39 protein-coding genes are annotated in these 57,671 nt (G+C 68.6%); 13 read left to right on the forward strand and 26 right to left on the reverse strand.

Annotation, left to right across the window (positions count from 1 at the left end):
• Together TSH20_RS12800 and TSH20_RS12805 are read left to right on the forward strand one after the other, a co-directional pair.
• On the forward strand, window positions 1-1,395 hold a 1,395-nt coding region (locus TSH20_RS12800; protein WP_109075183.1), incomplete at its 5' end, for an AMP-binding protein.
• 82 nt (window positions 1,396-1,477) lie between these two features.
• Window positions 1,478-2,035, forward strand: coding sequence for a TetR/AcrR family transcriptional regulator (locus TSH20_RS12805; protein ID WP_109075108.1), 558 nt, complete (start codon window positions 1,478-1,480; stop codon window positions 2,033-2,035).
• 22 nt (window positions 2,036-2,057) lie between these two features.
• On the opposite strand, the gene TSH20_RS12810 is transcribed toward TSH20_RS12805, so the two are convergent.
• From TSH20_RS12810 to TSH20_RS36145, 5 genes are all read right to left on the reverse strand, one after another.
• Entirely contained in the window at window positions 2,058-3,323 is a 1,266-nt protein-coding gene (locus tag TSH20_RS12810; protein ID WP_109075109.1) for a hypothetical protein, read from the reverse strand.
• A gap of 35 nt (window positions 3,324-3,358) precedes the next feature.
• A complete protein-coding gene (locus TSH20_RS12815; protein WP_109075110.1) occupies window positions 3,359-4,330 on the reverse strand; it encodes a hypothetical protein in 972 nt (323 codons plus the stop codon).
• Window positions 4,330-5,925: a DUF4852 domain-containing protein gene (locus TSH20_RS12820; RefSeq protein WP_146205437.1), complete on the reverse strand. Its 1,596-nt coding sequence runs from the start codon at window positions 5,923-5,925 to the stop codon at window positions 4,330-4,332. Before TSH20_RS12820 ends, TSH20_RS12815 begins: the two co-directional genes overlap by 1 nt.
• Before the next feature lie 90 nt (window positions 5,926-6,015).
• A complete protein-coding gene (locus tag TSH20_RS12825) occupies window positions 6,016-6,768 on the reverse strand; it encodes a hypothetical protein (RefSeq protein WP_109075112.1) in 753 nt (250 codons plus the stop codon).
• Window positions 6,769-6,861: 93 nt separating this feature from the next.
• Entirely contained in the window at window positions 6,862-7,653 is a 792-nt protein-coding gene (locus TSH20_RS36145) for a hypothetical protein (RefSeq protein WP_109075113.1), read from the reverse strand.
• A 685-nt stretch (window positions 7,654-8,338) separates the two neighbouring features.
• Here TSH20_RS36145 and TSH20_RS12835 point away from each other — a divergent pair.
• A complete protein-coding gene (locus tag TSH20_RS12835) occupies window positions 8,339-9,121 on the forward strand; it encodes a LuxR family transcriptional regulator (RefSeq protein ID WP_109075114.1) in 783 nt (260 codons plus the stop codon).
• Window positions 9,122-9,126: 5 nt separating this feature from the next.
• Here the strand turns inward: TSH20_RS12835 and TSH20_RS12840 are convergent, their stop codons facing one another.
• The 5 genes from TSH20_RS12840 to TSH20_RS12860 form a co-directional block, all read right to left on the reverse strand.
• Complete coding sequence (locus TSH20_RS12840) at window positions 9,127-12,105, reverse strand: methyl-accepting chemotaxis protein (RefSeq protein ID WP_109075115.1); 2,979 nt, start codon at window positions 12,103-12,105, stop codon at window positions 9,127-9,129.
• Window positions 12,106-12,378: 273 nt separating this feature from the next.
• Window positions 12,379-12,873: an Lrp/AsnC ligand binding domain-containing protein gene (locus TSH20_RS12845; protein WP_109075116.1), complete on the reverse strand. Its 495-nt coding sequence runs from the start codon at window positions 12,871-12,873 to the stop codon at window positions 12,379-12,381.
• Window positions 12,874-13,025: 152 nt separating this feature from the next.
• Complete coding sequence (locus TSH20_RS12850) at window positions 13,026-14,657, reverse strand: HAMP domain-containing sensor histidine kinase (RefSeq protein ID WP_109075117.1); 1,632 nt, start codon at window positions 14,655-14,657, stop codon at window positions 13,026-13,028.
• Window positions 14,638-15,462 (reverse strand): response regulator transcription factor, encoded by an 825-nt coding sequence (locus TSH20_RS12855; RefSeq protein ID WP_109075118.1) that lies wholly within the window; start codon window positions 15,460-15,462, stop codon window positions 14,638-14,640. Before TSH20_RS12855 ends, TSH20_RS12850 begins: the two co-directional genes overlap by 20 nt.
• 28 nt (window positions 15,463-15,490) lie before the next feature.
• Complete coding sequence (locus TSH20_RS12860; RefSeq protein ID WP_109075119.1) at window positions 15,491-16,201, reverse strand: hypothetical protein; 711 nt, start codon at window positions 16,199-16,201, stop codon at window positions 15,491-15,493.
• Window positions 16,202-16,995: 794 nt separating this feature from the next.
• Here TSH20_RS12860 and TSH20_RS12865 point away from each other — a divergent pair.
• Window positions 16,996-17,823, forward strand: coding sequence for a class I SAM-dependent methyltransferase (locus TSH20_RS12865; protein ID WP_109075120.1), 828 nt, complete (start codon window positions 16,996-16,998; stop codon window positions 17,821-17,823).
• Window positions 17,824-17,879: 56 nt separating this feature from the next.
• Here the strand turns inward: TSH20_RS12865 and TSH20_RS12870 are convergent, their stop codons facing one another.
• The 8 genes from TSH20_RS12870 to TSH20_RS12910 form a co-directional block, all read right to left on the reverse strand.
• On the reverse strand, window positions 17,880-21,401 hold the full coding sequence (locus TSH20_RS12870) for a class I SAM-dependent DNA methyltransferase (RefSeq protein WP_199232094.1): 3,522 nt from the start codon (window positions 21,399-21,401) through the stop codon (window positions 17,880-17,882).
• 417 nt (window positions 21,402-21,818) lie between these two features.
• On the reverse strand, window positions 21,819-22,718 hold the full coding sequence (locus TSH20_RS12875) for a hydroxymethylglutaryl-CoA lyase (protein WP_109075121.1): 900 nt from the start codon (window positions 22,716-22,718) through the stop codon (window positions 21,819-21,821).
• Between the two features lie 2 nt (window positions 22,719-22,720).
• Window positions 22,721-24,724 carry an acetyl/propionyl/methylcrotonyl-CoA carboxylase subunit alpha gene (locus TSH20_RS12880; protein WP_109075122.1) on the reverse strand — a complete coding sequence of 668 codons (2,004 nt, stop codon included), beginning with the start codon at window positions 24,722-24,724 and terminating at the stop codon, window positions 22,721-22,723.
• Window positions 24,725-24,729: 5 nt separating this feature from the next.
• Window positions 24,730-25,512, reverse strand: a complete 783-nt coding sequence (locus TSH20_RS12885; RefSeq protein ID WP_109075123.1) for an enoyl-CoA hydratase/isomerase family protein — start codon at window positions 25,510-25,512, stop codon at window positions 24,730-24,732.
• 10 nt (window positions 25,513-25,522) lie between these two features.
• Window positions 25,523-27,130, reverse strand: a complete 1,608-nt coding sequence (locus TSH20_RS12890; RefSeq protein WP_109075124.1) for a carboxyl transferase domain-containing protein — start codon at window positions 27,128-27,130, stop codon at window positions 25,523-25,525.
• 42 nt (window positions 27,131-27,172) lie between these two features.
• On the reverse strand, window positions 27,173-28,306 hold the full coding sequence (locus tag TSH20_RS12895) for an acyl-CoA dehydrogenase (protein WP_109075125.1): 1,134 nt from the start codon (window positions 28,304-28,306) through the stop codon (window positions 27,173-27,175).
• A 159-nt stretch (window positions 28,307-28,465) separates the two neighbouring features.
• Window positions 28,466-29,647, reverse strand: coding sequence for an acetyl-CoA C-acyltransferase (locus TSH20_RS12905; RefSeq protein ID WP_109075126.1), 1,182 nt, complete (start codon window positions 29,645-29,647; stop codon window positions 28,466-28,468).
• Between the two features lie 43 nt (window positions 29,648-29,690).
• The gene (locus TSH20_RS12910; protein ID WP_109075127.1) at window positions 29,691-30,863 is read right to left on the reverse strand and encodes an isovaleryl-CoA dehydrogenase; all 1,173 of its coding nucleotides are present in this window, start codon (window positions 30,861-30,863) and stop codon (window positions 29,691-29,693) included.
• Window positions 30,864-31,163: 300 nt separating this feature from the next.
• Between TSH20_RS12910 and TSH20_RS12915 the strand changes: the two genes are divergently transcribed.
• Window positions 31,164-32,171, forward strand: coding sequence for a bile acid:sodium symporter family protein (locus TSH20_RS12915; protein WP_109075128.1), 1,008 nt, complete (start codon window positions 31,164-31,166; stop codon window positions 32,169-32,171).
• Window positions 32,172-32,341: 170 nt separating this feature from the next.
• Here TSH20_RS12915 and TSH20_RS12925 read toward each other — a convergent pair whose 3' ends face one another.
• Window positions 32,342-33,730 carry a hypothetical protein gene (locus tag TSH20_RS12925; protein WP_247874469.1) on the reverse strand — a complete coding sequence of 463 codons (1,389 nt, stop codon included), beginning with the start codon at window positions 33,728-33,730 and terminating at the stop codon, window positions 32,342-32,344.
• 26 nt (window positions 33,731-33,756) lie between these two features.
• Window positions 33,757-34,863 (reverse strand): hypothetical protein, encoded by a 1,107-nt coding sequence (locus tag TSH20_RS12930; protein WP_109075130.1) that lies wholly within the window; start codon window positions 34,861-34,863, stop codon window positions 33,757-33,759.
• Window positions 34,864-35,299: 436 nt separating this feature from the next.
• On the opposite strand from TSH20_RS12930, the gene TSH20_RS12935 reads away from it, so the two are divergent.
• Window positions 35,300-35,704, forward strand: coding sequence for a 6,7-dimethyl-8-ribityllumazine synthase (locus TSH20_RS12935; RefSeq protein WP_085084143.1), 405 nt, complete (start codon window positions 35,300-35,302; stop codon window positions 35,702-35,704).
• Between the two features lie 254 nt (window positions 35,705-35,958).
• On the opposite strand, the gene TSH20_RS12945 is transcribed toward TSH20_RS12935, so the two are convergent.
• Together TSH20_RS12945 and TSH20_RS12950 are read right to left on the reverse strand one after the other, a co-directional pair.
• A complete protein-coding gene (locus tag TSH20_RS12945) occupies window positions 35,959-38,430 on the reverse strand; it encodes a PAS domain-containing protein (RefSeq protein WP_247871573.1) in 2,472 nt (823 codons plus the stop codon).
• 120 nt (window positions 38,431-38,550) lie between these two features.
• Window positions 38,551-39,456, reverse strand: coding sequence for a LysR family transcriptional regulator (locus TSH20_RS12950; RefSeq protein ID WP_109075132.1), 906 nt, complete (start codon window positions 39,454-39,456; stop codon window positions 38,551-38,553).
• Window positions 39,457-39,531: 75 nt separating this feature from the next.
• Between TSH20_RS12950 and TSH20_RS12955 the strand changes: the two genes are divergently transcribed.
• Both TSH20_RS12955 and TSH20_RS12960 read left to right on the forward strand, forming a co-directional pair.
• A complete protein-coding gene (locus TSH20_RS12955; protein WP_109075133.1) occupies window positions 39,532-40,785 on the forward strand; it encodes an MFS transporter in 1,254 nt (417 codons plus the stop codon).
• Window positions 40,786-40,791: 6 nt separating this feature from the next.
• Window positions 40,792-41,322, forward strand: a complete 531-nt coding sequence (locus TSH20_RS12960) for a GNAT family N-acetyltransferase (RefSeq protein ID WP_109075134.1) — start codon at window positions 40,792-40,794, stop codon at window positions 41,320-41,322.
• 5 nt (window positions 41,323-41,327) lie between these two features.
• On the opposite strand, the gene TSH20_RS12965 is transcribed toward TSH20_RS12960, so the two are convergent.
• On the reverse strand, window positions 41,328-41,582 hold the full coding sequence (locus TSH20_RS12965; RefSeq protein ID WP_109075135.1) for a hypothetical protein: 255 nt from the start codon (window positions 41,580-41,582) through the stop codon (window positions 41,328-41,330).
• Between the two features lie 144 nt (window positions 41,583-41,726).
• On the opposite strand from TSH20_RS12965, the gene TSH20_RS12970 reads away from it, so the two are divergent.
• Together TSH20_RS12970 and TSH20_RS12975 are read left to right on the forward strand one after the other, a co-directional pair.
• Window positions 41,727-42,656 carry a LysR family transcriptional regulator gene (locus TSH20_RS12970; protein WP_109075136.1) on the forward strand — a complete coding sequence of 310 codons (930 nt, stop codon included), beginning with the start codon at window positions 41,727-41,729 and terminating at the stop codon, window positions 42,654-42,656.
• A 347-nt stretch (window positions 42,657-43,003) separates the two neighbouring features.
• Window positions 43,004-47,818, forward strand: a complete 4,815-nt coding sequence (locus TSH20_RS12975) for an NAD-glutamate dehydrogenase (protein WP_109075137.1) — start codon at window positions 43,004-43,006, stop codon at window positions 47,816-47,818.
• A gap of 377 nt (window positions 47,819-48,195) precedes the next feature.
• Here the strand turns inward: TSH20_RS12975 and TSH20_RS12980 are convergent, their stop codons facing one another.
• The 3 genes from TSH20_RS12980 to TSH20_RS12990 form a co-directional block, all read right to left on the reverse strand.
• Window positions 48,196-49,323: a glycosyltransferase family 9 protein gene (locus TSH20_RS12980; RefSeq protein ID WP_109075138.1), complete on the reverse strand. Its 1,128-nt coding sequence runs from the start codon at window positions 49,321-49,323 to the stop codon at window positions 48,196-48,198.
• A complete protein-coding gene (locus TSH20_RS12985) occupies window positions 49,320-51,959 on the reverse strand; it encodes a tetratricopeptide repeat protein (protein ID WP_247871574.1) in 2,640 nt (879 codons plus the stop codon). The genes TSH20_RS12980 and TSH20_RS12985 overlap by 4 nt, the downstream gene beginning before the upstream one ends.
• Window positions 51,960-52,525: 566 nt before the next feature.
• The gene (locus TSH20_RS12990) at window positions 52,526-53,347 is read right to left on the reverse strand and encodes a MarR family transcriptional regulator (RefSeq protein ID WP_109075139.1); all 822 of its coding nucleotides are present in this window, start codon (window positions 53,345-53,347) and stop codon (window positions 52,526-52,528) included.
• Window positions 53,348-54,411: 1,064 nt separating this feature from the next.
• Here TSH20_RS12990 and TSH20_RS12995 point away from each other — a divergent pair.
• The 3 genes from TSH20_RS12995 (at window position 54,412) to TSH20_RS13005 (ending at window position 57,351) form a co-directional block, all read left to right on the forward strand.
• Entirely contained in the window at window positions 54,412-55,356 is a 945-nt protein-coding gene (locus TSH20_RS12995) for a replication initiator protein A (protein WP_109075140.1), read from the forward strand.
• 128 nt (window positions 55,357-55,484) lie between these two features.
• Window positions 55,485-56,507, forward strand: a complete 1,023-nt coding sequence (locus TSH20_RS13000) for an AAA family ATPase (protein WP_109075141.1) — start codon at window positions 55,485-55,487, stop codon at window positions 56,505-56,507.
• Window positions 56,497-57,351 (forward strand): ParB/RepB/Spo0J family partition protein, encoded by an 855-nt coding sequence (locus tag TSH20_RS13005; RefSeq protein ID WP_109075142.1) that lies wholly within the window; start codon window positions 56,497-56,499, stop codon window positions 57,349-57,351. Before TSH20_RS13000 ends, TSH20_RS13005 begins: the two co-directional genes overlap by 11 nt.
• Window positions 57,352-57,671: the final 320 nt, after the last annotated feature.

Genomic DNA, 57,671 nt, shown 5'->3' on the forward strand with positions numbered 1-57,671 from the left:
CCGCCGGCGCCACCCCCGCCACCCGCCCTGATGGTGCGGCCCTCGGCCTTCCTGCGTGCGGAATATCGCGGCGAGTCCATCGCGCTGGCGACGCTGCTGTGCGACCGCCATGTCCGCGCCGCCGACGGCGCGCGGGCGGCGCTGCTGCATGAAAGCGTCGCCGGCCAGACGACGGAGCTGAGCTTCGCCCGGCTGGCCCGCGATTCGGCGCGCTTCGCCACCGTGCTGGCCGGCATGGGGGTCGGCGCGGGCGACCGGGTGGCGGTCCTGCTGCCCAAGGGACCGGAGCTGCTGATCACCGCGCTGGCGATCTGGCGGCTGGGTGGCGTCTATATGCCGCTGTTCACCACCTACACCGCATCGGCCGTCGCCTACCGGCTGGCCGACAGCGACGCGCGCGCCATCGTCACCAACGGTTTCCTGCGCCGCAAGGTGCCGCGCGACAACACCCGCCCGGTGGTGACGGTGGAGGGTGACGAGGCCTTCGGTCCCGACGCCGTGCCCTTCTGGTCGTCGCTGCACGAGGCCGCCCCGCTGGCCGAGGTGGCACGCTACCGCGAAGGCGACGCCTTCGCCCTGATCTACACGTCGGAATCCGAACCGACGCCGCTGGGCGTGTCCCTGCCGGTCAAGGCGCTGTCGGGGATCGAGCAGTACATGCGCATCGGCCTCGATCTGCGCGACGACGACATCTATTGGAACATGGCCGATCCCGGCTGGGCCTATGGCGCCTATTACGGTCTGGTCGGGCCGCTGCTGCTGGGGCGGACGACGATCTTCTGCGATGGGCCGTACGACGTGCGGCAGGGCTACCGCATGCTGACCAAGTTCGGCGTCACCAACCTGACCGCCGCGCCGTCGCAGATCCGCGCCTGGCACGGCGCCGATCCCGGCGTGTCGCACCAGTTCGCCTTGCGCATCCTGTCGGTGGTGGGCGAGCCGCTACCGCCCGACCTGATCGCCTGGGCCAACCGGACGGTGAAGGTCCCGCTGCTCGACCAGTATGGCCAGCGCGAGACCGGCATCTTCATCGTCAACAGGTACGACCCCGACGGAATCGGCCGCTACGACTCCGACGCGCCGGAGGATGGCGATGCGGTCCAGCCGCCCAGCGGCTCGCTTGGCCGGCCGATGCCGGGCTTCCGCGTCGTCATCCTCGATCCCGACGGGCGCGAGGCGCCGGTGGGTGGCGCCGGGGAGATCGCCATCGACGTCGACCATTCCCCGCTGTTCTGGTTCGAATCCTACGCCAACAACCCGGAGCGCACCGCCCAGCGCTTCCGCCATGGCCGGCGCTATTACCTGACCGGCGACCGCGCCTTCCTGGACGCCGACGGCAACATCCACTATCGCGGCCGGGCGTCCGACGCGATCCAGATGCAGCAGGGCGAATAGTCAGCGGCCCTCCTTTTCGGGTATAGATCGCCACCGGAGTTGTGGAAGCGGGCCAGGGCGGCGGAAAGCGCGAAGGACGGGTATGGAATCCAAGACGAAGAACCGCGAATCCTGGCTGGCCGCCGCCTTCGCGGCACTGGCCGAAGGCGGCGTCGACAAGGTGCGGGTGGAGTTGCTGGCCAAGGCCCTGAAGGTGACCAAGGGCAGCTTCTATTGGCATTTCCGCGACCGCACCGACCTGATGAACGCCCTGCTCGACAGCTGGAAGACGGGCCGCATCGCCGCCATCAAGGAACAGACCCGGCTGGACGGCCGCGAGCCGGCGCAGCAGCTGCGTGACCTGCTGGCGCTCTACGGCGGCAGCAAGCCGCGCGGCATGGCGATAGAACTGGCGGTGCGCGACTGGGCCCGCCGCGCGCCGGAGGCGGAAAGCGTGATCGCCGAGGTCGACCGCGAGCGCCTGCACAGCGTCGCCGGCCTGTTCGTGGCGCTGGGCCTGCCCTCCGATCAGGCCTTCGCTCGCGCCTACCTGTTCTACGCCTTCGCCTTCGGCCAGGGCCTTCTCGCCCCCGGTGCCGCGGCCGACCGCGCCGAGGTGGTGCGGGCGATCTGCGCCGACGTGCTGGTGCCGGCGGGGTAAAGGACCGCCTGCCCCGGCCGGCTCACTGCTTGCGGGTCAGCGTCCCGTCGAAGGCGCAGGACGCGCCGTGGAAGCCCATGCAATGTTCCTCCGACACGGTGACCGTGCGTCCCGACTTGCGCACGGTCAGCACGCAGTCGGGCATGTCCGCCACCTCTTTCAGGCGCAGGATCAGGCTGTTACCGTGGACTGTCGCATGGCCGCGAATGCTGCCGGCGCAGTTGCGGGACCCCATGCCCATGCTGACGAAATAGCCGCCGTTGCCCTTCTCACGCAGGAACAGGCTGCCGTCGGCGCCGTCGGTCATCCCCTCATAGACCTCGCCCTTCACCGCGGGATCGCCCTGCAGCGGCACGCCGTTCGCCACGCCGTCGGCCGCCGCATGGGCGCCCGGGAAGGTGAATTTCCCCGCCTTCGGCCGCAGTTCGGCGGGAAGCGCCGCCGTGACGCGGGCGACCATGCCGGCAAGCACGGCCGGACGGTCGGCGCCTGCGACACCGAGCGTGTCGAGCTGGTCCTTCAACCGCTCTTCGTAGGATGGGCGTATCAGCAGGGCGGGAATTCCCTTGCGACCATCGGTCTGCGGGATCGCGACGATCGCCGACGCGATCTCCGCGGCGAAACAGGCCCGCACCCGCGACAGCGACGGGGTGTCGGCCGTCGCCTCCCGGCTGCAGACGGAAACCTCGCGGTCCAGCCCCTTCAGGCCGCCGGTCTTGTAGAGGCGGGCGATCCGGGCAGCCTGTTCGGCGATGGTCGCATCGTCCACCAGCGCACGGTCCCCGGCAGGCGCCGGGACCGGGACGGTTTGCGGGATGGCGGACGGGCCGGCGGGCGGGCGGGCGACCACTTGCGGAACCGCCGCGGCCGGCCACTGGATCCGCTCGCCGGTGGCGCGGGCGCGCAGGGCGATCGAATCGATGCGGTCGAGGAAGGGACCGGCGCCGACCTGCCCGGTCAGCTGGCCGTCGCATTTCAGCGGCTCGCTGTCGCTGCGGATGGTGCAGTTGTTCAGCAGGAAGGCCCGGATGTTGCGGTCGTTGCTGGAGAACTGGATCCCCTGCCCCGACCGCTCGTCCTGCATCTGGAAGATGTTGGCGAAGGCGGCGACCGCGCCGCTCACCTCGACCGTTTTGCCGCGCAGCCCCGCGGGGTCGATCAGCAGGTCAGCGGCGGAAACCCTGGCCGACGGACCTTCCGCCGCCGCGGCCCCCGCCGTCACCGGGGCGGCCAGCGACGCGGCCACCATGCCCAGCGCCGCCGCCTTGAGGAAATGCCCGATCATCATGAGGTCACCCGTGGATGCAGGCCGGCGGTTGCCGGTCAGTTGCTGATCGTCGCCTTGGTCACGGCCAGGAAGCCTTCGGGGGAATCGAAGATCGGCTCGATCGGCGAGAAGGGGCCGCCGCGCTTGAACATCGGCACGGGCCGCGGCAGCCCGGTCGCCACCCGCAGCTTGCCGCCGTCCTTCACCCAGTTGCCCATGGCGACGGCCGACATCCTCGCCGCTTCCGGCGCCATGCCGGCGCGGATCAGCGCCGTCGGGTCCAGCGGCGGGCGGCGCTGGGCGGACGGGTCCTCCTTCGGCGGGAAGTCGGTGGCCACGATCTCGCGCTCGCGGCGGCGGACGCCGCTGTTGTCGACCGTCACGTCGGCCTCGGCCAGCGCCACGCGGAACAGCATGTCCATGTTCTGGGTGGCGGCGCCCATCAGTTCCAGCGGGTTGAAGCTGCCGGAGGCCAGACGGCGGGCGGTCGCCACCATCGCCGGGTCGACCCCCTCCACCCGCAGCCGCGCGTTCCAGCCGCCGGCATCCCGCACGCTGCCGCTGGTTTCCACGAACAGCGACTGCCGTTGGTCGTCGTAGTCCAGCAGGAGCGAGACGTCGCCGCGCAGGCTGGTGTAGCCGAGGCTGACGAGGTCGCGCAGGACAGGGTTGTAGCGGTTGGCCCGCGCCATCGCCAGCACCGGCACGTCGGCGTCGCTGGCCGACAGCCGGGCCTTGCGGACCTCGCCGTTCTGCAGGGCGATGTCGGACACGTCCACGCTGGTGGCGCGGACAACGGCATCCGGCGACAGGGTGACCGTCACCCCCAGCAGGCTGACCGACCCGAAGGGCGATGCCGACAGGTCGGCATAGCTGACGCGGCCGTTCAGCCCTTCGCGGATCAGGAAACCGTCGACCAGATCGCGGGCCTGGGCGGTGGCATGCTGCTTCGCCAGGACCCAGCCGCCGCCGGCCACGACCAGGGCGCCGAGGACGAGCGCCGAAACGAGCTTCTTGCTGACCTTCATCAGAAGGCTCCTTTGGACAGGCCCGCCGCGGCGAGCTTCTGGTCGACGATGAAGGTGGCGTCCGCCGCGTCGGCGCATTCCGCCCTGGCGCAGGCGTGGACGGCCGCCGCTTCCAGCGTGGCCGGCGGCAGCGTGTCGCCGCCTTCGGGGACCGTCAGCTCGCCGCGGACCACGTACCAGCCGTCCGTCTTCAGCTCCGGCCCGTTCTCCGGCACGCTGACCTGCAGCTTGCCCGGCCATCTGGTGTCGACGCCGCTCCGCCCGCCGGCACCGGCCTGGACCAGCATGGTGACGGCCACCGGTTGACCCTGGAGCAGGGCATTGGCGCGGGCGTCGCGCAGGCTGTTCAGCCGGGCGCCATACTCGATCCGGCCGGGCTGCATCAGGTTGGCCAGCCGGGCGCCGGCCGGCAGGGAGGCCAGGGTGCGGATGTCCTGGTCGCGCTGGGCGATCATCCGCTGACGCTCCTGCTCGCGCTGGCGCTCCTGCTCCGCCTTGGCGGCGGCGGCCTTGCGGGCGTCCCGCTCGGCGAACATGCCCGCCAGCGCCCGCTCGTCGAAGCGGTACAGCACGGTGGTGGCATCGCGGTCGGCATAGATGACCGCGCTTTCCAGCTTCGCCGAGGTCGTCGTCCCGCGCCAGCCGTCGGACTTGAAGCCGGCCGGGTCGATCTTCAGCGTGGCGCCGATCATCAGCGTCCGGTCGACCGACCCGTAGCTCGTGCGCCCTTCGGCGAAGGACTGCGCCGATCCGCGGTCCATCGGAATGCCGGCGATGGCGTCCAGCCCGTCGACCTCGACCGTGATGTTGTTCGGCAGCTTGGAGTCGACGCAGCACCAGCTGGGCTGGACCGACAGCGAGGTGATCTTCTGCGTGATCGGGAAACGCTGGGTCGCGAAGTCGTAGGGCTGGAATTCGGTGCGGTAGACGATGGTCACGCGGTCGGGATCGGCATGGCCGATGGCGGCCGACAGATCGGCCTTGGCCCGCTCCAGAAGGGGTTGGAGCTTGAACTCCTGATAGCGGACCTGCTGGTACTCGCGGTTGAAGCGGTGCCCGGCCCACCAGGACAGGGTTCCGGTATCCGCCGCCAGCGTCGCGTTCCGCCGCAGAAGCAGAAGCAGCATGCCGGGATAGTTCTTGCCGATCTCCAGAACGGGCTGGGCGGGCACGGCTGCTGGAGCGGGTGCCGGAGCAAGTGCCGGCTGGAGGACCGGCGCGGGCGTGGACGGTCCGGCGGCCACCACCGTCCAGTCGCTGGCCGCGGTGGCCTCGCCGCGCCAGACGACGGCGCCGCTGGCCTTCTCCACCCCGACGAGCGCGGCGCGGCCGGCGGCCGGGCATTCCTTCGGCAGGACCATGGAGCCGATGCGGCGGACCAGCGATGCGAAGTCGTCCGTCGCGAACAGTCCCCTGTCCTCGGCGACCACCTTGAGTGCGGCGCGGTCGGCGCACCAGGACGGCCCGTCGGCGAGGATCTCGACCTTCAGGGCTCCGGAAAAGGCGAGGCGCCGGCCGTCTTCCGCCGCACCCGCCGCCGAGGCGAGCGAGAGCAGCAGGCCGAGCGCCAGGGGCGGCATCAATAGCTGTTTCACGAGACATCCCCACTGCATGTCCGTCGCCGCCCACGAAGGGGCGGCGTCCGGGTCAGGCGTATTTCCGCGCGATTGGCCCGAAGGCGGCCGTCAGGTGCGCTTGCGCTCCATCACCAGATGCCAGCCGAGCCCGGCGGCACCGGCCATCAGGACGAAATAGCCGAAGCGCACGAAGTCGAAGAGCGCCCGGCGGCCGATGTCGTCGGTCAGGAGAAGCAGCGTCATCACGAAGGGAAGGACCGCCGCCGCCCATTGCGCCGCCTTCTGCGGCTTGCCGGTGACCTCGCCATAGACGTTGTAGGCGGCCGAAAGCGGGATCAGGTACAGCAGATAGAGCAGGTAGATCTGGACCGGGACGCTGGTCGGGCGGCCGGAGAAGCCGCCGAACAGCCGGGCGCTGTCGGTGATGGTGTTGACGATCTTGCCGATCGACAGGATCGAGATCGAATCGCCCATCAGCCCGAACAGCGGCAGGATGCAGCCCAGCACGATCAGGATCGACCAGGACAGCACCGGTGCCGCCTTCAGCCGCTTGACCACCGGATGTTCGGACAGGCCAGGGCCACCCTTCAGGGTCGTCCCCTTCAAGGCCGCCCCCTTCAAAGCCGATTGCAGCGCCGTGTTGGCCTTGCCGAACGCCTCGTCCAGCGACGAGGCGCCGCCCTTCAGGCAGTAGATGTCACGGGCGAAGTCCTCCTCCGCCATGAAGTCGACGCTGAGCCCGGCGGACGGCACGGAGTTGTCCTTCCAGTCGGAGCGCCCGAAACGGAAGCGCTTGCCTTCCGCCGTGCGGATCAGGCCTTCCTGCGCCGCCTCGTTAAAGGTGAGAACCGAACCTTCCATGAATACCCCCATTCCATTCCGTTTGGTGGGCGGCGATCCGAGTTCCCCCATCGGACCGCCGCCATTGCAGCCGCCATTCCGTTGGCGGACGGATCAGCGCTTCGGTTCGTCCAGGTCGATGGGCTGGTCGATCTGCATGTCGAGGTCGATGCCGCCGGAAGCCGGGGCCGCCGGGGCAGGCGACTGGGCCGGAGCCGGAGCCGGGCTGTAGGCGGGAGCCGGCGTCTCGGGCGCGATGGTTTCGAGCTGCGGGGCCGGGCCGGCCGACGGCGCCTTACCCGACGGCGACGGGCCGCCGGACTGCACCGACCCGGGCGCCGGCTTGGTCGGCGCATGCTTGGTGCGCGACGGCGCGCCGATGCACTCCGACAGCTTGCCGATGGCCCAGCTCGACCCGTCCAGATCGTACAGCTTGCGGATGCCGAGGCCCGGCACCGCCAGCGCCACCGTGCCGGCCGAAGCGAAGCGGGACAGCACCGCCCCGACCTCCGGTCCGCCGAGCGGCGCGATCAGCATGCCGAAGCCGCCCGGCTTTGCCTGCACATGATGGACATTGCCGCTGTCGAACACGATCTCGATCGGATAGGTCGCCGTCGCCATCACCGGCACGCCCGTCTTGTTCATTGACAGGCCGGTGTTGGTCCGGGTGGCGATGAATGCCAGTTCCTGCGCCGGCGACTGCTTCGACGCGACGCAATAGGGCACGGCGCCGGGATTGGTCGGGGTGTAGCGCTCGACCAGCCAGCCGCGCTGCTGGGCATAAATCGCCGACGGCACATAGATTTCAGGATAGGGGCGGCGGACGGTCTGGCAGGACGCCAGCAGCGGCAGGCTGCAGGCCAGGGCGAGAAGAATGCCGGCGCGGCCGGCGGTGCTGATCGGCATCGCGTGTCCTTCCGGGATGGGCCCGGTCAATTCGGGAGCGGGTGGAGGGTGCGGCAGGATCGCCGGACAAGCGGGAAGCCCCCCTGTGTGGCGGGCCCTCGGGTCACCGTCTGTCGGGAAATGGGACGTTCTGGAATTGTCCGACTCAATTCTCGGCTTCTTTGTCAATTGCATCCGCAACTTGCGGATGGTGCGAAATGCAATCATTTTAGTCAAAAACAAATATGCAGATTAAAATGCGTCCCGTTGTCGCAACTTCAGTCTTGATGCGCCCCTGGTCGTGGTGGTCCCGTTCATCAGCAAAATCTTGAACGGTCATCGATGGCCGGTGATGGGCCGTTTCTATTAGTTTTGCCTAATTCGTCGATGGCTTTCAGCGCATATAGTTCAGTGTCCATTCCGGCATCACCGCTGCATCCCTGCATTGCTTTCGTCCATCTTGCGGCCGACAAACCGCAGGATGGAGCCGATTCGTTGAGTTCGTGGCACCGATACCCACTAGGGTGAGTTGAAATGCCGCAACTGCGGCTTTCGGCATATTCCTGTAAGCATTTTTCCCGCAAAGGGCGACTACCAGATCTGGTAGGGCGAGATCTGGCAAGCCCACCCACCCGCCGGACGGCAGCGGGCCGGGACCGGGAACGAAACGCCAGGAAAGACCGGATGATGGAGGAGCCTGCACAGCATGCCGAACATGTTCTTCGACGATATCGGGCGGCTGAATTCCTGCATGACGATCGGCGACGTCGTCCGCCTGATGAACGAGGTTGCGGACCGCACCGGATTTTCAGGCTTCAGCCACCTCGACATCCGCGGCATCGGCGAGCCGGGGTGCGAGGTCGTGATCCCCTTCTACCTGACGACTGCGCGCGAGGACTTCATCGCCGGTTATTCGGACGAGCGCCTGTACGAGATCGACCCGGTCGCCCAGACGGCCAAGCTATCCAACGTCGCCTTTTCCTGGAGCGAAGCGGTCGATAGGTTGAGATCCGGCACGCTGGACCCGGCGATGTCCGACGCGATCACTCGGGTGATCGGCTTCGCCGCCGATCACGGCTATCGCGACGGGCTGACGATCCCTTTCCACGGCGTGTCGCGGACGGGGTCGCCGGTGTCGGCGCTGACGACGCTGTTCTGGACCGGTACGGCCGAGGAGTTCGCCCGCACCGTCGAGCGGGTCCGCTTCCCGCTCAGCATGTTCATGCTCTACTGCAACGACCGGATCGTCCAGCTGCGGGGGGTGGAGAGCAGCCTGCCCGCCGCAGAGCCGCCGCGGCTGACCGGCCGCGAACGCGACTGCCTGTCCTGGTCGGCCCGCGGCAAGACGGCGGCTGAAATCGGCATCATCCTCGGCATCAGCGAGAACACCGCCAACTTCCACGTCAAGAACTGCATGCGCAAGCTGTCGGTCCACTCCCGCAGCCACGCGGTCGCCCAGGCGCTCGCGCTGCGGCTGATCGCGCTCTGAGGCGCTTACGGCATATAGGCCAGCCGCAGGTTGCCCCAGTGACGGCCGCGCACGACGATCGGCGCATCGACCTCCTTCAGGCGCACCATCTGGCCGCCGCCCATGTCGCGGCGGTAGGCCTGCAGCAGGAACGGACGGGTGTTGCGGGCGGCGGCGAGGCCGGAGCGGTCGGCGAAGACGCGGCGGTTGCGGCAATGGCCGGCGTTCCAGGCGGCGTCGCCCGGCCGCTGCGGTTCGGAATAGCGGGCGTTGTGGGTCGGCAGATAGCCGACGGCGTTGACCGCGGCACAGAACTGGAAGCGCGGATTGGAGGCCAGCACCGGCTCCTGGATCGCCGGGAACAGCCGGTCGGTCAGTTCGGTGAAGGGGGCGATGCACTGTTCCGGCTCGGTGCCGGGGATGGTCTCCAACTCTGTCGAGAACAGCGCCTCCTCGCCGATGCTGCCGTTGGACAGCGCTCCCTCCAGCGCCTTGGCCAGGGCCGCCGCGGTGTTCTGGGCGGACTGGATGATCGCGGAATCCGCCTCGATCATCGCGTCGTAGGCGCGCTCCAGCCGGTTGGACTGCGCGTCCGACAGCTCGTCGAAGGCCAGATGCAGGCCGAGGTCGCTGATCCCGGCGACGATGGCCGGCAGGTCGCCGACGTCGCGCAGGGTCACGGTCAGCCGCGTCTGCTCGGCCAGTTCCGAAAGCCCCTTGCTGTCCACCAGCAGCCCGTCCAGCGACAGGTCGAGCATGGTGACGGTGCGGCGGTCGCCGGCCACGGTCAGGCCGATCGGCTCCTCGCACGGGATGCGGTTGGAGACGCGGCGGTCGCCCGCCACCGACTGGCGCAGCGCGATGACCAGCCGGCGCTTCAGGTCGGCCACCGCGCCCTGGGTGTCGGTCATGCGGCGGCTGACGTCGGTGGCGATGCCGGTGATCTCGTCGGTCTGGTCGCGGATGTGCAGCACGCTGCCCGACACCTGGGAGGCGCCGCCGGCCGAGTTGGTGGCGCTGCGCCCGATCTCGGCGTTGGCGGCCGACTGCTCCTCCACCGCGGCGGCGGTCGCGGCGGCGGCCTCGTCGATCTCCTCGATCACCGAGATGACGGTCTGGATCGCGGTGACGCTGCCGCCGACCGCCTGTTTGAGCTGCTCGATCTGGCGGGCGATGTCCTCGGTCGCCTTCGCCGTCTGGTTGGCAAGCGTCTTGACCTCGCTGGCGACGACGGCGAAGCCCTTGCCGGCCTCCCCCGCCCGCGCGGCCTCGATGGTGGCGTTCAGCGCCAGCAGGTTGGTCTGGCCGGCGATGGAGTTGATGAGGCTGGCGACCTTGGCGATCTCCTCCGTCGCGACCTCCATCTGGCCGATGGCGGTGGCGGAGCCGCGGGCGCTGTCCACCGCGCGCCGCGCCACCTCGCTGGAGCGCGCCGCCTGCCGGGCGATCTCGTGCCCGGCGGAGTTCAGCTCCTCCGTCGCGGCGGCGACCGACTGGGCGTTGGCGCTGGCCTGTTCGGAGGCGGCCGACACCACGACGGTGTTCTCCCGCACCACGCCCAGAGACTGCATCAGGTGCCGGATGCCGTCGCCGGCCCGCCGGCTCGCCAGTTCCACGCCCATCCAGGTGGAATCGAGGTCGCCTTCAATGGACTTGCAGGTTTCCAGCAGGGCTTGGCGAGTCAGCGCCTTCTGGCGCATCTCGGTCTCGTGCTTCTCGTGGATGCCATAGGCCAGCTTCGCCTTCATGGCGTTCAGCTCCGACGCCACGCGGCGGAACTCCGGCACGCCGACGGCCGGCATCGGGTCGGTCAGGGCGCCGCGGGCGATGCGCTCGAAGGTCCGTTCCAGCAGCGCCAGCGGACGGCGCACCGTGCGAAGGATCGCCCAGCCGAACAGGGCGGCGAGCAGGGCGCTCAGCAGCATCGCCACGGCGACCTGGACGACGCGGCGTCCGTAATCCCGTTCCGCGTTGTCGAACTCTTCCCGGGCAACCCGGATCTGAAGCTCCAGCAGGGCGTCGGACACCCGGCGCAGGTCGGCGAAGGCCGGGCGGACGGCGCTGCGCAGATGGGCATCCAGCGCGGCGGCATCCTTCCGCTTCGCCAGCGCCAGCGCCGGTTCGATCCCGCGCTGCAGATAGGTCCCGACCAGCGGCTTGAATGTCTCGGCGAGGACGGCCTCTTCCGGGGTCAGATAGGTCGCCAGATAGTCGGCCAGCAGGCGCCGCATCGCCGCGCCGTTGTCCGCCACCTCCTTCTCCACCGCGGCCTCCACCGCGGCGAGGTCGCCGGCGCCGCTTTCCGCCCGCAGGTCGGCGGCGAGGTCGGTCAGGCGCTGCCGGCTGTCGCGGGCGAGGTTCTGGATCTCGCCGATCTGATAGGCGGGAACCGTGCGGTCCTCATACACGGTGCGCAGCGACCGGTTGGAATTCGACATGCCGTCCAGGCCGAGCCAGCCCGCCAGCAGCATGGCGAGGATCAGCAGCCCGAACACCGCGGCCATGCGCCCCGACAGGCTGGTCCAGGCGAAGGCGGCGGCCCGGCCGGTGCGGCTCTTCCGCACCAGGGCGCCTTCCTCCAGCGCCAGCGCGGCGCGGCCGTCGCGCATCTCCGCATACAGCGCCTCGGCCGCCGCGACTTCCTCGCGCGAGGGCTTGGAGCGGATCGAGATATAGCCGGTGACGGCGCCGTTCTCGACCACCGGGGTGACGTTGGCCCGCACCCAATAGTAATCGCCGCCCCTGGTCCGGTTCTTCACCAGCCCTTCCCAGGGCCGTCCCTTCTTCACCGTCGCCCACAGGTCGGCGAAGGCCTCCTTCGGCATGTGGGGGTGGCGGACGAGGTTGTGGGGGGCGCCGATCAGCTCATGTTCGTCAAAGCCGCTGATCTCGACGAAGGCCTGGTTCACGAAGGTGATGCGCCCGCCGGTGTCGGTGCGGGACACCAGGGGAACCCCCTCGGTCAGATGGACTTCCCGGTCGGTGATCGGTGTGTTCACGCGCATGAGGCGGCTCCGCTCCAGCCAAAGTCTCGAAGGAAATGGCCGGGGATGCAGACGGCATCGCAACCGCCGGGCGACTCATCGATCGCCTCCCGGGCCTGCCCCTCCGCTGCAAGTGGCATGCCGCGTCATAATGTTGGCAAATGAACAAACGCCGCGTTGAACTGTAAGGTCGGTGTAAAATTGGCCCGCCACAATTTTCGCAAAATGCGTCCAGAATGGACAGCCGGCTCTAAGCCACTGTGCAATTTGGAAAATGCTTTGCTGTCTGACCATTCACCCGCGTAACGACCCGTTGGACAGCCCATCCAGCGGGATCGCGGTGACGCTCTTCACCTCTTCCATCACGGCGTAGGTGTGGGTTTCCCGCACGCCGCGGGCGGTGGACAGCAGTTCGCCCAGGAACAGGCGGTATTCGTTCATGTCGCGCACGCGGGCCTTGACCAGATAGTCGAAGCCGCCGGCCACCATGTGGCATTCCATGATCTGCGGCATGCGCAGCACGGTGGCCTTGAAATCGTCGAAATTGTCGGGCGTGGTGCGGTCCAGCACCACCTCGACGAAGACCAGCATTCCCGCTTCCAGCCGGTGCGGGTCGAGCAGCGCGACATAGCGCTGGATGATGCCGTCGGCCTGCAGCCGCTTCACCCGCTCCAGGCAGGCGGCCGGGCTGAGGTTGATGCGGCGGGCCAGTTCCACATTGCTGAGGCGGCCGTCATCCTGCAGTTCGCGCAGGATCTTGATGTCGGTGGAATCGAGATTGCGGTCCATCGGCGGCTCGGAATGCTGTTCGGCTGGCAGCCCCGATCCTAACGGAAAAAACGGGATCAGGCCATGCCGGACCATAGCCGGAGCGGCGAAGACGCCGCAGATCCGAAGCCCGTTCGCCCCGAATGTCGCTTGGGACGCCGCAGTACAGCCGATCAGGCCGCCAGCGGCAGGGCCACCGTCATGCGCAGGCCGCCGGTGGGACGGTTCTCGGCGCGGACACGGCCGCCGAAGGCCTCGATGTTGCGCCGGACGATCCACAGCCCGATGCCGAAATGGGCCGCGCCGGCCTGATGCGCCGCCGCCTCGTCCTCCGGCATGCCGCGGCCGGGTTCGCGGTGGGAGAAATAGCGCTCGAAGATGCGATCCAGGTTGGCGGGATCGACACCCGGCCCTTCGTCGTCCACGACCAGTTCGGCCATCATTGCGCCCTGGGAGCCGCTGCGGGTCAGGCGGACGCTGACCGTCCCGTCGGGCGGCGAGAAGCTGACGGCGTTCTCCACCAGATTCTCGACGATGGTCTCCAGCGTCTCTTCGCTGGCCCGCACCACCAGCCCGGCATCGATGCGCGAGCGCATGTGCAGGCGGCGTTCGGCCAGCAGCCCGGTATAGCCGCCGGCCATCCGTTCCACCAGCGACGACAAATCGACCCGGCGACGCGCGGGGGCCAGCAGGTCGGCCGCCGCCTCGTCCATGCGGCGGGCGAAGGACACCAGCCCGTCCAGCTTGTCCAGCGACTTCTCGATCATCGTCAGGGCGCGCTGGCTGCGGGCGTTCTCCGCCGGCAGGGCGCGGCGCAGCGGCTCCACCGACTGGCGGATCACGGCGATCGGCGTCTTGAAGGCATGGGCGTTGTCCTCGGCGGCACGGCGCAGCGATTGGGCGCTGTCGCGCAGCGTGGAGACCAGCCGGTCGAAATCCTCGGCCACGCCGGCCAATTCCGGCACGGTGTTGCGCGCGGCGAAGGAGGCGTCGCGGTCGCCGCGTTCGGGCGTATCGTCGCCGCCGACGATGCGGCGGGCCAGATCGCCGAAGCGGTTCAGGTTGCGCCAGATGCCGGCCAGCACCGCCAGCACCAGGGCGGCCATCGCCAGATAGATGGCGGCGGCGGCCTGGACCGCCGGCGTGCTCCAGTATGGGCGGCCGATGGAGGAGGAGATGTAGGCTTCCGTCGCGTGGCTGGTCACCAGCGCCCAGCAGCCGAAACTGGTCTTGATCGGGGTGATGGAGGACAGCACCTCCTCCCCGCCTTCCAGATGGGGGACGCGCATCGCCAGCGTCGCATTGCCGGCGCAGCTCGACCCCAGACGGTCCAGCACGCCCTGTTCGAGCAGCAGGCGCCGTTCGGCGTCGATGTCGGCGGTGGACAGGCTGGGGGCCGCGGCGACGTAGAAGAAGGGCTCCGGCCCGGCCTTGGCCCCGGACGGGGTGGTGGCGGCGCCGGTGGCGGTCACGCGCGGACGCACCAGCAGCTTCAGCCGCGTGCGGTCGTCGCCATAGCGGGCGAGCGCGATGCTCAGGCTGGGAAGGGCGGTGCGGTCGACGCCCAGCAGTTCGGGTTCCAGCGCGCGGGCGATCAGCTCGCCCTGGCGCTGGGCGCTTTTCAGCAGAAGCTGCTGCGACGCCTCGTCGGCGCGCTGGAACTGGTCATAGAGCAGGACCGGCACTGCGATGAAGACAAGGGTGAGCAGCAGCAGGCGGCTCGCCATCGAGCGCCAGAGCCAGAGCAGGCGGGCGGACGCCCGTCGGGGCGCCCGCAACGCGAGGTCAGTCGGCAGCAGCGCCATCGATCAGCATATCCTCGCCGATACCATCTTCATCGCGGCCCTGGTTGGCCGCGTTCTCACCCTTGCCCCAGCGATAGCCGAAGCCCGGATAGTTCTCGATGCAGGCGAAGGTCGCGTCGACCGACCGGAACTTCTGGCGGATGCGCTTGATGAAGGCGCGGACGTTGGCACGGTAGCCCGACGGGCCGTAGCCGGCGACGAAGCCCTTGCCGTGGACGAGGTCGTAGATCTCGCGGTAGGACACGTCCTCTTCCGGACGGGTCGACATCAGCTTGACGATGTTGAACTCGGTCAGCGTCAGGTCGATGCGCTTGCCCTTCCAGAAGGCGCGGCTGTTGTCCAGGCGCAGCTCCAGCTCGCCCAGCCGGTGGCTGGTGCTGTTGCCGCCGGCCTCCGCATCCTCGGCGCCCTTGGTGGCGTCGCCCTTGATGCCATCCAGGATCAGGCGCATGCGCTTCAGCAGGATCGACAGGCTGCGCGACTTCTCGACGAAGTCCAGCGCGCCGCCGGCCAGGGCGGCCTCTTCGTAAATCTGGTCGGACAGCACGGTCAGGAAGATGACCGGCGTGGCGATGCCGCGGGCGCGCATCTGGCGCAGGACGTCGATGCCGTCCAGCTTGGGCATGCGCCAGTCGAGGAGGACGATGTCGACCGACCCGCCTTCGGCGAAGAAGTCGAGCGCCGGTTCGCCGCGGTCGAAGGTGATGACCTCGTACCCCTCGTCGCCGAGGTTGAGGCTGAGCGACTCACGGAACAGGTCGTCGTCGTCCACCAGAGCGATGCGGGCAATGGTCGGTTCGGTCATTGCGGACATTCCCTTGTTCGACTCCGCCTTACTGAACCCCGGCGCGGACAGGGCGCCCTGGGTCAGCTTGAGCGAGGAGTTGGGCGAAGCATCGGTGGTCGGCGTCAGGGACATTTTGGCTGCTCTTCATATCGTAAGAGAGGGCGCGGAAGTCCTGGGACGAGGTCATATCCATGAAGAAGAACACCTTGAGGGTGCAATCGCCCTTGGCATACCGCCAGATCTTGGCGGGAGGCGCCTCTTCCCGTGCAACGGGGGACCCCAGGAGTTTGAGAGTCTGGACTTCGTCCAGCCCGACAAGACTGTCGGGGTCGGCGTTGGTGGTTGCGGGTTGGGTGGGCGTGCCGCCCATGGAAGGCATCGCCGCCTGGGCGGCATTAGGCGGCATCGCCGCCTGGGCGGCGTTGTCGGATCCGATGGCCGCCAGATGGGTGGTGGCCTGATCGGCGGTCAGTTCCCCGTTGGTCACCGGCGGGCCCGGCATCGGCATCGGCAGGGCCGGCGCCAGCGTGGCGGCGTCGGGAGCCTTCCGGACCGGCTTGGGCTTCGGCACCGGCGGGGTCGCCGGATGTGCGGGCGGGCGGGCCGCCGTCACGTCGGCTCCCCCCCAGGGTCCGACCGTGTTGGCCGGGCAGCCGGCCAGCAGCAGGACCGCGACCAGCAGGCCCGCATGTCGGCCCCGGCCGGCGGCGTAGGCGCCATACTGCGCCACATCGCGGAGGACTGCCGGCACGGTCATGGGGGCGGGCCTTTCAAATCCAAGGGAAACCGACATATCGGCATTAACACGGGACGAACCATTTCCATCTAGCCTGGAAGTCAACTTCGCGTGCTGGTTGGAGTTGGCCGCGTCTGATGTGCCTAAACTCAATCCAGTCTGGTTAATGGCGCGTTAAAGCCACAGCCCATACCCCCATTTTGCGAAAGCGCATCAATATTTTTCGAAGTTTCGTTTGATTTTCGAGCGATTTCGGCAGGGGTTGCCGGGGGTCTTTGCTCAAAAGTGGTATGAAATTCGGCAAAATCCATTACGCGCTGACCGCTGCCCTGGTGAAATGCGGAGCGGGACAGGACGTGACAGAAATGAGGCGGGAGGATGGCGGGGATTGGACCGGTTCGTGGCCGCTGCCCAAAAAACAGTCGGCTCAAAGAACAATCGGCGGCGGAGCCACCCGGGTATGGCTCCGCCGCCGAACAGCCGGACGGGCAACAGGTCATGTGGCGGCGCGCGATAAGCGGCCGTGGGTCGTTGCCACTGGAACTCCAGCCGTGGTTCCGGCCGGCGCTCAGGCCGGTCGGCGTCGTGGGAACAATGCGTTTTCGGCACCATCCATCACGCCGATGATGATGCGCCGGACAGCCCGGACCGTCAAGTTTGTAGTACGTACAATTTAGGATGCCGCATATCCGGATGATACCGGAAGGCCTGCCGTCGGCGGCAGCGGCGCTTTCCAAGGCGCAGTTGCCAGGATGCCCGGTCCGGCCGATGATTGCACACCCGCTGGGACCGGGATCGAACCAGGGGAGGGCGGCATGTCTGTCGAGCAACGGGTGACCGAGCATTACGGGCGCCAGGACTTGGCTGCGGAAATCCTCGCTGCCTTGGAACGGGCGGGAAAGGACCTCTCCCGTCTGCGTCCCGACGACCTCGCGTCGATCGACGAGTTCCACATCCGCGGGCGCGAAGCCACCGCCGAACTCGGCCGGGCCCTCCGTCTGGACACAAGCACCAGGGTCCTCGATGTCGGCAGCGGCCTTGGCGGCCCCTCCCGCCACCTCGCCGATCTCTACCGCTGCCGGGTCGTCGGGCTGGACCTCACCGAAGAATACTGCCGCACGGCAACCGTCCTTGCCGACCGGGTCGGGCTGGGCGGCATCGTCGAGTATCTGCAAGGCTCGGCGCTGGACATTCCCCTGCCCGACGCCGGCTTCGACCGGGTCTATACCCAGCATGTGGCGATGAACATTTCCGACAAGCGGCGGTTCTACGCCGAGGTCGCGCGCGTCCTCAAGCCGGGCGGCCTGTTCGGCCTTTACGATCTGCTCGAAGGACCGGGCGGTCCGGTTCACTTCCCTGTGCCATGGGCACGCGACCCCGCCACCAGCTTCCTCGCCGCGCCGGATGAACTCCGCGATCTGCTGAGCGCAAGCGGCTTCGAAATCGTCGGCTGGCGGGACACCAGCGCGGAAGGCCGCGCATGGTTCCAGCAACTGCGCGAGCGGATCGAGCGCGACGGCCCGCCCACACTCGGCTTCCACCTCCTTCTGGGCTCGGAGTTCCGCGAGATGGCGCGCAATCAGGTCAGGAACCTGGAGGAGCAGCGCATCCTCCCGACCGAGGTGATCTGCCGCAAGCCGTGACCGGGGCAACTCCCCTCGCATCGGGACGCGGAACCGGCGAATTCCGGACCCGCCCCTTAAGGTGCATAGAGGTTGTTGATCTGCCGGGCGTGGCCGACCGACACCAGGATGTCGAGCAGTTCCTTGACCCGCGGCGACTTGGCGCCCTTGAACTGGCGCGCGAGGCTTTCGGCTTCGACGGCACGGCCGCAGCGGTTCAGCGCCGCCATCAGGCTGTGGACCTGTTCGGTCGGCGCCTTCGGCCAGACGATCCGCTTCGCCGTGTCCGCCGCGATGTCGAGCGTCGCCGCGATCTGGACGGCGGCGCCTTGTCCCTTCGGGTTCTGGTAGTCCGGCCGCAGCCAGCGGACGAGCCCGTCGCGTTCCTCGCGGTGACGCTCGGCGTTCAGCGCCACGAGATTTTCCAGAATCCGCGCATCCTCCAGATCGGCAGGCCAGCCATAGGCGTCCGCCACCGCATGGTCGATCCGGCTGTGGAGGTCCAGCATCACACCGACCTGCCCCAACTGGTAAATCTCCATCTCGCGCGCGGTCAGCTCCTCCCGGCTCCGCCCCTTTTCCAGGACATTGTAAAGCTCGGTCAGCGTCAGCCGATCCGAATGCGCGGCCAGCACCCGCTTGCGATGGGCGTCGAGTTCCTCGGCAAGCTGCCCGATCACCCGCTTCTGATGCGGCGTGGCGTTGGGGAAGGGGAAGGTGTCGAAGCAGCGGGTTTTGACATAGACAGGGTCGTTACCCTGCCCGAGCCAACCACCTGCAGCTATCGACCATGTGCAATGAATTTTGCTCGACAATACACCCAAGACGAAGCCATCATCCGAACCTATTACAATAAGCTTATTATCAGGGGAAATACGAGAGGGCGCGTATTGAAAAACTCTGTGGCGACTCGTTTCAATCGTGGCAATATATCTATCGATTCCAACAATAGCTTTCCTTAACTCCGGCCTGACTTTCCCGAACATCCACCACAAACGCGCATACTCCGCGCCATCTTTGGTATTCGACTTCGCCTCCCGCTCCGGCTTCACGCGATCCAACAGCCACTGGTAAACGTCAGGATACTTCTGCCTGACTTCGGCTTCCGTCATGCCGAACAGGTCGATCACCATCAGCCCGCGGGAGCGCCCGGTCAGGTCACGGCCGTTCCGATATTCGCGTATCCTCTCTTCCAATCCGGCAATCCGCCCCAGACCGAGGGCGCGCGCCTGTGCCGGGGTGACGAGGAAGCCCGAGCCATGCAACTTGACACCGGGAGAGGATAGCCCGTCATTTGCCTTGAGCGCTTTCGCCGCCGTCACGTCCGCACCGGTGGTCAGGTTCGCATGTATGCGCCCTTGCCGCACGGCAAGCACCACCGGCACCGCTCCATCCCGATCCGGTGCCTGTCCTTCGCGCTCCACCGTCTTCAACAAGCCGGTCCGTTCGTCATGTTCGACGAGCGCACCCACCGTCATCGCCACCCGCACGGCCGCCGCGCCCTGCCCGTCCGCCCAGGGGTGGTCCGGGATGGCGAAGGTCAGATACAGGGGTGTCTTCGCGTCCAGATGGCGTTGGATCACCCGGCGGCTGAAGGTCTGGGTGATGCTGTTGGTGGTGATGAAGCCGAAGCGCCGGGCCGCTCCCTTGCGCACCAGATCGGCCGCCTTGTCCCACCAGTAGGTGACGAAATCGGCGCCGCCGGGCATGTGCGGATAGGCCTTCCACAGCGCCTCGGCATAGCCGTCGCCCAGTTCGGCGCGCAGGTCCTTGCCGGCGATGAAGGGCGGGTTGCCGACGATGTAATCGGCCTCCGGCCAGTCCGCCGGCCTGGCGCCGACATGGCGTTGCAGCGGAACCGTCCGGCTTTCGTCCGGCACCTCCTGGCCGGTGAAGGGGTCGGTCTTCCAGCTGAGGCCGTCCCACTTCACCCGCGGCTGCCCGGCCTCGTCCAGCATCGGTTCCACCCGATCCCAGGTCAGCACTGCGTCGCACTGCCGGATGTTGTCGTAGGAGTGGAGGATCGGCTCGCTCAGGCTTTCCGGCCCGCGCTGGCGCAGATGGCATTGCAGATGACCGATCCAGATCACCAACTCGGCGATCGGCACCGCGCGGGGGTTCTTTTCCAGCCCAAGAAGCTGGTGCGGACCGACGGTGTGCCCGGCGAGATCGAGATTGGCCTGCGTTCCGCCGCCGATGTCCTCCAGCGTCGCAATGACCTCCCCTTCCAGGGCCTTCATCTTCTCCAGGGCGACGTAAAGAAAATTTCCACTTCCGCAGGCCGGATCCAGTATTTTCACCGAACAGAGCTTTTGGTGGAAATCCTTGATCTGCTTGATCGCTTGCGCCGGATCGTTCTTTTGCCGCGCGTTCTCGGCGATCACCTGCGCGTTCCGCCACTCCGCCATCAGCGGTTCGATGACGGCCGGCACCACCAGTCTTTCCACATAGGCGCGCGGCGTGAAGAAGGCGCCGTATTGGCTGCGCTCGCGCTTGCTCAGCGCGTTTTCCAGCAGGGTGCCGAAGATCGCCGGCTCCACATTCTTCCAGTCGCGTGAACAGGCGGCGATCAATTCGCCGATCTCCTGTTCGTCGAGCGCCAGCGCCTCGGCTTCGCGGAACAGCCCGCCGTTGAAGTGGCGGACGCGGGCGCGGATGGTGGTGTCGTGATCGCTGCCCTTGTCCATGCTGCGCCAGAAAGGCTCCAGATAGCGCGGCAGGAATTGCGGGTTCGGCCGGGCGTCGTCCAGCACGCCGGTGAAGGCGCCGTCCGGCAGCAGCCCGACATTCTGCGCGAAGGCGGTGAACAGACAGCGCATCAGGAACAGCGCCACCTGTTTCGGCTCGTAGCGCTTTTCCAGGCTCTGCGCCAGCCGGGCAAGCCGCTGCGCGATGTCCCGCGTCACCTCGGCCCGCCGGGCGCTGGGGTCGAGGCTTTTGGGGGCTTCCCAGATCGCCTTCAGCCGCGCCCGTATCTCCGGATCGGCGAGATCCGACAGCCTGATCCGGTGCGACCGGCTGTCGGGAAAGGGCATGTAGGCCTTCCCCAGCCCGGTGAAGTCGGCATAGGTCTCGATCACATGCCCGACATCGACGACGATCAGGAAGGGTGGCCAGCCGTGATCGGTCGGCAGCGCCTTGGCATAGCGTTCGGCCTGGGCGCGCGCCTGCCGCATCAGCCGGTCCCATGACGGCCGCGTCCCGGCAGGCGGGGAACTGTGGGGCAACCCGCCGAACAGGTCGCCCACTTCCTGCCCGCCGCGCTGGCGCTTGCGCGACTGCTTGGCCTCCAGGACGAAGCAATCCCGCTTGTAGCAGTCGAGATAGTTGTTCCGCCCGTCATCGCCCTCCAGATCGAGCGCCCGCACCCTCTTTTCATAGACGTAGTTGTTGAGCGCGTCCTGTTCCGACGACGCTTCCGGCTCCGCCGTACCGATCAGGGCACAGAGCTGGTTGATGAATTTCTGGTAATTGGCACGCTCCGACCCGCCCTTGTCGCTCCAATATCTGATGAAGGCTTCGGGGGAATGATGCGCGGTGAGATCGACAGCGACACATCTGCCGTCAGCAATAGGACCGGCATGCGAGTTGATACGCAACTCATGAGAGCCACATCCCTGTCCTACATCGGCTCTCATACCATCACCACGTACAAATTCCTCAAATACGAGAAATTTGAACGTGCGATAGATATTTTTATGCCGTCAAAGCCTTCCCGCTTTCAGCTGATAGATTCAAGAACAGATACACAAATCCGATAACTTAGCGGAAGCTATCCGCAGGATAGACGACCAAATTCCTCATAAAAAAGAAGTCCATCAGGACAATTCATCCGACTCGATACGAGTAATACAATGGCGTGCAATGATTCACTTTTCTTTGGGTTTTTATATATTTGCTGGATCATCATCAATCAACAGGTATTGTCCAACATCCCCATGCATTCATCCGCCCCCCAGATACGAAAGGGCCGCGCCCCCTCTCGGAAGCGCGGCCCTTCGTTGCCGAAGGGTCCCTCACGCACAACCACGAGCGCGGGCCACCTTCGATGCGGTGGGGCGGCCGATGGCGTCGCTGATGAACGCACCGGCCGCTATCAACTTGTCCAGATCGACCCCGGTCTCGATGCCGAGGCCGTTCAGCATGTACAGCACGTCCTCGCTCGCCACGTTGCCGCTGGCGCCCTTGGCATAGGGGCAGCCGCCGAGACCGGCGACGGAGCTGTCGACCACCGCCACGCCCATCTGCAGGGCGGCCAGGATGTTGGCCAGCGCCTGCCCGTAGGTGTCGTGGAAGTGGACGGCGATCTTCTCCACCGGCACCCGCTCCGTCACCGCGGCGATCATCGCCTGCGCCTTGGTCGGCGTACCCGTGCCGATGGTGTCGCCCAGCGAGATCTCGTAGCAGCCCATGGCGAACAGCCGCTCCGCCACATCCGCCACCGCCTTCGGCGCGATCTCCCCCTCATAGGGGCAGCCGAGCACGCAGGAGACATAGCCCCGCACCGGCACGCCCGCCGCCTTGGCCTGCTCCATGACGGGGGCGAAGCGGTCCAGGCTCTCGGCGATGGAGCAGTTGATGTTCTTCTGGCTGAAGCTTTCCGAGGCGGCGCCGAACACCGCCACCTCGTCGGCCTTCGCCGCCAGCGCACCCTCCAGCCCCTTCAGATTGGGGGTGAGGGCGGCATAGCGCACGCCGGGCTTGCGGGCGATGCCGGCCAGCACCTCGGCGCTGTCGCCCATCTGCGGCACCCATTTGGGCGAGACGAAGCTGGCCGCCTCGACCACGCTCAACCCGGCGTCGGACAGGCGGTTGACCAGTTCCACCTTGACGGCCGTCGGCACCATCGACTTTTCGTTCTGGAGGCCGTCGCGCGGGCCGACCTCCACCATGCGGACGAATTTCGGCAACTGCATCGTCAGGCCTCCGCGATGTCGAGAACCAGAAGGTCGACGCCTTCCGACACCTGATCGCCCGCCGCGAAATTCACGGCACTGACGGTGCCGGCCGCCGGCGCCTTGATGGTGTGCTCCATCTTCATGGCCTCCAGCAGCATCAGCGGCGCGCCGGCCTCGACGCTCTGGCCGGCTTCGACCAGCACGCGGACCACGGTGCCCGGCATCGGCGCGGTCAGACGGCCGGAGCCGCCCTCCTGCTCCGCCGCGCGGGCGCTGGGGTCGTCCAGCGTCAGGCGGGACACCGCGCCGTCGATCAGCACGGTGATGTCCAGCCCCTGCTGCACCACGGTGGCGCGGGTGCGCATGCCGTCCAGCGTGGCGGTCAGCAGGCCGTCGGCGAGGCCGACGCCGGTGACGGGGATTGCCTTGCCGCCATCCACCGCGACCTCATAGCCATCGGAACGGAAATGCAGCGTCACCTCGCGCGCCGTGTCGCCGTCCATCAGGCGCAGGTCGTAATGGTTCTCCTCGTTCAGCCGCCAGCCGTTGGCGAGCAGCCAGGGCGAGTGGCGATCCGACCGGGCACGCAGCGCGGCCTGGGCCTCTTCCCGCCGGCGCAGCAGCACCGACAGCGCCGCAGCCGCCAGCGCCTTGTCGGCCACCGGGGCCGGCGGCGGCAGCAGGTCGGCGCGGTGGCGCTCGATGAAGCCGGTGTCGATCTCCACCGCCTTGAAGGCGGGATGGCCGGCAATGGCGCCGAGGAAGGCGACGTTGGTGGTGACGCCGACGACCTCGTATTCGGACAGCGCCACCCGCAGGCGGCGCAGCGCGCTGTCGCGGTCCTCGTCCCAGACGATCAGCTTGGCGATCATCGGGTCGTAATACATCGTCACCGAATCGCCCTCGCGGACACCGGTGTCGACGCGGACATGATCGTTCTCGGCCGGCGGGCGCAGACGGACCAGCTTGCCGATGGCCGGCAGGAAGTCGCGCTGCGGGTCTTCCGCATAGAGCCGCGCCTCGAAGGCATGGCCCCGGCGGGTCAGCTGCTCCTGGCGCAGCGGCAATTCCGCCCCGGCGGCGACGCGCAACTGCCACTCGACCAGATCGAGCCCGGTGATCTTCTCCGTCACCGGATGCTCCACCTGCAGGCGGGTGTTCATCTCGATGAAGTAGAAGCCGCCATCCTCATAGAGGAACTCGACGGTGCCGGCGCCGACATAGTTCACCGCCTTGGCGGCGGCCACCGCCGCCTCGCCCATGCGGCGGCGGAGGTCGTCGGGCAGGTCGGGGGCCGGCGCCTCCTCGATCACCTTCTGGTGGCGGCGCTGGACCGAGCAGTCGCGCTCGAACAGATAGACGCCGTTGCCGTGGGTGTCGCAGAAGACCTGGATTTCGACATGGCGCGGCCGGCCGAGATACTTCTCCAGCAGCAGGCTGTCGTCGCCGAACGCCGCCTTGGCCTCGCGCTGGGCGCCGGCCACGGCATCGGCCAGCTCATTGGCGGCGCGCACCACGCGCATGCCCTTGCCGCCGCCGCCGGCCGACGCCTTGACCAGCACCGGATAGCCGATGCGCTCGGCCTCCGCCGACAGGGTGGCGAAATCCTGGTCGGTGCCGTGATAGCCCGGCACCAGCGGCACGTCGGCATTCGCCATCAGCCGCTTGGATTCCGCCTTGGAGCCCATCACGCGGATCGCCTCGATCGGCGGGCCGATGAAGACGACACCGGCCTCCGCGCAAGCCGCCGCGAAACCGGCATTCTCCGACAGGAAGCCATAGCCGGGATGGATGGCCTCAGCCCCCGTGCGCTTCGCCACGTCGAGGATGACGTCGCCGCGCAGATAGCTTTCGCCGACCGGGGCCGGGCCGATGCAGACGGCCTCGTCGGCCATCTGGACATGCATCGCCTTGGCGTCGGCCTCCGAATGGACGGCGACGGTCTTGATGCCCAGGCGGCGGGCGGTGCGGATGACCCGGCAGGCGATTTCGCCGCGGTTGGCGATCAGGATCTTGTCGAACATGTGGATCAGCTCCGCCAGGACGGGGTGCGTTTGTCGAGGAAGGCGCCGACGCCCTCCTTGCCTTCGGCGCTGGCGCGCTGGCGGGCGATGCGCTCCGCCGTGTCGCGCACCACGTCGTCGGTCAGCGGCCGGCGTGCGACGGCGCGGATCAGCTCCTTGGCAGCGGTGACCGCCGTCGGGGCGCTGTCCATCAGGTTCTTCACCGTCTTCGCCACCGTCTCTTCCAGCCCGTCGGTATTGGTCAACTCGTGCAGCAGGCCGATGCGGTGGGCCTCCGCCGCGCTGAAGCGCTCGCCGGTCAGGAAGTAGCGGCGGCAGGCGCGCTCACCGATGACGGCGATGACATAGGGGCTGATGGCGGCGGGGATGATGCCCAGCCGCACCTCCGACAGCGCGAAGGTCGCGGTCTCGACACCGATGGCAATGTCGCAGGCCGAAACCAGCCCGACGCCGCCGCCGAAGGCCGGCCCCTGCACCACGGCGACCGTGGGCTTCGGGCATTCGTCCAACGTGCGCAGCATGGTGGCGAGCCCCATGGCGTCGGCCAGATTCTCCGCATGGGAGTAACCGGCCATCTTCTTCATCCAGGACAAATCCGCCCCGGCCGAGAAGCTCTTGCCCACCCCGCGCAGCAGGACGACGCGCACCGCCGGATCCTCGCCCACCTTTCGGAAGGCCGTCGTCAGGTCGGCGATGACCTGCTCGTTGAAGGCGTTGTGCACGTCGCCGCGGTTCATGGTGACGGTGGCGACGCCGGTGTCGGCGATGTCAATGAGGATGTCGCTCATGGCTCTCTCCTCACATCCGGAAGACGCCGAAGGGCGTCTTCGGCACCGGGGCGTTCAGCGAGGCCGACAGGCCGAGGCCCAGCACCATGCGGGTGTCGGCCGGGTCGATGATGCCGTCGTCCCACAGCCGGGCGCTGGCGTAATAGGCATGGCTCTCGCGCTCGAACTGGGCGCGGATCGGCGCCTTCAGCGCCTCCTCGTCCTCGGCCGACCACGGCTTGCCCTGGGCTTCCATCGCGTCGCGCTTGACCTGGGCCAGCACGCCGGCCGCCTGCTCGCCGCCCATGACCGAGATGCGGGCGTTCGGCCACATCCACATGAAGCGCGGGCTGTAGGCGCGGCCGCACATGCCGTAATTGCCGGCGCCATAGCTGCCGCCGATGATGACGGTGAATTTCGGCACCTTGGCGCAGGCGACCGCGGTGACCAGCTTGGCGCCGTCCTTGGCGATGCCGCCGGCCTCGTACTTGCGGCCCACCATGAAGCCGGTGATGTTCTGCAGGAACACCAGCGGAATGCGGCGCTGGCAGCACAGCTCGACGAAATGGGCGCCCTTCAGCGCGGACTCGCTGAACAGGATGCCGTTGTTGGCGATGATGCCGACGGGATAGCCGAAGATGTGGGCAAAGCCGGTGACCAGCGTCGTGCCGTAGAGCGGCTTGAACTCGTCGAAGCGCGAGCCGTCGACCACCCGCGCGATCACCTCGCGCACGTCGAAGGGCTTGCGGGCGTCGCTGGGGATGACGCCGTAGAGTTCCCGCGGGTCGAAGGCAGGTTCCTCCGGCTCGCGCAGATCCAGGTCGATGTGCTTGGCGCGGTTCAGGTTCGACACCACGCGACGCGCCATCGCCAGGGCATGGGCGTCGTTCATCGCGTAATGGTCGGTGACGCCGGAGGTACGGGAATGGACGTCGGCACCGCCCAGATCCTCGGCCGACACCACCTCGCCGGTCGCGGCCTTCACCAGCGGCGGGCCGCCCAGGAAGATGGTGCCCTGGTTGCGGACGATGATCGCCTCGTCCGACATCGCCGGGACATAGGCGCCGCCGGCGGTGCAGCTTCCCATCACCACGGCGATCTGCGGGATGCCCTCGGCCGACATGTTAGCCTGGTTGTAGAAGATGCGGCCGAAATGGTCGCGGTCGGGGAAGACCTCGTCCTGGTTCGGCAGGTTGGCGCCGCCCGAATCCACCAGATAGATGCAGGGCAGATTGTTCTGCTGGGCGATCTCCTGCGCGCGCAGGTGCTTCTTGACCGTCAGCGGGTAGTAAGTACCGCCCTTCACCGTCGCGTCGTTGGCGACGATCATGCACTCCTGCCCGGCGACGCTGCCGATGCCGGCGATGATGCCGGCCGACGGAATGTCGTCGGCATAGACGCCGTCGGCGGCCAGCTGCGACAGCTCCAGAAACGGCGAGCCGACGTCGAGCAGCTGGCGGATGCGCTCGCGCGGCAGCAGCTTGCCGCGGGCGAGGTGTTTTTCGCGGGCCTTTGCGCCGCCGCCCTGCTGGATGGCGGCGACCTTCCGGCGCAGATCGTCGACCAGCGCCTGCATGGCGTCGGTGTTGGCCTGGAACTCGGCGGAGCGCGCGTTCAGGGCGCTCTTCAGGACGGTCATGCCGTCTTCCTCCCGGTTTGGCGGTCTTGATTGCGGACTGTGTTACTGAACAAGCGCGCGGCTGATGACGAGCCGCTGGATGTCGCTGGTGCCCTCGTAGATTTGGCAGACCCGGACGTCGCGATAGATGCGCTCCACCGGGAAATCATTCAGGTAGCCATAGCCGCCATGGATCTGGATGGCGTCGGAACACACCTTCTCCGCGATTTCCGAGGCGAACAGCTTGGCCATCGCCGCCTCCTTCATGCAGGGCACCCCGGCGTCGCGCAAGCTGGCCGCATGCAGCACCATCTGGCGTGCCGCCTCCACCCGGGTCGCCATGTCGGCGAGACGGAAGGCGATGGCCTGGTGCTGGATGATCGGCACGCCCATGCTCTGGCGTTCCTGGGCGTAGCGGATGGCGTGGTCGAGCGCCGCGCGCGCCATGCCGACCGACTGCGAGGCGATGCCGATGCGCCCGCCTTCCAAATTCGCCAGCGCCACCTTGTAGCCGGCGCCTTCGGCCCCGAGCATCAGGTCGGCGGGAACCCGGCACTCCTCGAAGACGATCTGGCAGGTGTCGGAGCAGTGCTGGCCCAGCTTCTCCTCCGTCCGCGCCACCTGATAGCCCGGCGTGTCGGTCGGGACGATGAAGGCGCTGAGGCCCTTCTTGCCCGCCGCCGGATCGGTTACCGCGAAGACGATGGCGACATCGGCCTGCGAGCCCGAGGTGATGAACTGCTTGGTGCCGTTCAGCACCCAATGATCACCGTCGCGCCGGGCGCGGGTCTTGATCGCCGAGGCGTCGGATCCGGCCTGCGGTTCGGTCAGGCAGAAGGCGCCCAGCATCTCGCCGCGCGCCATCGGCTTGAGGAAGCGGTCCTTCTGGGCGTCGCTGCCGAACTTCAGGATCGGCATGCAGCCGACCGAGTTGTGCACGCTCATGATGGTGGAGACCGCTCCGTCACCGGCGGCGATCTCCTCGATGGCGAGCGCGTAGGCGACATGGTCGGTGGCAGCACCGCCATACTCCTCCGGCACCAGCATGCCCATCAGGCCGAGTTCGCCCATCTCGGCCAGTTCGGCCTTGGGGAAAGCGCCGCTGCGGTCACGCTCGGCGGCGGTCGGCACGAGCCGGTCCTGCGCGAAGGCGCGGGCCATGTCGCGGACCATGGTCTGTTCTTCGGTCAGGTGCATCGGGCGTTTCCTCGGGCGATGGTTTTTGTTGGTGGCGCTAGACCCCCACCCTAACCCTCCCCCGCTGGGCGGGGGAGGGGACCAGTGCTTGGGCGGGAGAGTAGCGGCAGTCCCTCCCCCGCCCAGCGGGGGAGGTTAGGTGGGGGTCTAACGCCCCCCTTACACCCGCTCCACCGCGATCGCCGTCGCCTCACCGCCACCAATGCAAAGCGACGCCACACCGCGCTTCAGGTCATACTTCTCCAGCGCCGCCAGCAGCGTCACCAGGATCCGCGCGCCCGACGCGCCGATCGGATGCCCGAGCGCGCAGGCGCCGCCATGGACGTTCACCTTGTCGTGCGGCAGGTCGAGATCGCGCATCGCCGCCATGGTCACCACGGCGAACGCCTCGTTGATCTCGAACAGGTCGACGTCGCGGGCCGACCAGCCCACCTTCTCGAACAGCTTCTGCATCGCGCCGACCGGAGCCGTCGTGAACAGCGCCGGCTGCTGGGCGTGGTTGGAGTGGCCCTTGATCTCGGCGATCACGCGCAGGCCGCGCTTGTCCGCCTCGCTGCGGGTGGTGACGATCAGCGCCGCGCCGCCGTCCGAAATCGACGAGGCATTCGCCGCCGTCACCGTGCCGTCCTTGGCGAAGGCCGGCTTCAGGGTCGGGATCTTCTTCGGATCGCCCTTGCCCGGCTGCTCGTCGGTGTCGACCAGCGTGTCGCCCTTGCGGCCCTTGACCAGGACCGGCGCGATCTCCGCCTTGAAGGAGCCGTCCTCCACCGCCTTGCGGGCGCGGTTCAGGCTTTCGATGGCGTAGTTGTCCTGCGCCTCGCGGGTGAAGTTGTAGCTGCTGGCGCATTCCTCGGCGAAGGTGCCCATCAGGCGGCCCTTCTCGTAGGCGTCCTCCAGACCGTCGAAGAACATGTGGTCCAGCACCTTGCCGTGACCCATGCGGTAGCCGGCGCGGGCGCGGTCCAGCAGGTAGGGGGCGTTCGACATGCTCTCCATGCCGCCGGCCACCACCACCTTGGCCGAACCGGCCTTGATGACGTCATGGGCGAACATCACCGCCCGCATGCCCGAGCCGCAGACCTTGGAGATGGTGGTGCAGCCCACCCCCTTCGGCAGCCCGGCGCCCAGCGCCGCCTGGCGCGCCGGCGCCTGGCCCAGACCGGCCGACAGCACGTTGCCCATGAACACCTCGTCCACCGCGTCTCCGGCCAAGCCGGCGCGTTCCAGCGCCGCCTGGATGGCAGTGGCGCCCAGCTGCGGGCCGGTCAGGCCCATGAGGTCGCCCTGGAAGCCGCCCATCGGCGTGCGGACGGCGGCGGCGATGACGATGCTGTCGGTCATAGTGGTCTGTCCCTTTCCCTCGATGCCTTGTTGCCGAACCGCTTTACGCGGTCTCTTTGAACAGTTCGCGCCCGATCAGCATGCGGCGGATCTCGCTGGTGCCGGCGCCGATCTCATAGAGCTTGGCGTCACGCAGCAGGCGGCCGGTCGGGTACTCATTGATGTAGCCGTTGCCCCCCAGCGTTTGAATGGCCTCCAGCGCCATCCAGGTCGCCTTTTCGGCGGAGAACAGGATGGCGGCGGCGGCGTCCTTGCGGGTGGTCTCGCCGCGGTCGCAGGCCTTGCAGACGGCGTACACATAGGCCTTGGCGGCGTTCATGATCGTGTACATGTCGGCGATCTTGCCCTGCATCAGCTGGAACTCGCCGATCGACTGGCCGAACTGCTTGCGGTCGTGGACATAGGGAATCACCACGTCCATGCAGGCCTGCATGATGCCGAGCGGGCCGCCGGACAGCACCGCGCGCTCGTAATCCAGCCCCGACATCAGCACGTTCACGCCGCGGCCGACGCCGCCCAGGATGTTCTCCTCCGGCACCTCGCAATCCTCGAACACCAGCTCGCCGGTGTTGGAGCCGCGCATGCCCAGCTTGTCCAGCTTCTGCGCCACCGAAAAGCCCTTGAAGCCCTTCTCCACCAGGAAGGCGGTGATGCCGCGCGGGCCGGCGTTGATGTCGGTCTTGGCGTAGATCACCAGCGTGTCGGCGTCGGGGCCGTTGGTGATCCACATCTTGGTGCCGTTCAGGACGTAGCGGTCGCCCTTCTTCTCGGCCCGCAGCTTCATCGACACCACGTCGGACCCGGCGTTCGGCTCCGACATCGCCAGCGCGCCGATATGCTCGCCGGAAATCAGCTTGGGCAGATAGCGGCGCTTCTGCTCCTCGTTGCCGTTCTTGCGGATCTGGTTGACGCAGAGGTTCGAATGGGCGCCGTAGCTGAGGCCGACGGAGGCCGAGGCGCGCGACACCTCCTCCATCGCCACGACATGCTCCAGATAGCCCATGCCGGCGCCGCCATACTCCTCCTCGACCGTCACGCCGAGGATGCCGAGGTCGCCCATCTTGCGCCACAGCTCGTTCGGGAACTCGTTGCTGTGGTCGATCTCGGCGGCGCGGGGGGCGATCTCGTTGGCGGCGAAGCTCCGCACCGAATCGCGCAGCATGTCGGCCGACTCGCCGAGGTCGAAATTCAGGCTGGGGTACTGGTTGGACAGCATGGACGTATCGCTCCCCTGGGAAATCATCCGTTCTTTGACCATACGTTACCGTATGGCAAGGCCGGTGGCAAGGGGGTAGCTGAGACGGCCGAAAACCTATTGAGCTTCAAGAGATTGGCCCCACCGCGCCTCCGCCGGAGATTTCCGCATCGTGGAAAGAGCCGGGGGTACGCCGATTTTCCCCAATCTTTTCAAGGCTGCCATGCATGTTGAATACTGTATTCCAGAACGGAGAAGGCCGTTATAAGAGAAGCCAAGGCGTTATGTCCGGCCAGTGATAACGATTTGGGGGACCAACCAATGATTCGCGTGCCTCGCCCGAACATGGACGGCTTCACCATGGCGCTGGTGGCGACCGTCGGTCTGGCGACCGTGCTGCCGGTGCATGGGCAACTCGCCCAGGGCGTGCACTGGCTGGCGGAGGCGGCGATCGCGCTGCTGTTCTTCTTGCACGGCGCCCGCCTGCCGCGGGAAGAGGTGGTGGCGGGCATGGCGCATTGGCGCCTGCATCTGCTGATCTTCAGCCTGACCTTCGTCGCCTTCCCGCTGATCGGCTGGGCGGTGGTGGAAACGCTGCCGCACAGCCTGTTGCCGCCGGCCCTGGCGATCGGGGTGCAGTTCCTTTGCCTGCTGCCCTCCACCGTCCAGTCCTCCATCGCCTTCACCTCGATGGCGCGTGGCAATGTGGCGGCGGCGGTGTGCAGTTCCACCCTGTCCAACATCTCCGGCATCCTGATGACGCCGCTGCTGGTGGCGCTGTTCCTGAAGGTGCAGGGCACGGCGTTGTCGCTCGACACGCTGCAGACCATCGCGGCGCAGCTTCTGCTGCCCTTCGTCGCCGGCCAGCTTCTGCGGCGCTGGGTCGGCGCCTGGGCGGCGCGGCACAAGACGATGCTGCGCTTCACCGACCGCGGCTCGATCCTGCTGGTCGTCTATCTCGCTTTCAGCGAGGCGGTGGTGAACGGCCTGTGGCATCAGGTGCCGCCGGCCGCGCTGGGCGTGGTGGTGCTGATCGACGGTGCCATCCTGGCGGTGTTCCTGATCGGCACGACGCTGCTCAGCCGCCGCCTGGGCTTCTCCCGCGCCGACGAGGCGGTGATCGTCTTCTGCGGCTCGAAGAAGTCGCTGGTCAGCGGCGTGCCGATGGCCGGCGTCCTGTTCGCCCCGGCCACCGCCGGTCTGGTGCTGCTGCCGGTGATGGTGTTCCACCAGATCCAGCTGATGGTCGGCGCCATCCTGGCCCGCCGCTACGCCGATGAGAGCGCGGCCAAGGACGCAGCGAGAGACGCCCTTCCGGCGGCGTCGTGAGTATAAGCCCTCTCCCGCCCCGGGAGAGGGAGGGGACCCGCCGAAGGCGGGGAGGGTGAGGGGGAAAGCAAGAATCCCTAACCGCATGGTTCCTTGGAACACCCCTCACCCTTCCCAAGCTCCGCTTGGGCCCCTTCCCTCTCCCGGGGCGGGAGAGGGAGCTTCACCCCCTACTCCTCCGCGAACTCTCCCGTCGCGGCCATGATGGCGGTGCGGAGCTGGTCGGCCTTGGCGGGGCCGGCGACCAGCTCCAGCAGGCGCAGGGCGTAGAACAGGCTGATCTCCGCCGTTTCCGCATCGTCCGGGTTGCCGGCCGCCTTGGGATACTGCGCCAGCAGGGCATGCGCCTTCGCCATCAGCCCCTTTTCCATCGACGCCATCGCCGTCTTCAGCGGCTCGTGCAGGCCGAGCGCATCGGCCAGCCCCTCGCAGCGGCGCAGCGCGCGGGCATGGTCCTCGGCCGCCGCCTGGGCGTCCTCGTCCACCGCGGCGGGGCGGCCGTTCTCCGCCGGGGCCGCGACGGCGGTCAGGATACCGCCGGACGCGGTGTCGAGCACGGTTCCGGCCACCATCGTCCGCACCGCCGTCTTCACCGCCTCCAGCCGCTCGCGATAGACCGGCTCGGCCAGGAAATCCATGACGGCGGAGGTGGTGTTGACGCTGGCGACCAGCCGCTCGGCGATGGCGATGGCCTCCTCCGGCGCGATGGCCGCGGCGGCCCCGCCCGGTCCGGCGCTGTAGCCGTTGCCGTCGAGCCGGGCCGACCGTTCCTCCAGATTGGTGACCACCAGCCCGCTCAGCTGGGCGAAGATCACCGGCTGCTCGCGCCGCGCCTTGCCGAAATCCAGATCGTTCAGCACCGTCAACAGGTCGGCCGGGTTGGCCATGCGCGAGGCGGCGACCAGCAGCAGGTAATAGACCAGCCCGGTCGATTGCCGCGCCACCGCCTGGACCGCCTGCTCGATGGCGCCGGCATGCTCGTCCCCCAGCGCCGGCAGCGGCTTCGGCGCCAGCGCGTCCTTCAGCGATTCCACCGTCAGCCCGATCTCCAGGAAGGCGGCGACGTCAAGCACCTGCCGCTGCAATTCCTCGTCGCCATGCAGCACGCGCCACAGCGCATGCCGGGCGCCGTCCTGCTCCACCGCCCCCCGAATGGCCTGGGCGGCCATCGGCCACAGCCGGCGTCCGATGTTGCGCAACGCGTTGAGATTGCCGGGCGCCGTCTCCTGCACCTGGCGGTCGAGCTGGTCGATCAGTGCGGCGTCGCCGCACTCCGTCACCAGCGTCCACACCGGGTCGATCACCCGCCGCTCGATGCGGCCCAGCGGCACGTCGACGCCGCTGAAGCTTTCCAGCACATCCTCGAACGGCATGCACAGCACGCGCTTCAGCGTCGGGCGGCGCTCGGGGCGGACCTGGACCAGCCGCGGGCGGATGGCGGCGAAGGTCTGGCGCACGTCGGGATGGTCACGCACCCGCTCCAGCAGGCGGACGACCTCGATGAACTTGTCCTCGGGGATGTCGAACAGCTTGGTCTCCAGCCCCGGCAGGCGGTCCACCCGCCCCTTTTTCTCCGCCCCTCCCGTCATGGCACGCGCGCCTTCACCGCCTCGATCCGGCGGATGGCGTCGATGTCCATCTGGCCGGTGCGCCAGTCCTCCAGCATGCGGACGGAGCGGCGATGGGCCAGCTTGACCTGCTTGGCATCCTCGACGAAGTCGCGGCTCGTCTCCTTGCGCGGCAGCAGCGGCAGGATGCGGAACAGGTCGTTGACGGTCGCCGCCTGCTGGTGGTGGTCCTCGGCCTGCGCCACCTCCCATGCCCCGGTGATGTGGCTCCAGCCGTCGAGCAGCCACGCCATGCGGCCGGCCTGGGCGCGCACGCGCAGGATCTCGATGTCCCAGTCACGCATCAGCGGCCCGATGGCCTCCACCCGCCGGTGGAAGTCGCCCAGAACCTTGTCGCCGATGGCGATGGTGTGCTGCGCCACCTCGGCGCAGAACTCCGCCACCGGGGCGGCGTCGCTCGGCACGTCGCGCGCCCATTCGGTCATGCTGTCGCGGAAGCTCTTCAGGTCGTTCAGCCCGCGCGTCAGCCGGCCGGGCCTGGGCGAGTGCGCAAGCCCCACCGGGGCGGCGACCGCCGCGATGTCGGCCAGCCGGGCATAGAGCAGCGTGGCGTCCATGCGCAGGCTTTCCGCCGCGCGGGTCATCAGCTGCCGGGTCAGCCGCTGCCCCTCGTCGGTGTCGATGCCGGCCTTCAGCATCTCCGGCGATTCCAGACCCACCGCCTTCAGGATCGCCAGGATCAGCAGGTAGTGGGTCAGCGTGCTCTGCTCCTCGTCCTCCTCCAGGGCGCGGCGGGCGGCCTGCGCCGCCTGCGGCCCGGCAAGCCCGCGCCGCGCCGCCTTCAGCGTCGCCCGGCGGATCTCGTGCGGGGAGCAGGCGTCCTCCTTCACGATCAGGTCGTGCAGATAGCGGTCGTGCATGGTCATCGACACCATGTCCGGCACCGCCTTCCAGGCGACGACATAGATGCCCATACCCTGCGACAGGCTGGGGATCAGCACCTCAAGCTTCGACCGCTCGCCACGGCGCACACGGGTCTGGGACAGCAGCGGCGTGGTGAAGGCCACCGCGGCCCCCCGCTCCTCGAAGGTCGACGGCGCGTATTCGATCGCACCTTTCAACATGATTGCCGTTCCGGATTCGCCTGGTCGTTCTCTTGGGCTGACGACGCCCCTGCCGGCTCCCCCGCCTCCAGGTCCGTCGCAACCGCAACGCCCTCATCATTACATGGTCGTAAGAAAAGCGGCGGCGACCAATTTGTGCTGAATTGTAGCGCAGTGCGACGGCCTGTCGCACTCGGCAACAGTTCGCACAAGGAGACCGACCCTGTCCATCAGGGTTTTTCCTTGGATCCGCCTCTGCGACAGTTTGAACCTCGCCGCAATGCGGCGGGAATTACCCGCGCAACTTTATGAAGCCGGCGGGAAATCTCCGTACCGATCAGGCCTCCATCGGCACCGTGCGACTGCTCCGGCGCTTTGCGCGGACGGCCCTTGCGCTTTGCGCGACGACGCGACAGTTTGGGCGAAGGTTACACCGCGAATATGGGAGAAGCAGAGGGTGAGCAACATCGGCATCGTGCTCGGACGGTTCCACCGCAAAGAGGTGGAAGAGATGCTGGACGAGGCGCGCACCGTCGCCGCCCGCCGCGGCCTCGGCATCGTCGCGGAGGTCTGGGTTCCCGGCTCGATGGAAAAGCCGCTGGCGATCAAGCGCCTGCTGATGCGCGACGACGTCGCCGGCGCCGTGGCGCTGGGCATCATCGAGCGGGGCGAGACCGAGCACGGCAACGTGATGGGCCATGCCGTCATCTCCAGCCTGATCGACCTGCAGCTCCAGTTCATGAAGCCGGTCGGCGTTGGCATCCTCGGGCCGGGCATCAACCCGTCGCAGATCCCGCCGCGCATCCGCCCCTACGCTGCCGCCGCGGTGGACGCCTGCGCCGACCTGATCGAGCAGGGCTGACGCACGCACGCTCCGCCGCTGCGGCATGCGCAGATCTCAGCGTCACATAAGACGTTGGAATAAAGCAATTTTGTCGGTCGTCATTCCCGCGAAGGCGGGAATCCAGCCACATCCGCCGCTGAACTGCGGAGTTTCCTGGATCCCCGCCTTCGCGGGGATGACGGGAAGTTCCTTTCATTCCAGAGGTCTGGCAATGATTGGAAATGTGTGCATGCCGTAGCGCTTCGCCGGGGGGACGGACGGCCGCCGAACCGTCACGTCCCCCCAAGCAGCTCGCCCAGCGCGTGGCTCAACTGGCGCGGGGTCACCGGCTTGTGGATGATGCCCAGCCCATGGGCGGCGGCGTCGCGTTCGCAGTCGGGGCCGGTCTCGCCGGTCAGGATCAGGCCGGGGATAGGGGGCTTGCCGGGATCGCCATACAGCGCGCGGATGCGGGCGACCGCGTCGGTCCCGAACTGCCCTTCGCGCAGGCGGTAGTCGGCGACGATCAGGTCGGGGCGCCGGCCCATCCGGCTCAACCCCTCCACCGCCTTCTGGGCGGAGCCGGCAACCAGCACCTCGTACCCCCATTCGCGGAAGATCGTCTCCAGCCCCAGCAGCACGATGGCGTCGTCGTCGACCACCACGGCGAAGCGCCCGCGCCCGGTCGTCGCCGCTTCCGCCGCGGTCACCGGCGCCTCGATGCTGCGGCCGAGCGGCAGGGCGATGACGAAGCTGGTCCCCTGCCCCGGCGTGGACTGGACATCCACCGGATGGTTCAGCAGCTGCGACAGCCGCCGCACGATGGCAAGCCCCAGCCCCAGGCCGCGGTTGCGGTCGCGCTCCGGGTTGCCGACCTGGTGGAACTCCTCCCAGATGCGCTCCAGATGGTCGGGCGGGATGCCGATGCCGGTGTCGCGCACCTCGATCAGCAGCCGCCCGCCGGCCCGGCGGCATTCGATGTCGATCCGCCCGCTCTCGGTATAGCGCAGGGCGTTCTCCACCAGATTGCGCACCATGCGGGTCAGCAGCGTGCGGTCGGTGCGGGCGGCGGCGCTGCAGGAGGAGACATGCAGCTCCAACCCCTTCGCCGCCGCCACCGGCCGGTACGATGCGGCGATGTGCTCGAACAGCGGGGCGACCGGCACGGTCTCGATGTTCGGCTGGACCACGCCGGCATCAAGCCGCGACATGTCGAGCAGGCTGTCCAGCAGTTCCTTCAGCGCGTCCAGCCCGCGTCCCAGATGCATCAGCGCATTGGTGCCCTGGCTGCCCTGCACATAGGGCTTCAGCACGTCGACGAACAGCAGCAGCGCCTGCAGCGGCTGGCGCAGGTCGTGGCTGGCCGCGGCCAGGAACTTGCCCTTGGCGAGGTCGGCCGCCTCCGCCGACTCCTTCGCTTGCAACAGCGCCTGCTGCGCCTGCCGCCGGGCGGTGATGTCGCGGAAATAGACGGACAGCCCGTCGGCGTTGGGATAGATGCTGACCTCCACCCAGTCGCCCAGCACGGGGGACATCACCTCGATGGTCATCTCCCGCCCTTCGCGCACCGCCTGCTTCTGCGCCTCCAGCGACTCGCTGCCCAGCGCATTGGGGAAGGCTTCCCAGAGGCAGCGGCCCAGCAGGGTGTCGCGTGACCGGCCCCAGAGCTGTTCGGCCTTGCGGTTGATGTAGGTGAACCGCCAGTCGTGATCGACGGCATAGAAGGCGTCGCTGATGCTCTCCAGGATCTTCACCGCCCGCTCGTGCGAGGCGCGGGCCTCCTCCTCCGCCCGCTTGCGCATTGTGATGTCGCGGAAGAAGCAGCCCACCCCTTCCGCCGTCGGCAGGTAGCGGATTTCCAGCCACAGGGTGGTGCCTTCGCCGTCGAAGCGCTTTTCGATGCTGGTCGGCTGACGCTCCGTCATCGTCTTGCGGCACAGCGCCTCCAGATCCGATCCGGCGATCTGTGGCCATACCTCCCACAGGCGGCGGCCGCGCATCGCCGACAGCGACTGGTGGTCGAGCTGTTCGGCGCGGCGGTTCTGGTAGATGACGCGATAGTCGCAGTCCAGCGCCACCAGCGCCTCGTCGATGCTGTCCAGGATGTCGGTGGCGCGCCGGCGCGCGTCGGCGATGGCCTCCTCCATCCGCCGCTCGTCGGAGCGGTCATGCAGGATCCACAGGAACCCCTCCTCGTCGCCCTGGAGCGGCAGGATGGTCAGCGCCCCCCAGACAGCAGCGCCGTCGCGACGACGGAAGGCGCGCTCCTCCTGGACGCGGCCCTCGGCCAGCGCACGCACCCGCAGCGCGTCGGGCACGCCCGCGGCGACCTCTTCCGGCGGAAACAGGATGTCGACCGGCTGTCCCCGCGCCTCCTCCTCCGTCCAGCCCAGGATGCGGACGGCGCCGGGATTCCAGCTGGTCACCCGGCCGGCCGGCGACAGGGTCAGGATGGCGTGGCCGGTGGCGCTGTCCAGGATGGCGCGCAGCCGCCTTTCGCTGTCGGCATGGGCGGCGCGGCTGCGCTCCAGCGCGGTGAAGGCGGTGCGCAGATCCTCGTTCAGCGCGGTGACCGTCAGCAGATCGTCGCAGCCGGTGCAGGCGGTGGACAGCGCGATCTGCAGCCGGGCATTCTCGCGCTCCAGCTCCGCCAGCCGCGCCAGCAGTTGTGCGTCCGGCCCGGAGGTCGATTGGGCATGCCCGCCCCACCGGCCTTCCATTCGGTTGCCGGCGGACTCGTCCGGGACAGACTGCTGCTTGGTCATAGGCGCCCAAGAAAAACGAAAGTCTCAGACGGCGAGAGTGCGCACTGGCTAAAGCCTCTGTAAACCTTCCAAAAGCAATATTCCTCCTGATCGTAAATGTGCGAAATTTTATCGATGTTGTTACCGCATATCGGTGATTGCCTTCACCATCGCCCGTACGCCCGCATCGAGTACTTTGTCACGCCGCAACACCAACCCTAACTTGCGGATCAAGGGTGGTGTCAGAGGCTGAACTGCGAAGCGGTCGCAATCCTGCGGACTTTCGACGGTGACCGACGGCAGGATCGACCGGCCCAGCCCGGCGGCGACGAGGTTCTTGATCGCCTCCACATTGCCCAGTTCCATCGCCGGGCGCGGCTGGATGCCGCCGGCCATGAACCAGCCGTCGATCACCGCGCGCATGGTCCCGCCGCGCTCGTACAGGATCAGCGTCTGGTCGGCCAGCGCCGCCGGGGCGACCGCCGGCGCCGGCGCCGGAGACCGGGCGCCGTCGTCGGGGCCACCTCTGGGGCCGACACAGACCAGCTCCTCGGCACAGACCGGTTCGATGGACAGGCCGGGACGGCCGGCCGGCAGGGTGACCAGCGCCAGATCGAGCGAGCCGCCCTCCACCGCGTCCAGGATGTCCGGCGTGTTGCCGGTGACGACGATGATCTCCAGCCCCGGATGGGCGCTGCGCAGCGCCGTCAGGATCGGCGGCAGGCGGTAGATGCAGGCGGTGGCGCCGGTGCCGATGCGCACGCGCCCGACCTGCCCGGCGCGGTGACGGCCCATGGCGACCGCCGCCGCCTCCATCTCCTCGCGCAGCCGGCGGATGAAGGGCAGCAGGTCACGCCCGGCCGCGGTCGGCAAGGCCCGCTTGCCCACCCGCTCCACCAGCCGCACGCCGAAGCGCTCCTCCAGATTGCGGATCTGCATGCTGACCGCCGGCTGGGTCAGGCCGAGACGCCCGGCCGCCTCGGTGAAGCCGCCATGCTCGACGACGGTGGCGAAGGTGATGAGCTGGTCGAGATTCAGGCCACGCATACCTGCAGTCTTCCTTATGGTTCCGATCAAATCAATAAATTTGCCTTTTTATCCGCCCTCCGCGACGGTGTGGTCATGACGACCGCCGCCATCCCCGCTCCTGCCGACCACCCAGCCCCTCGGCAAACCTGGCTCGTGCTGCTGTGCGCCAGCCGCTTCGCCACCTCGCTGTCCTTCATGGTCTATGCCGGCGCGCTCGGGCCGGCGATGCAGGCCTGGGGCATGTCGGCGGGGGAAGCCGGGTCGATCCAGACCGCCTTCAACGTCGGCTATGCGCTGTCGCTGGTCGGCTCCTCCTGGTTCGCCGACAGTCTGGGCGCCAAGCGCGTCTTCCTGTGGGCCAGTTGGGCGACGGCGCTGACCGGCCTCGCCTTCGCCTTCTTCGCCCGCTCGGCGGAAAGCGGGCTGCTGCTGTTCGCGCTGGTCGGGCTGACCCAGGGCGGCACCTATGCCCCCTCCATCATGCTGGTGGCGCAGGGCGTGCCGGCGGCGCGGCGCGGCGCGGCGGTGGGCTGGCTGCTGGCGGCGGGGTCGCTCGGCTATTTCGGCTCCATCGCGCTCGCCGCCGGCCTGTCGGAGCGGTTCGGCTACGAAGCGGCCTTCATCGCCTGCGGGCTGGGGCCGCTGTTGGCGGCGCTGCTCGGCACGCCGGGACTGCGCGGCCGGGCCAATCTGGTGGCCGGCGGCGGAGCGCGGCGGCTGCGCGGCGCCTTCCGCTTCCTGGCCGACCGCCGCTCCCTCCTGCTGACCGTGGGCTACACCACCCATTGCTGGGAGCTGCTGGGCATGTGGGCGTGGCTGCCCGCCTTCCTGACCGCCAGCCTCGCCGGTTCCGGCGGCGCCGGGGTGCGCGGGCTGTGGATCGCCGCGGCCATCCACATCTCGGGTTTCCTGTCCTCGCTGCTGATGGGCCGCGCGTCCGACCGGCTGGGCCGCCGGCTGGTGCTGGTGGCGATGGGCGTGCTGGGCGCGGCCTGTTCCTTCACCATCGGCTGGATGGACGGGATGCCGCTGGCGCTCGTGCTGGCGGTGGCGGCGCTTTACGGCTTTTCCGCGCTGGGCGATTCGCCGGTGCTGTCGACGGCGATGACGGAATCGGTCGAGCCGGGCAGCCTGGGGGCGGCGCTCGCCGTGCGCTCCATCCTCGGCTTCGGCGCCGGCGGTGCGGCGCCGCTGGCGGTCGGTCTGGTGCTCGACCATGCCGGCGGCACGGCAGAAGCCATGGGCGGTTCCGGCTGGGGCTGGGGTTTCGCGCTTCTCGGCGTCGGCGGCGGGTTGGCGACCGTCTGCGCCCTTCTTCTTCCTGCCGACCGTCCTCAACGGAGCTGAGTCATCATGCCTGCCATCACGGTGCGGGCGTCCGCCGACGCCGACATTCCCGCCATCACGACGCTCTACGCCCACCATGTCCTGTACGGCACCGCCTCCTTCGAAGAGGTCCCGCCGGACGAGGCGGAGATGGCCCGCCGCCGCGCCGACATCCTGGCCCGCGGCCTGCCCTATCTGGTGGCGGAGTGCGAGGGGCGGCTGGCCGGCTACGCCTATGCCGGGCCGTACCGCACGCGCAGCGCCTACCGCTTCACGCTGGAGAACTCGGTCTATGTCGCCGACGGCATGGGCCGGCGCGGCATCGGCCGGGCGCTGATGATCCCGCTGCTGGAGATGTGCGAGGCGGCGGGCTACCGCCAGATGATCGCGGCGATCGGCGACAGCGCCAACCACGGCTCGATCGGCCTGCACAGCGCCTGCGGCTTCCGTCCCGTCGGCATCCTGCCGGCGGTGGGCTTCAAGTTCGGCCGCTGGCTCGACGGCGTGCTGATGGAACGCCCGCTGGGCGAGGGAAGCGACAGCTTGCCGACCGGCTGACCCGCTCAGTCCGCCCCCAGAAGCTCATCCCGCCGCGGGCTGGGCGCCGTCGCCATCGGCACCGTCCGCGGCAGTTCCACGCTGGGCAGCCGCCACTCCACCGGCGGCGCCGAACCCGGCGTCGGCCGATGCCGGTCCAGCACGGCCAGCAGCGTCAGCAGCGCCAGCGCCAGCGCCACCACCAGCAGCCAGCGGTCCACCCCGGCCAGAAAGCCGCTTCCGTCGTCGGGACCGGTGTTGCCGCGATCCGGCAGGGCCATGCTCAGTCCTCCCCTCGTCGTTCCACCTCTTCATCTGGGACAAGCTTGATCGATGCGGCGGATCGTCACAATGTGGCTTTGCCGCAGCCTGCCTTCGGCCGAGGCGAAGGCAGGCTGCGGCCCTTGGGGCATATGAGAATCGCCATGCGCTTCGACCTGACCGACCTGCGGCTGTTCCTGCATATCGTGGAGACCGGCAGCATCACCGCCGGGGCGGAGCGCAGCGCCATCGCGCTCGCGTCGGCCAGCGCGCGGGTGCGGGGGATGGAGGACGCGCTGGGCGTCCCGTTGCTGGACCGCTTCCGCCGCGGCGTCCGCCCCACCCCGGCCGGCCGCGCGGTGGTCCACCATGCCCGCCTCGTCCTGCACCAGTTGGAACGGATGCGCGGCGAGCTGGCGGAATACGCCAAGGGTTTGAAGGGCCATGTCCGGCTGCTGTCCAACACCGCGGCGATCAACGAATTTCTGCCCGACGCGCTCGCCGGCTTCCTCGCCGACAATCCCAGCATCGACATAGACCTGGAGGAACGGCCGAGCCACGCCATCGTCGAGGCGGTGGCCGCCGGGCTGGCGGACCTGGGCGTGGTCGCCGACATGGTCGACCTCGGCGGGCTGGAGACCCGGCCCTTCCGCAGCGACCGGCTGGTCGCCGTCCTGCCGCTGTCCCACCGGCTGGCGGACCGCGACCGGATCGCCTTCGCCGAGCTGCTGGACGAGCCTTTCGTCGGCCTCAGCGCCGGCAGCGCCTTGCAGGAGTATCTGAACAGCCACGCCACCCGCGCCGGGCGCAGCCTGTCCTACCGCGTGCGGGTTCGCGGACCGGTGGCGCTGTGCCGGCTGGTCGAACGCGGCGTCGGGGTCGGCATCGTGCCGGAAACGGCGGCGCTGCGGGCGCTCGACAGCGGCGGCCTGCGGGTCATGCCGCTGAGCGACCCGTGGGCGCCCCGTCTGCTGGTGCTGTGCGCCCGCAATTTTGCTGATCTTTCCGCCCATGCCCGCCGGCTCGTCGATAGCTTGTCGGAAAGCGCCCCGGCGGCGTTCGGAAATGTCATTCGGTCAGCGACACTGACCTGATTTTCGGGCCATTTCGCTGACTTCCCGTCGATTTGTCGGCGAAAGGGCGATCCCGCCGAATCGAGTCGGCATTCCCTCGCCTGAACCACCCCTCCGGCCACCGTCGGATGTGGCGGATCGGCGCTGTGCGCCTTTGCCACGGTATCGCTCGTGCCGGGGATGTGAACGCGCTATGGATAAATTTGGCGGACATGTCACTGGATTGTCCGAATCTTTGGAGAAATACCCCCAAAGGGGTGCGAATCGCCGCTTGGTCAGAAATCCTGCCGTTTATTTGCCGTCGAAATGTTGTTTGTGGGGTGGTACTACCAATCCAAAGAAAACCCCGAGAGGAGACATCCACCATCATGCGTACGGCGACGAAGGACTTGGCAGGCGACTTGCGGCAGCAACTGGCCGAACTGGTGCGCAGCCGGGTTCCGAACGCGCGGGCGGAGCGCTTCGTGAAGCGCTTCTATGCCAACGTGCCCCCCGACGACCTGCTGCGCGGTACGCCGGAACAGCTTTACGGCGCCGCTCTCGCCATGTGGCAGTGGGGCCAGCAGCGTGTGCCCGGCGTGCCCAAGGTGCGGGTCTACGCCCCGCGGCTGGACGAGCATGGCTGGCAGACCGAACGCTCGGTGGTGGAGATCGTCAACGACGACATGCCCTTCCTGGTCGATTCCGTCACGGCGGAGCTGAACCGGCAGGGCGTCACCGTCCACCTCATCATCCATCCCGTCACCCGCGTCGTCCGCGATGCCGAGGGCCGCATCGTCGAGCTTCTCGAACCGGGTGAAGAGAAGGACGGCGCCCGCGACGAATCCTTCATGCACTGCTCGATCGACCCGCTGTCGGACCCGGCCGCCCAGGCCCGCCTGCGCGAGGGGATCGAGCGGGTGCTGGCCGACGTCCGCGCGGCGGTGGAGGACTGGACGCCGATGCGCGAGCGCGTGCGCAGCGCCCGCACCGACATCGCCAACGCCCCCGACGCCGAGGAATCGAAGGAGGCCGCCGACTTCCTGAGCTGGGTCGACGACGGTAACATGACCCTGCTGGGCAGCCGCCTCTACATCGCCACCATCGGCGAGGAGGGGCAGGAGCCCTGGCTGGAGCTGGTGGACGGCAGCGGGCTGGGCGTGCTGCGCAACCCCGAGATCACCGTGTTCGACGAGCATGGCCACGCCGCCGTGCTGCCGGAGGAAATCCGCGCCTTCCTGCGCCAGCCGCGCGCGCTCCTGGTGACCAAGGGCACCCGGCACGCCACCGTGCACCGCTCGGTCCCGCTGGACGCCATTCTGGTCAAGCGCTTCGACGACCAGGGCAAGGTGGTCGGCGTCACGCTGGCGGTCGGCCTGTTCACCTCCGTCGCCTACAACCGCAGCCCGCGCGAGATCCCGTTCCTGCGCCGCAAGGTCGCCCGCGTCATGGGCCGCGCCGGCTTCGACCCGGCCGGCCATGACGGCAAGGCGCTGCTGAACATCCTGGAAACCTACCCGCGCGACGAGCTGTTCCAGACCCCGTCGGACGAGCTGTTCGAAACGGCGGTCGGCATCCTGCACCTGCAGGAACGCCAGCGGCTCGCCCTGTTCGTCCGCCGCGACCCGTTCGAACGTTTCGTCTCCGCCCTGGTCTTCGTGCCGCGCGACCGCTACGACACCGCGCTGCGCCGCAAGATCCAGTCGGTGCTGGAAACCGCCTTCCACGGCACCTGCGCCTCCTACTTCACCCAGCTGTCGGACAGCGCGCTCGCCCGCCTGCACCTGATGGTGAAGACGGAGCCGGGCAAGATTCCCGCCGTCGACATCAGCGAGATCGAATCCCGGCTGGTCCAGGTCTCCCGCAGCTGGGCCGACCGGCTGCGCGACGCCCTGGTCGAGGCGCAGGGCGAGGAGACCGGCAACGCCCGGCTGCGCCGCTACGCCGACGCCTTCCCGGCGGGCTACCGCGAGACCTTCACCGCGGAAACCGCCGTCCACGACATCGACCGCATCGAACGCGCGCTCTCCGAACAGCGCCTCGGCATCGTGCTGTTCCACCCGCTGGAGGCCGACGGCGACGAGCTGCACGTCAAGATCTACCACCAGGGCCGGCCGGTGCCGCTGTCCGACGTGCTGCCGATGCTGGAGCACATGGACCTGAAGGTCATCACCGAGCAGCCCTACGAGGTCCGCCCCGCCGGCGGCGCCCCGTCGGTGTGGATCCACGACTTCGCCGCCCGCACCCAGACCGGCCAGCCGGTGGACTGCGTCAAGGTCAAGCAGACCTTCCAGGAGGCCTTCGCCGACGTCTGGGACGGCCGGATGGAGGATGACGGCTTCAACCGTCTGGTCCTGCGCGCCGGGCTGGCCGGGCGCGAGGTCACGGTGCTGCGCGCCTATGCCAAGTACCTGAAGCAAGCCCGCTTTGCCTACGCCCAGGACACCATCGAGGCGACGCTGTCGGCCCATCCGCAGACCGCGCGGCTGCTGGCCCGGCTTTTCGCCGCCCGCTTCGACCCGAAGAACCTCGCGGACGAAACCCCGATCCTGGAGCAGATCGAGGATGCGCTGGACGCCGTCACCAACCTGGACGACGACCGCATCCTGCGCCGCTTCGTCAACCTGATCCGCGCCACGCTGCGCACCAACGCCTATCAGGCCGCCCCGGACGGCACGCCGAAGCCGCATCTGTCCTTCAAGCTGGACAGCGGCTCGATCGAGGAGCTGCCGCTGCCGCGTCCGTGGGTGGAGGTCTTCGTCTACAGCCCGCGCATGGAAGGCGTCCATCTGCGCGGCGGCAAGGTCGCCCGCGGCGGCATCCGCTGGTCCGACCGGCGCGAGGATTTCCGCACCGAGATCCTCGGCCTGATGAAGGCGCAGATGGTGAAGAACACCGTCATCGTGCCCGTAGGCTCCAAGGGCGGTTTCGTCGTGAAGCGGCCCCCCGCCCCCAGCGCCGGCCGTGAAGCCGCTCTGGCCGAAGGCATCGAGTGCTACAAGACGCTGATGCGCGGCCTGCTGGACGTCACCGACAATCTGGCCGCCGACGGCTCGGTGGTGCCGCCGAAGGACGTGGTGCGCCACGACGCCGACGATCCCTATCTGGTGGTCGCCGCCGACAAGGGCACGGCCACCTTCTCCGACATCGCCAACGGCGTGTCGGTCGATCACGGCTTCTGGCTGGGCGACGCCTTCGCCTCGGGCGGCTCGGCCGGTTACGACCACAAGGTGATGGGCATCACCGCCCGCGGCGCCTGGGAATCGGTGAAGCGCCATTTCCGCGAGATGGGCACCGACATCCAGACCACCGACTTCACCGTGGTCGGCGTCGGCGACATGTCGGGCGACGTGTTCGGCAACGGCATGCTGCTGTCGAAGCACATCCGCCTGTTGGCCGCCTTCGACCACCGCCACATCTTCCTCGATCCCGATCCCGACCCCGCGATCAGCTGGGAGGAGCGCAACCGGCTGTTCGCCCTGCCCCGCTCCTCCTGGGCCGATTACGACCGCTCCAAGCTGTCGCAGGGCGCCATGATCGTGGAGCGCAGCGCCAAGACGGTGGAGCTGACGGCGGAGGTCCGCGCCCGCTTCGGCATCGAACCGGCCCACCTGTCGCCGGTGGAACTGATGCGCCGCCTGCTGACGGCGGAGGTCGACCTGCTGTGGTTCGGCGGCATCGGCACCTACATCAAGGCGTCGACCGAGACGAACGCCGAGGCCGGCGACAAGGCCAACGACGCGCTGCGCGTCGATGGCGGCCAGATCCGCGCCAAGGTGGTCGGCGAGGGCGCCAACCTGGGCGTCACCCAGCGCGGCCGCATCGAAGCCGCCCAAAAGGGCATCAAGCTGAACACCGACGCCATCGACAATTCCGCCGGCGTCGACACCTCCGACCATGAGGTGAACATCAAGATCCTGCTGGGCGATGTCATGGCGCGGGGCGACATGACGCTGAAGCAGCGTGACACCCTGCTGGCCGCCATGACCGACGAGGTGGCGGGGCTGGTGCTGGCCGACAACTACCGCCAGACCCAGGCACTGACCATCGCCGAGGCGCAAGGGCCGGCCCTGCTGGAGGCGCAGTCGCGCTTCATCCGCAACCTGGAGCGCAGCGGACGCCTCAACCGCGCCATCGAGTATCTGCCGACCGACGAGGAACTGGCCCAGCGCATGGCCGAACGGCGCGGCCTGACCCGGCCGGAACTGGCGGTGCTGCTGGCCTACGCCAAGATCACGCTCTATGACGAGCTGCTGGCGTCGGAGCTGCCGGACGATCCGGCGACGGTCGAGGATCTGCTGCGCTACTTCCCGCAGCCGCTGCGCGACGGCCAGCGCGAGGCGATCTTCCGCCACCGCCTGCGCCGCGAGATCGTGGCGTCGGCGGTCACCAACAGCCTGGTCAACCGCGTCGGCGCCACCTTCGTCCGCGACATGGTGGAAAAGACCGGCCTCGGCCCGGCGGACGTCGCCCGCGCCTATGCCATCGCCCGCGACGTGTTCCAGCTGCGCCCGCTGTGGGACGCCATCGACGCGCTCGACAACGTCGTGCCGGCGGCGCTGCAGACGGCGCTGATGCTGGAGACCGTCCATCTGCTCGACCGCACGGTGGCGTGGTTCCTGGCCCACAGCCCGCACCCGCTGGATCTGGGCCGCGAATCCGCCGCCTTCCGTCCGGGGGTGGAGGCTTTGGCCGCCGGTCTGGACCGCTTCCTCGACGAGGAGGAATCCTCCCGCCTCGCCACCCGCATCGCCGACGCCATCGCCCAGGGCGTTCCGGAGGATCTGGCCCGCCGGATCGCCGCCTTGCCGGTTCTGGCCGCCGCCCCGGATCTGGTGCGCATCGCCGAGCGCACCGGCCGCGCGGTGGAAGGCGTCGCCTCGGTCTATTTCGGGCTGGGCCGCCGCTTCGGCCTGGAATGGCTGCGCGACCGCGCCGCCGGCGCCAAGGTCGACAACCACTGGCAGCGTCAGGCGGTCGCCGCCATCGTCGACGACCTGTTCGCCCACCAGAGCGCGCTGACCGTGCGCGTGCTGGAAAGCGAGGGCGACGAGTCCGCCGCGGTGGACGCCTGGATCGCCAGCCGCAATCTGGTGGTCGATCGCGTCGAGCAGCTTCTGGCCGAACTGCGCGCCCAGCCGGCGGTCGATCTCGCCATGCTGGCCGTCGCCAACCGGCAGCTGCGCGGCCTGATTGCCGGGTAATCGGGGGGTAACGGTGTCACAGGGATAGGAGACCCTCGGTTCGGACGGCCCGGCTGCACTGTCCTGCGCAGCCGGGCTTCCGGAACGCCGGTGCCTTTTCAGGCACGTTCAGGCACCGGCTTTCAGTCTCCTCGCCTCGGGCGGATCCACGCACCCCGTGGATCCGCCCACTTTCTTTTTCGAAAGCAACTTTTGCGATTTGCGGTCCGGGGAAGGACTCAACCGTACTCGCCCTCTCCCAGGGAAGCCTCTGGAACAAAAGGAACTTTGCGTCATCCCCGCGAAGGCGGGGATCCAGGAAACTCCGCAGATCAGCGGCGGATGTGGCTGGATTCCCGCCTTCGCGGGAATGACGGCCGATAAGGCGTTTTTTGGGCTCAGCCCTTACCGCCCTTTCCCACCAAGCCCAGAATGCGCCGGGCGGCGTCGGCCGGGTCGATGGCGGCGATGCAATGCGCCTCGGCCGCCAGACAGGACACGCTGCAAGGCGGCACCGCCGCCTCGGGCCGCAGGACCAGCGCCCGCTCCTCGCGACCGCCGGTCCAGGGCCGGAAGCGTTCCGGCGCGTGGAAATGGTTGGGATCACCGCCGATGGGATGGCAGGAGAACACCGCCACCGGCACCCCCATCGCCGCCGCCACATGGGCAGGGGCGGAATCCATGGTGACCGCCAACGCCGCGTCCGCCATCACCGCGGCGGCGACGCGCAGCGGGGTGGCGCCGGTCAGGTCGATGGCCCGTCCCGGCAACGCCGCCAAAAGCGCGCCCGCCGCCGGCCGTTCCTCCAGGGTGCCCAGCACGGCGACCCGCGCGTCGAGCGTCGCAGCGACGGCGGAAACCACCGCGGCCAGCCGGTCAGCCGGATAGTCACGGCGCGGACTGGCCGCCCCCGGCGCCACCGCGATCAGCGGCCGGCCATCGGGAGCGCCAAGAAGCCGCCGTGCCTCTTCGCGATCCTCCGCCGTCAGCGTCAGTTCCAGCGGTCCCAGATCCGGCCGCGCCCCCAGCGCCTCCAGCAGGGCGGCGTTCTGCTCCACCTCGTGCCGGCCGGGCGGCGGGGTCAGCGCCAGCCCATAGGCGCGGTCGAAGCCCTGGTTGCCCTCCGCCTTCCACGGCGTCACCCGCTCGGAAAAGCCGGCGACCAGCCGCGCCCGGCTGTTGGCGGCGAGCGTCGTCGCGCCATGCCGGTCGAAGTCGTAGCGCGGCACCAGCGCCAGATCGAAGCCGGCGCGATAGCACTCGGCGAACAGCTTCAGCCCGCCGGGACTGATGCCGCGGAAATCGATGCCGCCGCCCTCCTTCGGCCGGGGGGCGATCACCCCGTCGACCCAGGGGCAGGTCAGCGCCAGATCCGCCACCGCCTCGCGCACCGCCAGCAGGATGCGCGCCTGCGGGGCGGCGGCGCGCAGGCCGCGCAGGAAGGGGGTCGCCATCACGAAGTCGCCGGCCTCGTCCAGCTTGACGACCAGGATGCTGCGGACGGTCGCCAGATCGCAGAAACTCATGCCCGCCCCTCCCCGTCCACCACATCGAACGCAGCCGGCGGCAGCCCGGCGCACCAGCGGCGCCATGCGGTGCGATAGCCGGCCTCCACCGCGCGGGCATAGCCGGCCTCGTCCATCAGCGCCGACCGCCGCATCCGCTCGCGCAGACCCTCGCGCTGCGCGTCGAGGAAGCCACGGTCGCTCGCCAGCCGCACGCCCTGCGCCAGATAGCCGTCATCGTCCCGCGTCACCAACTCCGCCATCCCGACCGCGTCGAGCATGGTGGCGCCCCAGCGGCCGATCTTGGTCGGTCCGCTCTGGTTCAGCACCGGCACGCCCATCCACAGCGCGTCGCAGATGGTGGTTCCGCCATTGGCGAAGACGGGGTCCAGCGCCACGTCGATGGTGAGGTAATCCTGGTACGGATCGGGAGTGATGCCGCGCAGTTCCAGCCGCTCCGCCCCGATGCCGTGCCGTGCGAAGGCGGCCAGCAGACGCCGGTCGGCACCGCCGCCGCTGCCCAGCCCCCGCCATTTCAGCACCAGCCGCGCCGTCGGCACCAAAGCCAGCAGCCGCGCCCACAGGGCGATGGTGGCGGCGTTCACCTTGGTGATGTTGTTGAAGGACCCGAAGGTGACATGGCCGTTGCGCTCCATCGGCGGCCGGTCCGGCGGCGCGAAGCCGGATTCCGCCGGGCGGTAGCACAGCACGCATCCCGGCAGCCGGATCAGCTTCTCCACATGCAGCGCATCCGCCCCCGGCGGCGCCACGCGGGGATCGGCGATCTGGTAATCGACGGCACTCAGCCCCGTCGTGTTGGGATAGAGCGGCAGGCTGACCTGCAGCGGCGCCGGGCCGCGCGCCACCAGCGGCATGCGGTTGCGCGACATGTGGCCGCCGGCATCGACCAGGATGTCGATGCCGTCCTGCCGGATCCGGTGGTCGAGATCCTCGTCCGACAGGGCCGCCACGTCGCGCCAGCGGTCGGCTGCCGCCTGGAAACGCTCGGTGGTGGCATCGCGGCTGCGGTCGTTGTGATAGCAGGTGACCTCCACCGCCCGGCGGTCGTGCCCCTCGATCAGCGGCAGCAGGAAATGGTAGCCCGGCCCCGGATAGCGCTGGAAGTCCGGCGACAGATAGCCGACGCGCAAACGCCGGTCCGGATCGCGGCTCTCCACCGCATGGGGCGCCGCCGGAACCGTCGGCAGATACCGCTCGAAGACGCGATGCTCGCGGAAGACCTCCACCGGATCGGCGCCATCGTCGAAGCACAGGCAGAACAGCATGTTGGAGCGGATCGTCGCATCGTCCGGCGCCCGGTCGAGCGCAGCGCGGAAGGCCGCCACCGCCTCCCCATGCAGCCCCAGCGCCATCCAGGCGACGCCGAGATTTGAATAGGCGAGCGCCAGTTGCCCCGGATCGTCGAGCCGCCTTGCCCGCTCCAGCGGCTGGATCGCCTCCTCCGCCGCGTTGGCATCCAGCAGCAAGGTGCCGATGTTGACCCAGGCCGCCGTGTCGTCGGGCATCAGCGCCAGCGCCCGCCGGTGCCAGGACAGCGCCGCCTCCGGCTGCGAGGCCAGCTGGAAGGCGGATCCGGCATTGGCCGCCAGCGCCGCGTCGCCGGGCGCCACGCGCACCGCGCGCAGGCTCCACCGCGTTGCCCGCTCCACCCCCAGTGTCGCCCGCGCCAGCCCAAGCCCCGACAGCGCCAGCCCGGAGGCCGGCGCCAGGGCCAGCGCATGGCGGTATGCCCGCTCCGCCGCCGCGGTCCGCCGGCCATAGAGCTGCCCGGCCAGCGCCAGCACCGGCTCGTCCGCCAGCGGATCCAGCCTCACCAGCCGCGCCAGCCAAACCGGATCGCTTTCGGAAACCCCCAGGCTCCGCACCGCCGCCGAATGCCCCGGATCCAGCGTCAGCAGCCGGCGCGCCGCCGCCAGGGCTCCCGCCCCGTCGCCGGCCTGCTGCCGGATCTGCACGCATTGCTCCAGCGGCTCCATCATCTGCGGCGCCAGCCCGGCCAGCGCCCGGAAGGCCGCCTCCGCCCGATCCGGCCGGCCGGCGTCGCGCAGGGCCGCCCCCCGGTTGAAGGCGGCCAGCACCCGGTGCGGCTCCAGCCTCGCCGCCCGCCCATACCAGTCGGCCGCCGGCAGGAATTGCCCGCAATCGTACAGCGCGTCGCCCAGATCCCCGGCGCTCCCGGCGTCGGCCGGTTCCAGCGCCATCGCGCGCAGCAGTGCCTGCGCCGCCGGTCCCTGCTGGCCCAGCCGCGTCCGCACCGCAGCCTCCATCCGCGCCGGCGACGGGTCGAGCGGCGCCAGACGGGCCGCATTGCGGAAGGCCGTCGCGGCCTCCTCCCACCGCTCCGCCGCCTCCAGCAGCCGGCCCAGATTGGCATGGAAGATCGGCTGCTTCGGATCGGCCTTCATCGCCTGCCGGATCCGCTCGATCCCCTCCGCCAGCGCACCGGTCTGCGCCTTGATCAGGCCCGACAGGTGCAGCGCGTCCGCCTGCCTCGGCAGCCGCTTCAGCACCTGCTCGTAGAGCGTCGCCGCCTCGGCCAGCTGCCCGTTCTGGTGATGGGTGACGGCACGGGTCAGAAGCGCCTGTGCGTCGGCGGTGCCCGGCGGGCGATGCGGCGGGCGATGGTTCGGTTTCATCCGCTGTCGGCACTCTCTGGTGGTCCGGCGGATAATGCTGGCCGCCATGGGGCGAATGCAACATTGGCGATTGATCGTCCGGCGGCGGGACAAGCGCCAGTTCGCGCTGCCGCTCGGCCAGTGCCGCTTCACGGGCGCGGGTGCGGCGGCGCTGCTCCTCGGTGCGGGCGCGCAAGTGCTGTTCCTGGCGCAGCCGGCCGGCCAGACGCCGCAGATCGTCGGCGGCGCGGCTTTCCGCTGCCGGCGGCAAAGCGCCCAGCGCCTCGCGGAAGTCGCCCAGCGTCGGAAAGCGGCTCCAGCCGCTGCGGAACCCCGCCCACACCGCCTCGAAGGCCGCCATCCAGCGGTCGGCCGGCCAGCCCGCCATCGCCCGCACGTCGGCCTCCAGCAGGTCGGTGTCGGGCAACTCCAGCGCGAAGCGCTCGGCCAGCTTCTCCAGCCCGATCAGCACATTCTCGATGCCGATCGCCGGGGTCAGCGCGCCAATGGCCTGCTCGACCCGGTCGGCCAGCGCGCCGATCTCCTCGGGCGACAGATCCTGCGTCTCGAACCGCAGATCCGCCGCCTCAAGCCTGGCCAGCGAGGCGAAGGCGCAAGGCTGCAAGGGTTTCACGGTTGCGGCCGGCGGCATCGGAGACGGAATTTGCGTGTGGGGGGCCGGCACGCAGAGGGCTTGAGCGGCGGTCATTGCGGGGCTCCCGGCGGGATTGTGGGGCGGAGGACTGGACGGACGGCTGAGAGGCAGGTGTGGCGGATGGCTCGGCCGGCACCACAAGCTCGCGGGCGATCCAGCGGCGCCAGGCGGCTCCCGGATCCGGCGGGCGGTAGCCGTTGCGGCGGTGGGCCTTGCGGCACCAGGACACGAACTTGGCCGTCACCCGGCCGGCATCGACCTCCGGCCGCTCTGCCGCTGCCCAGGCCAGATCGGCGGCATCCGGCTGCCAGTCCGCCGGCAAAGCCTCGTCCCGCCGATCCATCTCCCCACGATCCATGCTCCCACCCGAGGGGGAGGAGGAGGATTCAGGATTCTGGGATTCCAAGGAAATGCCGGCCGGCGAACCGCTGCTGTCAGCCGGCTGACAGGACATGCCGGCGGTAAAGCCCTCCATCCCCGCCAGCTGATAGGCGAAGCCGCGCAGGCCCCGGCGCGGCTTGGCGCAGACCAGCGCCGCCGCCGTTTCCCGCGACGCCTTCTCCTGCAGGCCCTTCAGCACGGCGTTGAACCAGGCGCGGCTTTGCCCCAGCTCTTCGGCCAGCTCCCCTTGCGTGGCGGTGCAGACACCGTCGCGGTCGGCATGGGCGTAGAGCGCGGACAACACCGCGATGTCGGCGGCCTGGATGCCGGGCACGGCAATCCAGCGCCTGTACATATCGATGTATGGCTTCATTGCGTTACCCGTCTGTCGGTCGATCCGTGGACGGGCGGAGACAAGGGAATGGCGTCAACGGACTCGCTCTTGAATCCGCTTGGCTTTGCGGGCCTGCCCTGCCATCATGGAGTCGCCAAACCGCCAGATGTGGGGTGCCCGGGTTTCCCTCGGTCTCCTCCGTCCGACACGAAGGGCCCGGAGCAATCCGGGCCTTTTGTGTTTGCGGAGGTCGGTTCTCCGTTACCGCATGCTGCTCGTTCCTTCAGAAAACACGGATGCAAACACCCGTGGCGCCGGCCAGCATCTGGCAAGGGCGCATGTCGATGGCGTAAGGGCGGTTTTCGCCCGTTTTTTGAAATGTGTACGTGCCGTCGCGCATCTGTCCACGGTCTTGGAAAAATCGCCCACCGACGGCATTTCGCGGACGCTCGACGGGATTCTCACGGCGGAATCAATCACTTGGGCCGGAGTCGCCGCGGCCGGCCGCCTGCAAGTGTCGCCGTTGTGCCGAAAGATTCGGGTCCAAACGTCGCCGTTGTGCCGAAAGATTCTTGGGCATCGGCAGCGTGCGACGCCCGGACCGCACGGTCGAACGTCGCCGTTCTGCCGAATGATGGAACGGATCTCTCCCCTCCCCCACCCTCCCCCGCATGGAATCGGCAGAGAATCGGGTGGGAATCGGCCCTTCGGCGGATCGTCCGAACGTCGCCGTTCTGCCAGTCAAAGGCCATCCAAGGCGGCATTCGACCGCCATCGCCGGGTAGAGGCACCACAATAACCCAATGAAATCAGTGCTCTGTCCGTCGATTCCCCCGCCCTGCCCCCCTCCGGCACGGCAGAACGCAGACGTTGGCGCCGCCATCGCCCGGCGGCAGCCGGTCCGCCGCCGCGTCATCGGCCCGCATCCGCCCCCGGCCGGCAAAACTGGCAGAACGGCGACATTCGGCACCCCAATCCGCCCTGGTCACGGGAATCTTTCGGCAGAACGGCGACGTTTGGTCCGGCAGTGTGGAACAGGGCGGCAGGCTTGTGGATTATGGCTAGGACCCCTTCAAGCCGCACGGGACCCGCGGAGAGATCGCATGACCCAGACCACCAACGCCGAGCTGCTCGACCGGCCGCTGCAATTGGCTCTGCGGCTCGATTCCCCGCTGACCGGCGATGTCCAGAACGACCGCCACATGATGGTCTACAGCCTGTTCGGCCTGTCGAAGGACAAGGCGGAATCGCTGCCGACCTATGATGACGGCAAGGTGCGGATCGAGGTGCGGGCGCCGAAGAATGTCGGCGTTGCGACGATCTGGGACAAGGCGGTGCTGCTCTACGCCATCTCGCTGCTGCGCGAGAAAATGGACTCCGGCAAGGGCTCCAAGCTGGGCGAGCTGCACTTCACCACCAGCGACCTCCAGCGCATCGTCGGCAAGACCGCCGGCGGCAGCGCCTACGACAAGATCGAAGGGGCGCTGGAGCGGCTGCAGGGCACGCAGATCAAGACCAACCTGGAAACCGGCGGGGAGGGCGAGAGCGGCGCCTTCTCGTGGATTTCCGACTACAAGCTGCTCTACCAGCGCAAGAAGGACGGCGAGCGGGCGGTGCGCGGGCTGAAGCTGACGCTGTCGGGCTGGGTCACCCGCGCGGCGCTGGGCCACAATCTGCTGAGCTACGACGACCAGTATTTCGCGCTGAAGCCGGTGGAAAAGCGTCTCTACGAGATCGCCCGCGCCCACCTCGCCCGCGGCCATGCCTTCTGGATGGCGCTGGAGCCGTTGCGCAAGCGCGTCGGCTCCGACAACGACCTGCGCAAGTTCAAGAACGCGCTCGGTCCCGTCCTGGCCGCCGACCGCATCCCCGGCTATGGCGTCCGCATCGTCGAGACGGCGGAATACAAGGAAACCATGAAGGCGCGTGGCGCCGTGCTCGGCCGCGTGCTGAACGCCGACCTGCCGGTCCTGTTCTGGAAGAAGGACCAGGGCCAGCCGGAAAACTGGATCGACGTTCCCAAGGTGGAATACGACGAGACGGTGTGAATCGCCCTCTCCCGCCCCGGGAGAGGGAGCTACATCCGTGCCCCACCCGTTCGGTAGACACCCGTTGCCGGAGTGGCGACGACTTGCTAGGGTCTCTGCCAACCGGTGCCGGGGCAGGAGGACGGGGCGTGACAGGGGAACAGTTGAAGGCGTTGCGGGAACGGCGCGGCCTGACCCAGACGCAGATGGCGGCTTACGTCAACGAGTTGACCGGCCGCAAGTACGACAAGCAGAGGTTGAGCAAGTGGGAAACCGGTAAGGAGGCCCTGCCCCGCGACCTGCTGGGCCGGCTTCTGCTGCTGGATCTGGAACGGCCGGAAAGCGCCCTCCCCCGCCGCGGCACCACCGTCGCCGTCGGCCTGCAGAAGGGCGGCACCGCCAAGACCGCGACCTCGATCAACCTCGCCTTCATCCTGGCGCGCGCCGGCAACCGCGTTCTGCTGGTCGATGCCGATCCGCAGGGCAACGCCACCGTCCATGTCGGCGTGCCGCAGACCGACGTGGTGGCGCTGACCGAGGCGGGGAAGGTTCTCTATCACGCGCTGATGGGCAAGACGCCGCTCGACGCGGTGATCCGCCCCACCAGCGTCGAGGGGCTGGACGTCGTCCCCTCCAGCATCGCGCTGGCCAGTGCCGATACCGAACTTCCCGGCAACCTGACCAACGCCCAGACCGCGCTGGCGGAGATGCTGGACGGCGTGCGGGAGCGTTATGACGTGATCGTCATCGACTGCGCCCCCAACCTCGGCGCCGTGACCATCAACGCGCTGACCGCCGCCGATTACGTCCTGGTGCCCTGCCAGGCGGAGCCGCACGCCATCCTCGGCGTCAGCGCCTTCCTCGACACCGTCGCCAAGATCCAGCGGCGCCTCAACCCGCGGCTGGAGGTGCTGGGCATCCTGCCGACCATGGTCAATCCGCGCCAGACCCAGGACCGCTCGTCGCTCGACGACATCCAGCGCCTGTGGGGCGACAGCCGCCGCGTGTTCCCGCCGGTGCCGCGCGCCACCATCTACGCCCAGGCCGCCGGCGCCAATGTCATCACGCTGGATGCCGACATCGGTGCGCCGGGGGTGGAGAGCTATGCCGCCATCGCCTCGGCCCTGCTGACCGCCATGGGCCGCCTGCAGGAGACCGTCGATGCCGCCTAAGAAGCTGACCCGGCAGACCGCCGCCACCGTGCTCCAGGCCAAGGAGGCCGGCTTCGCCGCCGAGACCGACCGCATGTTCGGGTTGAGCGGTGTGCTGCCCCGGCTGGTCGAGGTCGATCTGGACGCCGTGGAGACCAATCCCGGCCAGCCGCGCACCGTGTTCGACGACGAGTCCCTGCGCTCGCTGGCCGACTCCATCGCCCGCCACGGGTTGCAGCAACCCGTGCTGGTTCAGGAGGGGACGGAGAAGGGCCGCTATCGGCTGGTGGCCGGCGAACGGCGGCTGCGCGCCCACCGGCTGCTCGGCCGCGGCACCATCGCCGCCATCATCACCAAGGGCCGGCCCGAAGAGATCGCGCTGATCGAGAATGTCCAGCGCGTGGACCTCGACGCCATCGACCTCGCCCGCGGCCTGTCGCAGCTGATCGAGGCGCATGGCTACACCCAGGCGGAGGTGGCGGCGGCCGTCGGCTGTTCGGAGGCCGAGGTGTCCAAGCGCCTGAAGGTGCTGCGCCTGCCCGATGACATCCTGGCCGACTACCGCGCCAATCCCGATGCGGTATCGCGCTCCGCCCTGGTCGAGCTGGCCTTCGTCGAGGACGAGGCGGAGCTGCGCCGGCTGTGGCAGACGGCGCGGACCGGCGGGCTGACCGTCGGTGCGGTGCGGGCGGCCCGGCCGGCGGCGTCCAGCACGGCGGAGCCGCTGCGGGTGCTGGGCAAGGCGATCAACCGGATGGACAAGGATCTCGCCGCCATCGACACCGTCGCCCAAGCCTTGCAACGCGAACACCGCGAACGGCTGCAGGTTCTGCGCGACCGCATCGACGCCCTGCTGAACGGCTGAGAGTCAGGCTTTCGGAGAAAAGCACATCCCCCTCTCCCCCCGGGGAGAGGGTCGGGGTGAGGGGGATGCACAGTGTGGCTAGCCCGAGAATCCTCGCCCTGCATCCCCCTCACCCTAACCCTCTCCCCAGGGGGGGAGAGGGGATCTGTTCCTGCGTCTGGAACTGTATACCTCGCAGCATCATAGTGGTGGTGCCGGCCAAAGCTTTCGAATGCGAAAGCTCGCTCCGGTTGCGCCAGAAATCGAGAGCATCCCACGGTTGCTTTCGATTGCAAAAGCCTCTGGCGGTCGGCCAGGGTGACCGCCTGCCCTGCCCCGTG

The organism is Azospirillum sp. TSH20 (assembly GCF_003115935.1).
In the GTDB taxonomy this organism is placed as follows: Bacteria; Pseudomonadota; Alphaproteobacteria; order Azospirillales; family Azospirillaceae; genus Azospirillum.

Coding starts and splice junctions, on each gene's coding strand:
- TSH20_RS12980 (WP_109075138.1), bottom strand. CDS start 49,323: ATGAGTTTCTGCGATCTGGCGACCGTCCGCAGCATCCTGGTCGTCAAG.
- TSH20_RS12915 (WP_109075128.1), top strand. CDS start 31,164: ATGATTCGCGTGCCTCGCCCGAACATGGACGGCTTCACCATGGCGCTG.
- TSH20_RS12805 (WP_109075108.1), top strand. CDS start 1,478: ATGGAATCCAAGACGAAGAACCGCGAATCCTGGCTGGCCGCCGCCTTC.
- TSH20_RS12930 (WP_109075130.1), bottom strand. CDS start 34,863: ATGTTGAAAGGTGCGATCGAATACGCGCCGTCGACCTTCGAGGAGCGG.
- TSH20_RS12995 (WP_109075140.1), top strand. CDS start 54,412: ATGACCCAGACCACCAACGCCGAGCTGCTCGACCGGCCGCTGCAATTG.
- TSH20_RS12860 (WP_109075119.1), bottom strand. CDS start 16,201: ATGACCGTGCCGGCAGTCCTCCGCGATGTGGCGCAGTATGGCGCCTAC.
- TSH20_RS12960 (WP_109075134.1), top strand. CDS start 40,792: ATGCCTGCCATCACGGTGCGGGCGTCCGCCGACGCCGACATTCCCGCC.
- TSH20_RS12855 (WP_109075118.1), bottom strand. CDS start 15,462: ATGACCGAACCGACCATTGCCCGCATCGCTCTGGTGGACGACGACGAC.
- TSH20_RS13005 (WP_109075142.1), top strand. CDS start 56,497: ATGCCGCCTAAGAAGCTGACCCGGCAGACCGCCGCCACCGTGCTCCAG.
- TSH20_RS12905 (WP_109075126.1), bottom strand. CDS start 29,647: ATGACCGACAGCATCGTCATCGCCGCCGCCGTCCGCACGCCGATGGGC.
- TSH20_RS12985 (WP_247871574.1), bottom strand. CDS start 51,959: ATGAAACCGAACCATCGCCCGCCGCATCGCCCGCCGGGCACCGCCGAC.
- TSH20_RS12895 (WP_109075125.1), bottom strand. CDS start 28,306: ATGCACCTGACCGAAGAACAGACCATGGTCCGCGACATGGCCCGCGCC.
- TSH20_RS12880 (WP_109075122.1), bottom strand. CDS start 24,724: ATGTTCGACAAGATCCTGATCGCCAACCGCGGCGAAATCGCCTGCCGG.
- TSH20_RS12945 (WP_247871573.1), bottom strand. CDS start 38,430: ATGACCAAGCAGCAGTCTGTCCCGGACGAGTCCGCCGGCAACCGAATG.
- TSH20_RS12890 (WP_109075124.1), bottom strand. CDS start 27,130: ATGACCGTCCTGAAGAGCGCCCTGAACGCGCGCTCCGCCGAGTTCCAG.
- TSH20_RS12815 (WP_109075110.1), bottom strand. CDS start 4,330: ATGAAGGTCAGCAAGAAGCTCGTTTCGGCGCTCGTCCTCGGCGCCCTG.
- TSH20_RS12955 (WP_109075133.1), top strand. CDS start 39,532: ATGACGACCGCCGCCATCCCCGCTCCTGCCGACCACCCAGCCCCTCGG.
- TSH20_RS12865 (WP_109075120.1), top strand. CDS start 16,996: ATGTCTGTCGAGCAACGGGTGACCGAGCATTACGGGCGCCAGGACTTG.
- TSH20_RS12950 (WP_109075132.1), bottom strand. CDS start 39,456: ATGCGTGGCCTGAATCTCGACCAGCTCATCACCTTCGCCACCGTCGTC.
- TSH20_RS12885 (WP_109075123.1), bottom strand. CDS start 25,512: ATGAGCGACATCCTCATTGACATCGCCGACACCGGCGTCGCCACCGTC.
- TSH20_RS12845 (WP_109075116.1), bottom strand. CDS start 12,873: ATGGACCGCAATCTCGATTCCACCGACATCAAGATCCTGCGCGAACTG.
- TSH20_RS12975 (WP_109075137.1), top strand. CDS start 43,004: ATGCGTACGGCGACGAAGGACTTGGCAGGCGACTTGCGGCAGCAACTG.
- TSH20_RS36145 (WP_109075113.1), bottom strand. CDS start 7,653: ATGCCGATCAGCACCGCCGGCCGCGCCGGCATTCTTCTCGCCCTGGCC.
- TSH20_RS12910 (WP_109075127.1), bottom strand. CDS start 30,863: ATGCTGTCCAACCAGTACCCCAGCCTGAATTTCGACCTCGGCGAGTCG.
- TSH20_RS12810 (WP_109075109.1), bottom strand. CDS start 3,323: ATGATGATCGGGCATTTCCTCAAGGCGGCGGCGCTGGGCATGGTGGCC.
- TSH20_RS12990 (WP_109075139.1), bottom strand. CDS start 53,347: ATGAAGCCATACATCGATATGTACAGGCGCTGGATTGCCGTGCCCGGC.
- TSH20_RS12850 (WP_109075117.1), bottom strand. CDS start 14,657: ATGGCGCTGCTGCCGACTGACCTCGCGTTGCGGGCGCCCCGACGGGCG.
- TSH20_RS12875 (WP_109075121.1), bottom strand. CDS start 22,718: ATGCAGTTGCCGAAATTCGTCCGCATGGTGGAGGTCGGCCCGCGCGAC.
- TSH20_RS12965 (WP_109075135.1), bottom strand. CDS start 41,582: ATGGCCCTGCCGGATCGCGGCAACACCGGTCCCGACGACGGAAGCGGC.
- TSH20_RS12840 (WP_109075115.1), bottom strand. CDS start 12,105: ATGCGCGTGAACACACCGATCACCGACCGGGAAGTCCATCTGACCGAG.
- TSH20_RS12835 (WP_109075114.1), top strand. CDS start 8,339: ATGCCGAACATGTTCTTCGACGATATCGGGCGGCTGAATTCCTGCATG.
- TSH20_RS12970 (WP_109075136.1), top strand. CDS start 41,727: ATGCGCTTCGACCTGACCGACCTGCGGCTGTTCCTGCATATCGTGGAG.
- TSH20_RS12825 (WP_109075112.1), bottom strand. CDS start 6,768: ATGGAAGGTTCGGTTCTCACCTTTAACGAGGCGGCGCAGGAAGGCCTG.